We start from the raw sequence: 57,671 nt of genomic DNA, 5'->3' as shown, positions 1-57,671 counted from the left end.
GTCGCCTGGTCGCGTACACCGTCGGTGGTGGTCGCGGTGAGCGGCCAGATCGTCGGCCCGGTGTGCGGCTGCCGGGGTGCCGGTGTGGGCTCGGGAGCGGCTTCGAGGATGACGTGGGCGTTGGTGCCGGAGACACCGAACGACGAGACGGCGGCGCGGCGGGGACGGCCGTCCACCGTCCACTGCCGTTCCTCCGTGAGCAGTGCGACGGCGCCCGCCGACCAGTCGATGTGCGGGGACGCATCGTCGGCGTGCAGAGTGCGCGGCAGGACGCCGCGCCGCATCGCCTCGATCATCTTGATGATGCCGGCGACACCCGCGGCGGCCTGGGTGTGGCCCATGTTCGACTTGATCGAGCCGAGCCACAGTGGTCGGTCGTCGGGGCGGTCCTGACCGTAGGTGGCGAGCAGGGCCTGCGCCTCGATCGGGTCACCGAGCACCGTGCCGGTGCCGTGCGCCTCGACGGTGTCGATGTCGGCGGCGCCCAGGCCGGCGCTGGCCAGTGCGGCGCGGATGACCCGCTGCTGGGCGGGACCGTTCGGGGCGGTCAGACCGTTGGAGGCGCCGTCGGAGTTGACGGCGCTGCCGCGGATGACGGCGAGGACCGGGTGGCCGTTGCGGCGGGCGTCGGAGAGGCGTTCGACCACGAGCATGCCGACGCCCTCGGACCAGCCGGTGCCGTCGGCTCCGGCGCCGAAGGACTTGCAGCGACCGTCGGCGGAGAGCCCACGCTGGCGGGAGAACTCGATGAAGGTGCCCGGGGTGGCCATCACAGTGACCCCACCGGCGAGCGCCATCGTGCACTCGCCGCTGCGGATCGCCTGGATGGCCAGGTGGAGTGCCACCAGGGAGGACGAGCAGGCGGTGTCGACGGTGACCGCCGGGCCTTCCAACCCGAAGGTGTACGCGATCCGGCCGGAGATGACGCTGCCCGCGTTGCCGATGCCGAGCAGACCTTCGACGGCGTCGCCGTCGGGGTCCAGTCGGGAAACGTAGTCGTGGTACATCACTCCGGCGAAGACGCCGGTGCGGCTGCCGCGTACGGTCGCAGGGTCGATGCCGCCCCGCTCGAAGGCCTCCCACGAGGTTTCCAGCAGCAACCGCTGCTGGGGGTCCGTGGCGAGGGCCTCGCGTGGGCCGAGCCCGAAGAACGGGGCGTCGAAGTCGGCGGCGTCGGCGAGGAAGCCACCGGAGCGGGTGTACGAGGTTCCGGGGTGGTCCGGGTCGGCGTGGTAGAGGCGGTCCACGTCCCAGCCCCGGTTGGCGGGAAAGTCACCGATCGCGTCACTGCCGGACTCGACGAGGCGCCACAGGTCCTCGGGTGAGCTGATCCCGCCGGGATAGCGGCAGGCCATACCGACGATGGCGATGGGCTCGTCGGCCCGGACGGGCGCGGTGACCTCGGGCGCGCCGGTCAGGTCGGCGCCGAACAGCGTCTCGTGCAGGTGGGCGGCGAGAGCGGCCGGGCTCGGGTGGTCGAAGACGAGGGTGGCCGGCAGCCGCAGGCCGGTTGCGGCGTTCAGGCCGTTGCGCAGCTCGACGGCGGCGAGGGAGTCGAAACCGGTCTCCTGGAACGCCTTGCCGGGGGCGACGGCCTGACCCGAGCCGTGGCCGAGCACGCTCGCGACGTGGGTGCGGACCAGGTCGAGGAGCGCTTCGCGCTGCTCGGCCGGGCGTAGGGCGCCGAGCCGCTGGACCAGGGAGGCATCACCGGTTGCGGCCCGGGCGGTGCCACGCCGCCCGGCCCGGACCAGGTTGCGTAGGAGCGGGTGGACGGTGGTCGGCGCGGTCCGCCCGGAGGTGAGCCGCAGCGGAACGACAGCGGTGCGCTGACCGGCCGCGTCGAGGAGACCGAGGCCGTCCTCGGGTGTGATCAGGGCCAGCCCGCCACGGCTGATCCGCTGGACGGCGTCCGGGTCCAGGTCGGCGGCCATGCCGGCGGCCCAGGGTCCCCAGGCGAGCGAGGAGGCCGGGAGCCCGGCCCGGTTGCGCAGGTCGGCCAGGGCGTCGAGGAAGGCGTTCGCGGCCGCGTAGTTGGCCTGGCCGGGGCTGCCGAGCAGACCGGCCGCCGAGGAGAACATCACGAACGCGGTCAGCGGGTGCCCTGCGGTGAGTTCGTGCAGGTGCCAGGCGGCGTCGACCTTTGGTCGGAGCACCGCGCCGAGTCGCTCCGGTGTGAGTGCGGTGACCACACCGTCGTCGATCACGCCGGCGATGTGGACGACCCCGGTCAGGATTCCCGCGCTGCCGATCGCCGCGGCGAGGGCGTCGCGGTCGGCCAGGTCACACGCCAGGACGGTGCTGGTCGCGCCGAGCGCGGCGAGTTCCGCGGTGAGGTCGGCGGCTTCCGGGGCGTCCGGGCCGCGGCGGCTGAGCAGCAGCAGGTCGGTGACGCCGTGACGGGTTACCAGGTGTCGGGTGACCAGCCGGCCGAGGGTGCCGAACGCGCCGGTGACCAGGACCGTGCCGGTGCCGAAGTCGTGGCTGGCGGCGGGTTCGGTGACCCGGGCCAGTCGGGGTGCGCGCAGGGCGCCGTCCCGGATCGCGATCTGCTCCTCGCCGGTGGCGAGCACCGCGCCCAGTTGTTCGTCGCCGTCGGTGTCGATGAGCAGGAACCGGCCGGGGTTCTCGGTCTGGGCGCTGCGGACCAGACCCCAGACGGCTGCGGCGGCCAGATCGGTGACCGGGTCACCGGGAGCGCAGCCGACCGCGCCGCTGGTGACGATCGCGAGCCGGGTGTCCCGTTCGACGGCGTCGCGCAGCGCGGCCAGGACGGCGGCGGTGGTGGCATGGGTGGCGGTGACCGGGTCGGTGGGGTCGCTGGCGGGTACGCGCAGCACCTCGGTTCCGGTGCGGTCGGACGTGCCGGGCGCCTCGACCGGGATCCAGTCGAGGTGGTGCAGGCCGTCGGTGCTGGCGGTGCGCTCGGCGTAGCGGCGCAGCACGAGGGAGTCGGCGGTCAGCAGGGTCCGGCCGACGGTGTCGGTGAGGTGGACACTGACGGCGTCGGTGCCGGCGTCGGCCAGCCGGACCCGGGCGGTGACCGCGCCGGCAGCCCGCACTGTGACGCCGGACCACGCGAACGGCACCCGGGCCTGACCGTCGTCGCTGCCCAGGACGCCGAGGCCGAGCGGGTGCAGGGCGGTGTCCAGCAGCGCCGGGTGCACGCCGTAGCGGCTGCCGTCCACCGAGTCGGGCAGCTCCACCTCCGCGTACACGGCGCCATCGGTGCCCAACCACGCCTGGCGCAGCCCGCGGAACGCGGGACCGTAGTCGAGGCCCCGGCGGCGCAGGGCGTCGTAGAGGCCGGTGGTGTCGATCGCCTCGGCCCCGGCGGGCGGCCAGGTGGCCGGCGTGGTGTCGTCGGCGCGCCCGGCGGTGCTGAGGGTGCCGGTGGCGTGGGTGGTCCACCGGTCGCCGTCGGAGCTGGCGTGGATGGTGACGGCGCGGTGGCCGGAGTTGTCCGCCGCGCCGGTGCGTACCTGGACCTCCACCCGTTGCTCGCCGAGGATCAGCGGGGCGGCGAGGACGAGATCGTCGACCTGGTCGCAGCCGACCTCGGCACCGGCGGCGAGGGCGAGTTCGAGCAGCGCGGTGCCCGGGACGACGACGTCGCCGGCGACCTGGTGGTCGCCGAGCCACGGCAGAGCGGTGCGCGACCAGCGGCCGGTGAAGATCCGTTCGTCGCCGTCGCCAGCGAGGGTGAGCATGCCGCCCAGCAGCGGGTGGTCGACCGCGTCGCCGTTGCCGGTGACCGTGGCCGCGGGCCAGTAGCGCTGGTGTTGGAAGGCGTAGGTGGGCAGGTCGATGAGGCGTCCGCCGGTCAGGCAGGGCGTCCAGTCGACCGCGACACCGCGCACGAAGACGTGGGCGAGGGCGGTCAGCAGCGAGGTCGGCTGGTCGCGGTCAGAGCGTTGCACGGGTACGAACACCGCGTCGGAAACGCAGTCCGCGCCCATCGCGGACAGGACGCCGTCGGGGCCGATCTCCACGAACGTGGTCACACCTGCGGCCTCCAGGGTGGCGATGCCGTCGGCGAAGCGCACGGCTTCCCGGACGTGCCGCACCCAGTAGTCGGCGTCCTGCGTCTCCGCGAGCTGCCCGGTCACGTTCGACACCACCGGGATCCGGGGCTCGGCGTAGGTCAACGACCCCGCGACCTGAGCGAACTCGGTGAGCATCGGTTCCATCAGCACCGAGTGGAACGCGTGACTGACCCGCAGACGCTTGGACTTGTACTTCGCCGCCACCGCGGCCACCTCGTCGGCGATCCCGGACAGCACCACCGAGCGCGGGCCGTTGATCGCCGCGACGGACACGCCGTCGGTCAGCAGCGGCAGCACCTCAGCCTCGGTGGCCCGCACCGCGACCATCACCCCACCGGACGGCAGGGCCTGCATCAGACGACCCCGCGCGGCGACCAGCTTCGCGGCGTCGGGCAGGGACAGCACCCCGGAAACGTGCGCCGCCGCGATCTCACCGATCGAGTGCCCCACCAGGTAATCCGGAGTGACACCGAACGACTCGACCAGGCGGAACAGGGTGACCTCGACCGCGAACAGGGCCGCCTGCGTGTAGGCCGTCTGGTCCAGGGCCTCCGCGTCATTCAAGATCACGTCGCGGATCGGCCGGTCGAGGTGACGGTCCAGCTCCGCGCAGGCCGCGTCGAACGCCTCCGCGAACACCGGGAACGACGACGCCAACTCCAGACCCATGCCCGGCCGCTGCGATCCCTGGCCGGAGAAGACGAACGCCAGCCTGCCGTCGACCACATCACCGGTCACCAGGCCGGGATCCGTCCGCCCGTCGGCCGCCGCGTTGAGAGCGTCCCGCCCGAACACCACCGCCCGGTGCGGGAACGAACCGCGCCGGGTGAGTGAGTGACCGACGTCGACCGGATTCGCGTCGAGGTACGGCAGCAGCCGCGCGGCGTGTGCGCTCAGCACGGCCGGCTCGGCGGCGCCGAGTGTCCACGGCACCGGCAGCGTCGCCGGCACGAGCGCGGCCTGCGGCTCCGGGACGATCTGCGGCTCCGGGACGACCTGCGGCTCTGGGGCGACCTGCGGCTCCGGCGTCGGGGGCGCTTCCAGGATCGCGTGGGCGTTCGTGCCGCTGATGCCGAAGGAGGAGACCGCGGCGCGGGCCGGACGGTCCACGCCGGGCCACGGCTGGGCCTCGGTGAGCAGGGACACCGCTCCGGAGGACCAGTCGACGTGCGGGGTGGGTGCGTCCACGTGCAGCGTGCGCGGCAGCACGCGGTGCCGCATAGCCATGACCATCTTGATGATTCCGGCGACACCGGCCGCCGCGACGGTGTGCCCGATGTTCGACTTGACCGAGCCGAGCCACAGCGGTCGACCGGTCGGGCGGTCCTGGCCGTACGCGCTGAGCAGGGCCTGCGCCTCGATCGGGTCGCCGAGCCGGGTGCCGGTGCCGTGCGCCTCGACCGCGTCCACGTCGGCCGGGGTGAGGCCGGCGTCGGCCAGTGCCGCCCGGATGACCCGCTGCTGGGCGGGACCGTTCGGGGCGGTCAGGCCGTTGGAGGCGCCGTCCTGGTTCACAGCGGTGCCCCGGACCACGGCGAGGACGCGGTGACCCTTGCGGACCGCGTCGGAGAGCCGTTCGACCAGCAGGAGCCCGGCGCCCTCGGACCAGCCGGTGCCGTCCGCGCCCGCCGCGAACGACTTGCAGCGCCCGTCGGCGGACAGACCCCGCTGGCGGGAGAACTCCACGAACGCGTCCGGGCTGGCCATCACCGTGACGCCGCCGGCCAGGGCCAGAGAGCACTCGCCGGACCGCAGCGAGCGGACCGCCAGGTGCAGCGCCACCAACGACGACGAGCAGGCGGTGTCCACTGTGACGGCCGGGCCCTCCCAGCCGAGGGTGTACGCGATGCGGCCGGAGGTGACGCTGGCCGCCGTCCCGGTGAGCCGGTAGCCCTCGACGCCGTCGGCGATCTGGTCACCGGTGCCGTAGCCGGAGAAGGACGCCCCGACGAAGACACCGGCGGGCTCGCCACGCAGGCCGGCGGGGTCGATTCCGGCCCGCTCGACCGCCTCCCACGCGGTCTCCATCAGCAGTCGCTGCTGCGGGTCCATGGCCAGTGCCTCGCGGGGTGAGATGCCGAAGAACGCCGCGTCGAAGCCGGCGACGTCGGCGACGAAGCCGCCGGCCCGGGTGTAGGAGGCGCCGGGCTGGTCCGGGTCCGGGTCGTAGAGGGAGTCCAGGTCCCAGCCACGGTCGGTGGGGAAACCGGCGATCGCGTCGGTGCCGGACTCGACGAGCCGCCACAGGTCCTCGGGTGAATCGACGTCGCCCGGGTAGCGGCAGGCCATCCCGATGATGGCGATCGGTTCGTCGGAGACGCCGACGGCCGGCGCGACGGTGTTCGCGGTGCGATCCGCGCCGGACAGCAGGGCGTCCAGCTCGGCGGCCAGGACGGCGGCGTACGGGTAGTCGAAGGCGACGGTGGTGGGCAGGCGCAGGCCGGTCGCGGCGGCGAGGCGGCTGCGCAGTTCCACGGCGGTCAGCGAGTCGAAGCCGAGTTCCCGGAACGGGCGGTCGGCCGGGACCGCGTCGGCGGACTCGTGGCCGAGGACCGCGGCGGCCTCGCTGCGCACCAGGTGCAGCAGGTACGCGCGGCGCTCCTCGGCGGTGCGGCCGGCCAGGAGATCGGCGGCCGGACCGCTGGGCTGTGCCTCGTCCGGCGCGCTGGCGAGCAGCGGCGTGAGCAGAGGGCTGTTGCGTCGTACGGTGAAGGCGGGTCCGAAGCGCGACCAGTCCACGTCGGCGACCACGACAGTGGTGTCGCCGGCGGAGACGGCGTGGGCCAGCGCGGCGATGGCGCGGGTCGGGTTCATGGCGGTGATGCCGCGCCGGGCGAGGTGGGCGGAGACGTCGGCATCGGCCATGCCGCCGCCGGCCCACGGACCCCAGGCGATCGCGGTGGCGGGCCGACCGTGGGCGGCGCGGCGGGCGGCGAGGGCGTCGAGGTACGCGTTCGCGGCGGCGTATCCGCCCTGGTCGCCGCTGCCCCACACGCCCGCGATCGACGAGAAGAGCACGAAGGCGTCCAGGTCGTCGCCGAGGATCTCATCGAGGTGTCGGGCACCGAGCACCTTCGCGGCGCCGAGTTCGCTGATGTCGGCGGGGCTCAGGCCGGTGAGCGGGGTCAGGTGGGCGACGCCGGCGGTGTGCACGACCGAGCGGACCGGTGTGCCGTCCGCGCGGAGCGTCGCGACGAGGGCGGCGAGAGCGTCGCGGTCGGTGACGTCGCAGGCCGCGGCGGTGATCTGGCACCCGGTTCCGGCCAGTTCGGTGGTCAGGGCGTCGAGGCCGGGCGCGTCCGGGCCACGGCGGCTGAGCAGGACGACCCGGTCGGCGCCGGAGTGTGCGGCCCAGCGGGCGACGTGGGCGCCGAGCGCCCCGGTGCCGCCGGTGACCAGGACGGTGCCGGTCGGCTGCCAGGGTTCGGCGGCGGTGGCGGGGGCGCGGTCGATGCGGCGGGCGTGCAGGCCGTCGGCGCGGGCCGCGATCTGGTCCTCGCCGGTGGTGCCGGTCAGGACCGCGACGAGCTGGTCGGTGACGTCCCCGGCGAGGTCGACGAGACCGCCCCAGGTGTCCGGGACTTCGAGCGCGGCCACCCGGCCGAGGCCCCAGAGCGCGGCCTGGGCGGGGTCGGGCGCGATGCCGTCGGTTCCCGTGGTGACGGCGCCGGTGGTGACGGTCCAGATCGGTGCGGTGCTGCCGGCGGTGGCCGCCGCGCTGATGAGGGTGAGCAGGCTGGCCGTGGCGTCGAGGTCGCCGGTGCGGGAGGGCACGTGCAGGATCCCGGCCAGTCCGTCGGTGATCCCCGGGGCGATGGCGATGTCCGGGGTGGCGCCGTGGCGGGTCAGCAGGTCGTGCAGCTGCTGGGCGGTCGGGTCCGCCGGGTCGGCGACGATGCGCCACCGCCCGGCGAGGGCCTCGGTGGGCGCGACGTCGACGGGCTGCCAGCTCTCCCGGTAGCGCCACTCGTCGGGCGTGCCGCTCACGGGTTTCGGCAGGTCGGGCCAGTAGTAGCGGCGCTGGAAGGCGTAGGTGGGGAGGTCCACAGTGCGAGCGCCGGGGTGGCACGGCGTCCAGTCCACCGCGACGCCGCGCACGAAGGCCTGGGCCAGCGCGGTGAGCAGCGCAGTCGGTTGGTCGCGGTCGGCGCGTTGCACGGGTACGAACACCGCGTCGGAAACGCAGTCCGCGCCCATGGCCGACAGGACCCCGTCCGGGCCGATCTCCACGAACGTGCTGACACCCAGGTTCTCCAGGGTGGAAATGCCGTCAGCGAACCGCACCGCTTCCCGCACGTGCCGCACCCAGTAGCCGGCGTCCTGCGTCTCCGCGACCTGCCCGGTCACGTTCGACACCACCGGGATCCGGGGCGACTCGTAGGTCAACGTTTCGGCGACCTGCGCGAACTCGGCGAGCATCGGCTCCATCAACACCGAGTGGAACGCGTGACTCACCCGCAGCCGCTTCGACTTCTCAAAGTGGGCGGCGACGGCCGCGACCTCATCGGCGGCCCCCGACAGCACCACCGAACGCGGACCGTTCACGGCCGCGACCGACACGCCGTCAGTCAGCAGCGGCAGCACCTCGGCCTCGGTGGCCCGCACCGCCACCATCACCCCGCCGGTCGGCAATGCCTGCATCAGGCGACCCCGCGCGGCAACCAGCTTCGCCGCGTCCGCGAGGGACAGCACCCCGGCCACATGCGCCGCCGCGATCTCACCGATCGAATGGCCGACCAGGTAGTCCGGGGTGACACCGAACGACTCAACGAGGCGGAACAACGCCACCTCGACGGCGAACAACGCGGTCTGCGTGTAGAGCGTCTGGTCCAGGTCGTCGCCTTCGGCGATCACGTCGCGGATCGGCCGGTCGAGGTGACGGTCCAGCTCCGCGCAGGCCGCGTCGAACGCTTGCGCGTACACCGGGAACGTGTCGTAGAGGTCCAGACCCATGCCGGGCCGCTGTGACCCCTGACCGGAGAACACGAACGCGAGCGGGCCGCGCGTGACGGTGTCCCGCACGACGCCGGCCGTGCCGCGTCCCTCGGCGAGCGCCGTCAGCGCGGCGAGCCGTTCCGCCGGGTCGGTCGTGGTGATCGCGGCGCGGTGCCGTAGACCGGCGCGGGTGGTGGCCAGCGAGTGCGCGACGTCACCGGGGTCGGCGTCGCGGTCGGTGAGGTGGCGGGCGAGGCGGGCCGCCTGGGCGTGCAGGGCGGCGTCGTCGTGGCCGGAGAGCAGCAGCGGCGCCGGGACGGTGACCGGCTCGCGGGCCGGCTCCTCGTCCCCGGGAGGGGCCTGCTCGACGATGACGTGGGCGTTGGTGCCGGAGACGCCGAAGGCGGACACCCCGGCCCGGGCCGGGTGGTCGCCGGACGGCCAGGGACGGGCCTCGGTGAGCAGCTCCACCGCACCGGTCGACCAGTCGACGTGCGGGGTGGGCGCGTCGACGGACAACGTCTGCGGCAGGGTGCGGTGCCGCATCGCCATGACCATCTTGATGATCCCGGCGACACCGGCGGCGGCCTGGGTGTGACCGATGTTCGACTTGATCGAGCCGAGCCAGAGCGGGTCGCCCTCTGCCCGGTCCCGGCCGTAGGTGGCGAGCAGCGCCTGCGCCTCGATCGGGTCGCCGAGCACGGTGCCGGTGCCGTGCGCCTCGACCGCGTCCACGTCGGCGCCGGTGAGCCCGGCGTTCTCCAGGGCTGCGCGGATGACCCGCTGCTGGGACGGGCCGTTCGGGGCGGTGAGGCCGTTGGACGCGCCGTCCTGGTTGACAGCGGTGCCACGGATGACGGCGAGCACCGGGTGGCCCAGCCGGCGGGCGTCGCTGAGCCGTTCCACCAGCAGCAGCCCGACTCCCTCACCCCAGCCGGTGCCGTCGGCAGCCGCGGCGAACGACTTGCAGCGGCCATCCGCGGCAAGCCCGCCCTGTCGTTCGAACTCCTCGAACGCGCCGGTGGTGCACATGACGGTCGCCCCGCCGGCCAGCGCCATCGTGCACTCGCCCTGCCGCAACGACTGGACCGCCAGGTGCAGCGCGACCAGCGACGACGAGCAGGCGGTGTCGACGGTGATCGCCGGGCCCTCAAGTCCGAAGAAGTACGACAGGCGGCCGGAGACCACGGCGGCCGCGTTTCCGGTGAGCAGGTGCCCCTCGGCGGCGATCGGCGTACGCATCAGCACCGACGCGTAGTCCTGCGTGTTGGAGCCGACGAAGACGCCGACCTGGCGGCCCCGCAGGGAGAGCGGGTCGACGCCGCCGCGCTCCAGGGCCTCCCAGGCCGTCTCCATGAGCAGCCGCTGCTGCGGGTCCATGGCGACGGCCTCCCGGGGCGAGATGCCGAACAGCGCCGCGTCGAACTCACCCGCCGCGTCCAGGAAGCCGGCCGGGCGGGCGTACGAGGCGGCCGGGTCCCAGCCGCGGTCGTCCGGGAAGTCGGACAGGGCCCCGGCGCCGTCGGCGACGAGTCGCCAGAGGGCCTCGGGCGAGTCGACGCCGCCGGGGTACCGGCAGGCCATTCCGACGACGGCGATGGGTTCCCGCTGCGCCTCGGTGAGTCGGCGGTGCTGGTGGCGCAGACGCTCGTTCTCCTTGAGGGAGGAGCGCAGTGCCTCGACGAGCTTGTCGTTGGAGGTGGCCATCATGAGCTCCGCACGTCGGTGGTTCAGCGAGAGGAATCGAGTGCCAGCCGGATGAGGTCGTCCTCATCCAGTCCGTCGAGGTCGGTGCCGTCGGGCTCCCCGGCGGTTGGTTCGGCGTCGTCACCGGTGCCGTCGGCGAGGCGCAGCAGGGCGTCCAGCAACCCGGCGGCCCGCAGCCGGGCCGGGGAGATCTCGGCGAGCGCCTGCCGGATGCGGGCGTCGTCGTCGAGCTCGTCCGGCCCGAACAGCTCGTCGTGCAGGTGCTCGGCGAGGACCAGGGCGTTGGGGTAGTCGAAGATGAGGGTGGTGCTGAGCCGCAGACCGGTGCTCGCGTTGAGCCGGTTGCGCATCTCGATGGCGGTCGCCGAGTCGAAGCCCAGCTCCCGGAACGCCCGCTCCGGCTCGACGAACTCGGCCGACGGGTGGCCGAGGACGGCGGCGGCCTCCGCCCGTACCGTCTGGAGCAGGGCCCGGTGCCGCTCGCCGCGGGACAGGTCGCGCAGTCGGGTGTGGAGCGCGGACGCCCCCTGGCCGCTGATGGCGGCCTGGTCGGCCTCGCGGATCCGGCGCACCTGCGGCAGTTCGTGCAGCAGCGGCCGGGGTCGGGCCGACTCGTAGGCGGGCGCGAACCGCTGCCAGTCGACGTCGGCGATGGCGACGAAGGTCTCGTCGTGGTCCAGGGTCCGGGCCATGGCGGCGATGGCCAGGTCGGGTGCCATCGCGGCGAGGCCGCGTCGGCGCAACTGCTCGACGATCGCGGCGTCGGACATGCCGCCGCCGTCCCACACCCCCCAGGCGATCGAGGTGGCGCGCAGGCCGCGGGCCCGGCGACGGGCCGCGAGGGCGTCGAGGTAAGCGTTGGCCGCCGCGTACGCGCCCTGCCCGCCACCGCCCCAGACACCGGAGTTGGAGGAGAACAGGACGAACGCGCTCACGTCTCCGACGAGGTCGTCGAGCAGCGCGGCGCCTGCCGCCTTGCCGTCGACCACGTCGGCGAACTCGTCCAGGCCGGTGTCGGCGAGCGACGCCGAGCGGGCGACACCGGCGGCGTGGAAGACGGCGGTGAGGTTGTCGATGCCGTCGAGCACGCCGCTGAGCCCGTCGCGGTCGGCCGTGTCGCAGGCGGCGATGGTCACCCGGGCGCCGAGGTGTTCCAACTCGGTGCGCAGGTCGTCTGCGCCGGGGGCGTCCGGGCCTCGGCGGCTGGTGAGCACCAGGTGTTCGGCGCCGCGTCCGGCCAGCCAGCGGGCCACGTGCGCGCCGATCGCGCCGGTGCCGCCGGTGATCAGGGTGGTGCCGGTCGGCGTCCATCCGGTCGTCGGTGCCGGGCCGCTGAGGGGGTTGGGGCGCAGGCGTCGGGCGTGGACGCCGTTGTCGCGTACCGCGATCTGGTCCTCGTCGTCGATGCCGGCGACGGCGGCCTGGAAGCGGGTGAGCGCGGCGTTGTCGAGCCGGGCCGGCAGGTCGATCAGTGCGCCCCAGCGGTCGGGCTGCTCCAGGCCGAACACCCGGCCGGTGGCCCAGACCTGGGCGGGCCCGGTCAGTGGCGGTTCGTCGGTGGCGGTGGCGGTGACCGCGCCGCGGGTGACGATCCGGAGCCGTCCGGGGATCCCGGCGTCGGCCAGGGCCTGGATCAGCAGCACGGTCGCGGTCAGGCAGGGCGGGACGGCGCCGTCGCTGTCCGGGGCGACCGCCAGCAGGGACAGCACACCGGAGACGGTTCGTTCCGGGCCGGTCGCCGCGCTCAGTTGTGCGGTCAGGGTGGCCCGGTCGGTCGTCGCCGGGTCGACCTCGACGATGACGGCGGTGCCGCCGGCCTGCTCGATCGCGGCGGTGGCGAACTCGGTCTCCATCCGCGCGATGGGGGTGGTGAGCAGCAGCCAGGTGCCGGTGAGCAACGCGTCGGTCGGCTCGGGCAGGGCGGTCCAGCCCACGGTGTAGCGCCAGGTGTCGGTGGTGCCGCGTTCCTTGCGGGTACGCCGCCAGGCGGTGAGGGCGGGTAGCAGGTCGGTGCCGTCGTCGGTGATGCCGAGTGGGGTTAGGTCGCCGTTCTCCACGGCCTGCCAGAACTCGCTGTCCATCGGGTCCACGACTGGCACTGGCGCATCGCCGACCGGCCAGAAACGCTGGTGCTGGAAGGGGTAGGTGGGCAGGTCGACGGTCCGGGTCGCCGGGATGACGGTGGTCCAGTCGACGGGTGCGCCGCAGACCCACGCCTCGGCCAGCGACCGGACCAGTTGCCCGGGGCCGCCCTCACCACGACGCAACGTGCCAACCGTGGCGACGTCGGCGGTGTCGGCGATCGCGCCGGTCAACACGGGGTGCGCGCTGACCTCGATGAAGATCCGGTGCCCGGCCGCCTGCGCCGCCGCGACCGCCAGGTCCAGGCGCACCGGCTGGCGCAGATTGCGATACCAGTAGTCGGCGTCCATCTGACCGCCGTCCTCCACTGTGGAGAACACGGGCACCGCACCGGGCTGCGCTCGCACCCCGTCGAGCAGACGCGCCAGCTCCGCCTCCACCGGCTCGACCAGAGCGCAGTGCGAGGCGTAATCCACCTTCACCCGCCTGGCCCGCACCCCGGCCGCCTCCGCAGCAGCCAGGAACGTATCCAGGTCCGCACCGGCCACGGCGACACTCGTCGGACCATTGACCACCGCAACACTCACACCGTCGGTCAGCAGAGGTGTCACCACGTCCAGACCGGCGTTGACCGACACCATCCCACCACTGCCCGACAACGCGAGCAGAGCCTGACTGCGCAACGCCACGACCCTCGCCGCATCGCTCAGTGACAGCACCCCGGCCACACAGGCCGCCGCGATCTCCCCCTGCGAATGACCGATCACCGCATCCGGCATCACACCCCTGGCCCGCCACACCTCCGCGAGAGACACGTGCACCGCCCACAACACCGGCTGCACCACATCCACCCGCTCCAACGGATCGTCCGAGCGCAACACCTCCAACAGATTCCAGTCCACGAACGGATCCAACGCCGCCGCACACTCCGCGATCCGCGCCGCGAACACCGGCTCCGCATCCAACAACCCCGTGGCCATACCGACCCACTGCGAACCCTGACCCGGGAACACGAACACCACACCAGCCGTACGCGCCGAACCGGAGACCACAGTGCTGGACGGCAACCCGTCGGCCAGGGCCACGAGGCCACTGCGGTGGTCCGGACCGAGCACCACCGCCCGGTGGTCGAACGCCGCCCGCGACACCGCCAGCGAGTACGCCACCTCCCCGGCAGCGCCACCCCACTCGACGAGCCGCTGCGCCTGACCAGCGACCGCCTTCGGGCTGCGCCCCGACAACAACCACGGCACACCCGACCCGGTCACCACCGACTCGACCACCGGCGCGGCCGGCGGCTCCTCGATGATCACGTGCGCATTGGTGCCGGACACCCCGAACGACGACACCCCCGCCCGGCGCGGGCGCTCCCCCGCCGGCCACGGCCGCGCGTCCACGAGCAGCTGCACCGCACCCGCCGACCAGTCGACGTGCCCGCTGGGCCGCTCGACGTGGACGGTCCGCGGCATGGTGTCGTGCCGCATCGCCTCGATCATCTTGATGATGCCGGCGACACCCGCGGCGGCCTGGGTGTGGCCGATGTTCGACTTGATCGAGCCCAGCCACAGCGGCTCGTCGGTGGGCCGGTCCTGACCGTAGGTGGCCAGCAGTGCCTGCGCCTCGATCGGGTCGCCCAGCCGGGTGCCGGTGCCGTGCGCCTCGACCGCGTCGACGTCGGCGGTGCTCAGGCCGGCGTCCGCGAGGGCGGCCCGGATGACGCGTTGCTGCGACGGCCCGTTCGGGGCGGTCAGCCCGTTCGACGCGCCGTCCTGGTTGACAGCGGTCCCCCGCACCACGGCGAGCACGCGGTGACCGTTGCGCACCGCGTCGGAGAGCCGTTCCACCAGCAGCACGCCCGCGCCCTCGGCCCAGCCGGTCCCGTCGGCGTCGTCGGAGAAGGACTTGCACCGGCCGTCCGGCGCCAGGCCCCGCTGCCGGGAGAAGTCGACGAACGTACCCGGGGTGGCCATCACGGTCACACCGCCGGCCAGCGCCATGGCGCACTCGCCGTTGCGCAACGCCCGTACCGCGAGGTGCAGGGCGACGAGGGAGGACGAGCACGCGGTGTCCACTGTGACCGCCGGGCCCTCCAGGCCGAAGGTGTACGCCACCCGGCCGGAGACGACACTGCCGGCGTTGCCGACGCCCAGCAGACCCTCGACTCCGTCAGCCGCCCCGAGACGGCTGACGTAGTCGTGGTACATCACTCCAGCGAACACACCCACCTGCGCTCCCCGTACGACCGCCGGGTCGATCCCGGCCCGCTCGAACGCCTCCCAGGAGGTTTCCAACAGCAGCCGCTGCTGCGGATCCATGGCGAGAGCCTCCCGTGGCGAGATCCCGAAGAATCCCGCGTCGAAGTCGCCCGCGTCGTAGAGGAAACCGCCCTCCTTGGTGTACGTGGTCCCAGGATTGTCAGGATCGGGATCGAACAACACCCCTACATCCCAGCCCCGGTCAGGGGGGAACTCCCCGATCGCGTCACCGCCGGCGTCGACCAGCCGCCACAGGTCCTCCGGCGTGGTCACACCGCCCGGGTAGCGGCAGGCCATGCCGACGATGGCGATCGGCTCGTCGGCGGTGACCGCCCTGGTCACACCGGCGGTGGGGCTCTCGTCGGAGCCGCCGAGCGCGGTGTTCAGGTGCTCGGCCAGGGCCACTGGGGTCGGATAGTCGAAGACCAGGGTGGCGGCCAGCCGCAGCCCGGTCGCGGAGTTCAACCCGTTGCGCAGCTCGACGGCGGCGAGGGAGTCGAAGCCGAACTCGCTGAACGGCCGGTCCGCGGCAACGGCCCGCCCGGAGCCGTGGCCGAGCACTCCGGCCACGTGGGTGCGTACCAGATCGAGCAGTTGGTCCCGGCGCGCCACCGGCGCCAGACCGGCGAGCCGGCGCACCAGGGCCTCGTCGCCGGACGCGCGGCCCGCGCGCTGCCGGGGGATCGCGCGGATCATGCCGCGCAGCACGCCGGGAACGTGCGACGGGGTCGCCGACGGGTCGAGCCGGACCGGTACGAGAAGGGCCTGGTTGTCGGCGCAGGCCTGGTCCAGCGCGGTGAGCGCCACGTCGGTGGACAGTGGCAGCACACCGGAGCGGGCCATCCGGTCCAGTTCGGCCGGGGCGAGACCGGCCGCCATGCCGTCCGCCCACGGCCCCCACGCGAGTGAGGTGGCGGCCAGTCCGGCGGAGCGGCGGTGCGCCGCGAGGGCGTCGAGGAAGGCGTTGGCCGCCGCGTAGTTGCCCTGCCCCGGCCCGCCGAAGACCCCGGCCGCGGAGGAGAACAGCACGAACGCGGAGAGGTTCCGGTCGCGGGTGAGGTCGTGCAGGTGCCAGGCGGCGTCGACCTTGGGGCGCAGGACGGCGGCGACGCGGTCCGGGGTGAGACCGTCGACCGTACCGTCGTCGAGGACCCCGGCGACGTGCACGACAGCGGTCAGGTCGGGTGCTCCGGCGAGGACGGCCGCGAGGGCGTCCCGGTCGGCCGCGTCGGCGGCGACCACGGTCGCGGTGGCGCCGAGTGCGGTCAGGTCGGCGACCAGCTCGGCGGAACCGGGGGTGTCGATGCCACGGCGGCCGAGCAGGATCAGGTCGGTGCTGCCGTGCCGGGTCACCAGGTGCCGGGTGACGATCCCGCCGAGGGCGCCCAGGGCACCCGTGACCAGGACAGTCCCGGTGCCGAAGGCCGGGCCGTCGCCGGTCACGCGGTGAGGAACGAGCCGAGGTACGAGGACAGCACCCCCGCGTACCGCGACCTGATCCTCTCCGGCGGCGGTGATGGCCGCGAGCCGGGCGTCGTCCAGGTCGTCGCCGGGTTCGGTGTCGGCCAGCAGGAAGCGGCCGGGGTGCTCGGACTGGGCGCTGCGGATCAGGCCCCAGACCGCGGCGCCGGCCGGGTTCGGGACGGCGTCGTCCGGGGTCGCCGCCACCGCGCCGGTGGTGAGGACGAGCAGACGGGTGTCGTCCTGCGCGAGGACGGCCTGCGCGGCGGCGAGCGCCTGGACGGCCAGGGTGTGCGCGGCGGCGGCCTGGTCGCCCGGGACCTGCGGGACGCGCAGCACGGTCAGGTCGTGCGCGGTCGACCCCACGGGCACCGGGATCGGCGACCACGTCAGCGTGTGCAGCACCGAGGGCGGGGCGTACGGCCGGAGCAGCAGGGATTCCACTGTGACAGTGGGCCGGCCGAGGTCGTCGGCCAGCTCGATCCGGACGGTGTCCGTCGCGGTCACTGTCAGTCGGGCCCGGGCCGCGCTGCCGGTCTGACCGTGCCGGGTGACGCCGGTCCACGAGAACGGGACCTTGGCGTCCCGGCCGGCGTCACCGGTCAGGCCGAGGACGTGCAGGGCGGCGTCCAGCAGCGCCGGATGCGCCGCGTATCCGTCGGCGTCACCGTCGAGGGCCAGGTCGGCGTGCAGGCTGCCGTCGGTGGCACGCCAGGCCGCGCGCAGCCCACGGAAGACGGGACCGTAGTCGAGGCCTCGGTCGGCCAGGTCGTCGTAGAGGTCGCCGACGTCGAGCGGGGTCGCGCCGGGCGGAGGCCACTCGCCAGCCGCCGGGGCCGGCAGGGTGGCGGGGCTGACCGTACCGGTGGCGTGCGCCGCCCACCGTACGCCGTCGGTGGTGGCGTGCACCGCGACCGGGCGGCGGCCGGCGTCGTCCGCCGGGCCGACCCGGACCTGGAGCTGCACGCCGCGTTCGCCGGCCACCACGGGAGCGGAGAGGACGAGGTCGTCGACGTGCTCGCAGCCGGCCTCGGTGCCGGCGGCGAGGACCAGTTCGAGCAGCGCAGTGCCGGGCACGACGACCGATCCGGCGATGCGGTGGTCGGCCAGCCAGGGCACCGAACCGGTGGTCCAGTGGCCGGTGTGCACCCGCTCGTCGTCGCTGCCGGCCAGTGGGACCATCGCGCCGAGCAGCGGGTGCCCGCCGGTGCCGGTTTCGCCGACGGCGGCGGCCGGCCAGTAGCGGCGGCGCTGGAAGGCGTAGGTGGGCAGCTCGACGAGGCGTCCGCCGGGGTGGCACTGGGTCCAGTCGACCGCGACGCCGCGCACGAAGACCTGGGCCAGGGCGGTGAGCAGCGTGGTCGGTTGGTCCCGGTCAGAGCGTTGCACGGGTACGAACACCGCGTCGGTCACGCAGTCGGCACCCATGGCGGACAGGACCCCGTCGGGGCCGATCTCCACGAACGTGCTGACGCCCAGGCCCTCCAGGGTGGAAATGCCGTCGGCGAACCGGACCGCTTCCCGCACGTGCCGCACCCAGTAGTCGGCGTCCTGTGCCTCCGCGACCTGCCCGGTCAGGTTCGACACCACCGGGATCCGGGGCTGCGCATAGGTCAACGTCTGTGCGACCTCCGCGAAGTCGGCCAGCATCGGCTCCATCAGCACCGAGTGGAACGCGTGGCTGACCCGCAGACGCTTGGACTTCTTGAAGTTCGCCGCCACCGCGGCGACCTCGCCTTCCGTGCCGGACAGCACCACCGAGCGGGGACCGTTGATCGCCGCGACCGACACCCCGTCGGTCAACAGCGGCAGCACCTCCGCCTCGGTGGCCCGCACCGCGACCATCACCCCACCCGACGGCAATGCCTGCATCAGGCGGCCCCGGGCGGCGACCAGCTTCGCCGCGTCGGACAGCGACAGCACACCGGACACGTGCGCGGCGGCAATCTCACCGATCGAATGCCCCACCAGGAAGTCCGGGGCGACCCCGAACGACTCGACGAGGCGGAACAGCGCCACCTCGACCGCGAACAGCGCCGTCTGCGTGTAGACCGTCTGATCCAGGCCGTCGCCCTCGGCGATCACCTCGCGCAACGGACGGTCGAGATGACGGTCCAGCTCCGCGCAGACCGCGTCGAACGCCTCCGCGAACACCGGGAACGACGCCGCCAACCCCAGACCCATGCCGGGCCGCTGCGACCCCTGGCCCGAGAACACGAACGCCGTCCGGCCGGTCACCGATGTGTCGGTCACCAGGGCGGGATCCGCCTGACCGGCGGCGAGGGCTTCCAGCGCGGCACGGCCGAACGCCACCGCCCGGTGCGGGAGGCGGGCCCGGCCGGCGAGGGTGTGCGCGACGTCGGCCAGATCCCGGTCACCTCCGGCCAGCAGCCGGGCGGCCTGCGCGGTCAGCGCCTGCGGGCTGCGGGCGGTGAGCACCAGCGGTACGTCGCCAGCGGCGTCCGCCCGCTCGCTGCCCCGGACCGGGTCCGGTTCGGGCGCGGCTTCGAGGATGACGTGCGCGTTGGTGCCGGAGACACCGAACGAGGAGACCGCCGACCGGCGCGGACGTCCGTCACCCGCCCACTCGCGGGCCTCGGTGAGCAGGGCGACCGAACCCGACGACCAGTCGACGTGCGTGGTCGGCTCGTCCGCGTGCAGGGTGCGGGGCATCAGGCCGGCCCGCATCGCCATGACCATCTTGATGATGCCGCCGACCCCGGCGGCGGCCTGCGCGTGACCCAGGTTCGACTTGATCGAGCCGAGCCACAACGGCCGGTCGGCGGCGCGGCCCTGGCCGTACGTGGCGAGCAGCGCCTGCGCCTCGATCGGGTCACCCAGCACCGTACCGGTGCCGTGGGCCTCCACCACGTCGACGTCGGCGGTGGACAGACCGGCGTCGGCCAACGCGGCCCGGATCACCCGCTGCTGGGCGGGCCCGTTCGGGGCGGTCAGACCGTTCGACGCGCCGTCCTGGTTGACGGCGGTGCCACGGACCAGCGCGAGCACCGGGTGACCGCGCCGGACCGCTGTGGACAGCCGCTCGACCAGCAGCACACCGACGCCCTCGGACCAGCCGGTGCCGTCGGCGCCCGCCCCGAACGCCTTGCAGCGCCCGTCGGCGGCGAGCCCGCCCTGTCGGGAGAACTCCAGGAACATGGTGGGCGTGGCCATCACCACGGCGCCGCCGGCGACGGCCATCGCGCACTCGCCGTTGCGGATCGCCCGGATCGCCAGGTGCAGCGCGACCAGCGACGCCGAGCAGGCCGTGTCCACAGTGACGGCCGGGCCCTCAAAGCCGAACGTGTACGCGAGCCGGCCGGAGATGACGCTGGCGGCGGTGCCGGTGAGCAGGTAGCCGGCGCTGGCGTCGCGGCCCTGGAGCAGGGTGTCGTACCCCTGGGCCGATGCGCCGACGAACACACCGACCGGCTCGCCTCGGACCGTCTCCGGGTCGATGCCGGCGCGTTCCAGGGCCTCCCAGGTGGATTCCAGCAGCAGCCGCTGCTGGGGGTCCATCGCCAGGGCCTCGCGGGGCGAGATACCGAAGAAGTCCGCGTCGAATTCGGCGGCGTCGTGCAGGAAGCCCCCACGGTCGGTGGCCGAGCCGCTGTCCCGTCCGGTGTCGAAGAGGTCGGCCCGCCACCCACGGTCCGTCGGGACGGCGGTGATGCCCTCGGCGCCGTCGGCGACCAGCCGCCACAACTCCTCCGGGGTGCTGATGCCACCCGGGTAGCGGCAGGCCATCGCAACGATCGCGATCGGGTCGTCGTCGTCCCCGGCGACCTCGGCAGACGGTTGCGGTGCCTCCGGGATTGCGCCGCCGAGCAGTTCGTCGCGCAGGTGGGCGACGAGTGCCAGCGGGCTCGGATGGTCGAAGGCGAGGGTCGCGGACAGCCGGAGCCCGGTCGCCGCGCCGAGCCGGTTGCGGAGTTCGACGGCGGTCAGCGAGTCGAACCCGAGCTCCTTGAAGGCACGACCAGCGACGATGCCGGACGGGTCGTGCCCGAGGACCGCCGCGACGTCCGCCACGACGATCTCCAGGAGGATCCGTTCGACCTCGGCGGGGGCGGCGGCCAGGCGACGGCGCAGCGCGGTCGCCGCGTCGGCCGGTCCGGCGGTGCCAGCCGGGCGGGTGGCGCCGCGGACCAGACCGCGAAGCAGCGGCGGTGGGGTGGTGCCGGCCGCGACCGTACGGGCCAGCCGCACCGGCACACTCAACGACTCGTCGATGCCGAGCGCCGCGTCGAGCAACGCCAGCCCCTCGGCGGTGCTGAAGCCGAGCACACCGGTGCGGTCCATCCGCCGCGTGTCGGTGTCGTCCAGCCGCCCGGCCATGCTGGTCGTGGCGGTCCAGGGACCCCAGGCGAGCGAGATCGCCGGCTGGCCCTGGGCGCGCCGGTGCGCGGCGAGCCCGTCCAGGAACGCGTTCGCAGCCGCGTAGTTGGCCTGGCCCGCAGCGCCGAGCAGCCCGGACAGCGACGAGAAGAGCACGAACGCGGCGAGTGGCTGATCCCTGGTGAGGTCGTGCAGGTGCCAGGCGGCGTCGGCCTTGGGGCGCAGCACGCCGGCCAGCCGATCGGGTGTCATCGCGTCGAGCACGCCGTCGTCGAGGACGCCGGCCAGGTGGACGACAGCGGTCAGCGGCCGGTCGGTGGTGCTGGCCGCGACCAGGGCCGCGGCGGCGCTGCGGTCGGCGACGTCACAGGCGGCCACTGTCACGCTCGCGCCCAGGCCGCGCAGTTCGTCGGCGAGGTCGGCGGCGCCGGGCGCGTCCGGGCCACGACGGCCCGCCAGCACCAGGTGCCGGGCGCCATGGGTGGTGACCAGGTGCCGGGCGACGGCCGCGCCGATCGCGCCGGTGCCGCCGGTGAGCAGGACGACACCATCCGGGTCCAGGGCGGGCGGGACGGTGAGGACCACCTTGCCGACGTGGGCGGCCTGGCTGACGTGCCGGAACGCGGCGCCGGCCGAGCGGACGTCCCAGGTGGTCACCGGCAGCGGTCGCAGTGCTCCGGCCTCGAAGAGATCGACCAGGGCGCGCAGCATCTGCTGGATCCGGTCCGGTCCGGCCTCGATCGTGTCGAAGGCCTGATAGCTGATGCCGTACGCGGCCGTGATCGCGGCGGGGTCGCGGACGTCGTTCTTGCCCATCTCGGCGAACCGACCGCCAGCGGCCAGCAGCCGCAGCGAGGCGTCGACGTGTTCGCCGGTGAGCGAGTTGAGCACCACGTCGACCCCGTGGTCGCCGGTCGCGGCGCGGAACCTCTCCTCGAACCCGGTGGTCCGGGACGAGGCGATCCGGTCGTCGGCAACACCCAGACCGCGCAGCGTGTCCCACTTCGCGGGGCTGGCCGTGCCGTAGACGGTGGCGCCGAGATGGTGGGCCAGTTGCACGGCGGCCATGCCGACGCCACCGGTGGCGGCGTGCACCAGCAGCGACTCCCCGGCACGCAGGCCGGTCAGGTCGACCAGGGCGTAGTAGGCGGTGAGGAAGACGATCGGCACGGCGGCGGCCTGCTCGAACGTCCAGCCGGCCGGGATCGGCGTGATCAGCCGGTGGTCGGTGACGGTGACCGGGCCGAACGCGCCGTAGAACATGCCCATCACCGCGTCGCCGACCCGCACCCCGTCGACACCGGGGCCGATGGCGGTGACGACACCGGCGCCCTCGCTGCCGAGCTGGGCGACGTCGGGGTACATGTCCAGGGCGATCAGGACGTCGCGGAAGTTGAGGCCGGTGGCGCGCACGGCGATCCGGACCTGGCCCGGGCCGAGCGGTTCGTCGACCTCGGGGCACGGGACCAGGGCGAGGTTGTCCAGGGTGCCCTTCACCGGGACGTCGAGGCGCCAGGGGACGCCGGCCGGCGGGATCAGGGCGGGGCCGGTCGCGGCGCGGGCCAGGCGGGGGGCGAACAGGGCGCCGTTGCGGGCGGCGATCTGCGGTTCCCCGGTGGCGAGCGCGGCGGCGAGCGCCGTGTCGTCGTCGTGGCCGTCCAGGTCGACCAGGACGAAGCGGTCCGGGTTCTCGGTCTGGGCGGTGCGAACCAGACCCCAGACCGCCGCCGCGGCCAGGTCGGGTACGTCCTCGTCGGGCGAGGTCGCCACCGCACCGGAGGTGACCACGGCGAGGCGGCTGCCCGCGTCGGTGGTGTCGCGCAGGAACCGCTGGAGCAGGTCGAGCGTGGCGGCGGTCGCGGTGTGCACCGTTGCCACCGGATCGTCACCGGCGGTCTCCGGGCGCCAGACCTGCGCCGGGACGGCGGTCGATCCAGCGGAGGGTGCCGAGGCGACGATCGGGGCCCACGCGAGGCGGTGCAGGGCGTCGGCCACCGGGAGTGCCTTCGCGGTGGGCGGGGCGTACGGACGGAGCACCAGGGAACCGACAGTGGCGACCGGCTGCCCCGTGGTGTCCCAGACGTCCAGGGCGACGGTCCCGGTGCCGCGTAGCCGCACCCTGATCGTGTCGGCGCCGACCGCGTGCAGGGTGACGCCGTTCCAGGCGAACGGGACGGCGGCCGGTTCGTCGCCGGTGCCCGTGCAGCCGAGGGCGTGCAGGGCGGCGTCGAGGAGCGCTGGGTGCAGCCCGAAGCCTGTGGAGTCGATGCTCTCGGGGGCGCGTACCTCGGCGAACGTGTCCCCCAGCGGGCCGCGCCAGACCGCTTCCAGGCCGCGGAACGCGGGCCCATAGGCCAGGCCGCGTTCGACCAGCGCGGGATAGAGGTCGGTGAGGTCGACGGGTTCGGCGCCCGGCGGCGGCCACTCGGCCGGGGCGGGCGCCGCGCTGCCGGTGACGGTGAGGGTGCCGGAGGCGTGCACGGTCCACGTCTCGCCGTCACCGCTGTGCACGCTGACGCTGCGGCGGCCGTCGGCGTCCGGGGCGCCGATCCGGACCTGCACCTGCACGCCAGTGGGCGGCAGCACGAGCGGGGTGGCGAGGACCAGGTCCTCGACCGTCTCGCAGCCGATCTCGGCACCGGCCGCGAGGACCGCCTCGAGCTGGGCGGTGCCGGGGACGACGAGGTCACCGGCGACCTGGTGGTCGGCGAGCCACGGGTGCCCGGCGGCGGACCAGTGGCCGGTGAAGAGGTGTTCGTCGGCGCCGGCCAGGGAGACGGAGGCGCCGAGCAGCGGGTGGTCGACACCGGTGAGGCCGAGGCCCCGGGTGTCGCCGGCCGGCGCGATGCCGGTGGCGGGCCAGTACCGCTGCTGCTGGAACGCGTAGGTGGGCAGGTCGACACGGCTGCCGCCGGTGGCCAGCACGGTCCAGTCCACCGCGGCGCCCCGCACGTACGCCTCGGCCAGCCCGGTGATCAGTGAGGTCACCTCGGGGCGGCCCCGGCGCAGCAGGGGCAGGTAGGCGGCTTCGGTGTCGTCGCTCTCCCGTGCCATCGCGGTGAGGACGCCGTCCGGGCCGATCTCCAGGAACCGGGTGACGCCGCGGCCCCGCAGCCAGGCGATGCCGTCGGCGAACCGGACCGCGTCGCGTACGTGCCGGACCCAGTAGTCGGCGTCCTGCGTGCCGGCGAGCTGCCCGGTGAGGTTGGAGACGACCGGGATGACCGGGGCATGGTAGGTCAGGGTGGTCGCCACCTGCGCGAACTCGGCCAGCATCGGTTCCATCAGCGCCGAGTGAAACGCGTGACTGACCGCCAGCGGCTTGGACTTCTCGAAGTGGGCGACGACCGCCGCCACCGCGTCGGGGGCACCGGACAGCACCACCGACCGGGGACCGTTGACCGCGGCGATGTCCACGCCCTCGGACAGCAGCGGCAGCACCTCGGCCTCGGTCGCCCGGACCGCCACCATCACCCCGCCGGCCGGCAGCGCCTGCATCAGTCGGCCCCGCGCCGCCACCAGCGTCGCGGCGTCGGCGAGGGACAGCACGCCGGCGACGTGCGCGGCGGCGATCTCCCCGATCGAGTGCCCCACCAGGTAGTCCGGTGTGACCCCGAACGACCCGACCAGCCGGAACAGGGCGACCTCCACAGCGAACAGGGCGGCCTGCGTGTAGGCGGTCTGTTCCAGGTCGACCCCGTCGGCGATCACCTCGCGCAGCGGACGGTCGAGGTGCGGGTCCAGTTCCGCGCAGACCAGGTCGAGTGCCTGCGCGTACGCCGGGAAGCGCGCGGCGAGCTCAAGGCCCATACCGTGGCGCTGGGAGCCCTGACCGGAGAACAGGAACGCGGTGCGGCCGTCCTGGACCGCGCCGGTGACGGCCCCGGCGGTGGCGACGCCGTCGGCCAGGGCCGCCAGGGCACCCGGCAGGTCGGTGCCGGTGACCACGGCCCGGACCGGCAGCGGTGAGCGGGTCGCGGCGAGCGAGTAGGCGATGTCGGCGTGGGTCGCCGTGGCGGTGGCCGCGAAGGCGCTCAGACGGGCGGCCTGGGCCCGCAGCGCCTCCGGGGTGTGGCCGCTGAGCACCCAGACCGGGTCGGTGCCGGCCGGCGCAGGCGTCGTCGGGGCGTCGTCCGCCGTCGGGGCCTCCTCGATGATCGCGTGGGCGTTGGTGCCGCTGATGCCGAACGCGGAGACCGCCGCACGACGTGGTCGCTCCCCCGGCGCCCACTGGCGCTCGGCGGTGAGCAGCTGCACGTTGCCGGCCGTCCAGTCCACGTGCGGGGTGGGCTCGTCGACGTGCAGGGTGCGCGGCATGACGCCGGCCCGCAGGGCGAGCACCGTCTTCATCACGCCACCGACACCGGCCGCGGCCTGGGTGTGGCCGAGGTTGGACTTGAGCGAGCCGAGCCAGAGTGGTTCGCCGTCCGGACGGCTCTGGCCGTACGTGGCGAGCAACGCCTGCGCCTCGATCGGGTCGCCGAGCCGGGTGCCGGTGCCGTGTGCCTCCACCAGGTCGACGTCGGCCGCGGTGAGTCGGGCGTTGGCGAGCGCGGCCCGGATGACGCGCTGCTGCGCGGGCCCGTTGGGGGCGGTGAGACCGTTGGAGGCGCCGTCCTGGTTGACCGCGGTGCCCCGGATGACGGCGAGCACCGGGTGGCCGTTGCGGCGGGCGTCGGAGAGACGCTCCAGCAGGAGCAGTGCGGCGCCCTCGGACCAGCCGGTGCCGTCGGCCGCCGCGGCGAACGGCTTGCAGCGGCCGTCCGGGGCGAGGCCACGCTGACGGCTGAACTCGACGAACGCCTCCGGGGTGGCGAGCACTGTGGCGCCACCGGCGAGGGCCAGGGAGCACTCCTGCTGCCGCAGGGACTGGACCGCCAGATGCAGCGCGACCAGTGAGGCCGAGCAGGCGGTGTCGATGGTGACCGCCGGCCCCTCCAGGCCGAACTGGTACGCGATCCGCCCGGAGAGCACGCTGGCCGCGCTGCCGGTCAGCCGGTAACCCTCGATGCCGTCCTGGGTGTGCCGCTGCAGCAGGGTGTCGTAGTCGCGGCCGCTGATGCCGACGAACACGCCGGTCCGGCTGCCCCGCACGCTGTCGCTGGGGATACCGGCCCGCTCGAACGCCTCCCAGGCGGTCTCCAACAGCAGGCGTTGCTGCGGGTCCATGGCCAGGGCCTCGCGCGGCGAGATACCGAACAGCGCCGGGTCGAAGTCGGCCGCCTCGGCGAGGAACCCACCCTCGCGGGCGTAGCTCTTGCCCTTGGCGTCCGGGTCGGGGTCGTAGAGCCCGTCGACGTCCCACCCACGGTCGTCCGGAAAGTCACCGATCGCGTCCCCGCCGGCGGCGACCAGCTCCCAGAGCTGCTCGGGCGTGCTGACCCGGCCCGGGTAGCGGCAGGTCATCGCGACGATCGCGACGGGCTCGCCGGCCGCCGTCTCCACCTCTTCGAGCCGTCGCTTGCTGCGTCGCAGCTCGGCGGTCATCCACTTGAGGTGGTCGAGCAGCTTCTCGTCGTTCGCCATGACACGTACCCCGTTCCCGCTGCGCGGATCAAGATCTGCCGAATTCGTTCTGGATGATCTGGAGCAGTTCGTCGGCGGTCGCGTCGCCAATTTCGTCGCCGCCCGCCTCCGCCGGTTCCTCGGCGGTGGCCCAGCGGTGTGCGAGCGCCTGTAGGCGGGCCACCAGGGCCGGCCGGTCGGCGTCGTCGACCGGCGTGGCGGCGAGGGCCGCCTCAAGGTCGTCGAGCCGGCCCACCACTGTCGGCGCGGTCGGACGGTGCTCGCGCATCAGAAGCGTGTCCAGGTGCGCGGCGAGCACCGCCGGGGTCGGGTGGTCGAACACCAGGGTGGCCGGGAGGCTGAGCCCGGTGACAGTGGTGAGCCGGTTGCGCATCTCCACAGCGGTCAGGGAGTCGAAGCCGAGTTCGCGGAAGGCACGGTTCGCCTCGAAACCGCCGCCCGGGCCGAGGACCGCGGCCGTCTCGGTCCGGACCAGGTCGAGCAGCAGGTGCCCGCGTTCGGCCTCGGGCAGGTCGGTGAGCCCGTCGATCGGCCCGGCGGCCTGGACCGGCGCGACCGGTTCGGCGACCGCCGCGCGGACCTCCGGGACTCCGTCGAGCAGCGGGCTGGGACGGGCGGCGGTGAAGGCGGGGGCGAAGCGGGCCCAGTCCACGTCGGCGACCGCGACGGTGATGTCGCCGTAATCGAGGCTGCGGGCGAAGGCGTCGACCGCTGCCGACGGCACCAGCGGGGTGAGCCCGTGGCGCCGCAGGTGCTCCTCGGTGCCGGTGTCGGCGACCATGCCACCCTCACCCCACGGTCCCCAGGCGATCGCGCTGCCGGCCAGGCCTCTCGCGCGGCGTCGTTCGGCGAACGCGTCGAGGAAGGCGTTGCCCGCGGCGTAGGCGGCCTGGCCGCCACTGCCCCAGACCCCGGAGATGGAGGAGAAGCAGACGAACGCGTCCAGGTCACGGTCACCGAGGAGGTCGTCCAGGTGCCGGGCGCCGCCGATCTTCGCGGCCACGATGCCGGCGAGCAGCTCCGGGGTGGTCTCGGCGAGCGGGGCCGAGTCGCCGATGCCGGCGGTGTGCACCACGGCGCGCAGCGGCAACGCGTCGGCGTCGGCCCGGCGGAGCAGGTCGGCGACCTCGTCGGGGTCGGTCAGGTCGCAGGCCACCACTGTGACCCGGGCGCCGAGCGCGGTCAGCGCCGCGGTCAGGTCGTCCGCGCCGGCGGCGTCGCCACCGCGTCGGCTGGCCAGGACCAGGTGACCGGCGCCGTCCTGGGCGAGCCGGCGGGCCACGTGCCCGGCGAGCGCGCCGGTGCCGCCGGTGATCAGGACGGTGTCGCGCGGTGTCCACGGGGTGGCTGTGGTGGTCGGCAGTGGTGCGCGGACCAGGCGGCGGACGAACGTGCCGGCGTCGCGCAGGGCCACCTGGTCCTCGCCGCCGTCGGCGAGCACCCGGCAGAGCGCGGGGCCGTCGACGCGTTCCGGCAGGTCGATCAGACCACCCCAGCGGGCGGCGTGTTCCAGGGCGGCGACCCGGCCGAGGCCCCACACGGCGTTCTGCGCGGGGTGGGTGACCTCGGCGGTGGCGGAGACGGCACCCCGGGTGACTGCCCACAGCGGCGCGTCGAGGTGGGCGTCCCCGGCCGCCTGGATCAGGGCCAGGGTCGCGGCCAGCCCGTTGGGCACCCCGGGGTGGCCGGGCAGCTCCCGGTCGTCCAGGGCGAGCAGCGACAGGATGCCGGAGACCTCGTCGGCCGTGGCCAGTTCGGCGACGATCGCCGCGCGGTCGCGGCCGTCCAGCACCAGCGGCCGGGTGCGGGCACCGGCCTCGGTCAGGGCCTCGATGACGATACGGGCGTACGCGTCGACCGGGCCGGGGAGAGCGACCAGCCAGGTCCCGGTCAGACGGGCGGTCCCGTGCATGGCGACCGGTTCCCACTGGGCCCGGTAGCGCCTACGGTCGGCGGAGCCACGGGCCAGGCGGCCACGGTGCCAGTCGGCCAGGACCGGCAGCGCCGGTGCCACCTCGCCGACCCGGGCGTCGCCGAGCATCGTGCCCAGCGTCTCCAGGTCGTTCTGCTCCACGGCGGACCAGAACGGGTCGTCCGACGGATCAGCGGCGGTGCCGCCGGCCGGGGCCGGGGCGATCCAGAACCGGCGGCGTTGGAACGGGGAGGTGGGCAGTGACACGGTCCCGGTGCCGGGCAGCGCTGTCGACCAGTCGATCGGCACGCCGCCGACGTACAGGCCGGCCACCGCCTCGGCGACGGCGGTGGGTTCACTCCGATCGCCGCGCAGCGCGGCGACCAGGACGGCGTCCACCTGCTTCGCGGCGGGCAGGCACTCCCGGGCCAGCGCGGTCAGCACCCCACCCGGGCCGACCTCGCAGTACGCGGTGACACCCCGGGCGTCCAGGGCGGTGACTCCGTCGGCGAAGCGCACCGCCTCGCGTACGTGCCGCACCCAGTAGTCGGCGTCCGGCTGGCCGATCGGCTCGCCGGTCAGGTCGGAGATCAGCGGGATGCTCGGCGGCGCGTACGTGAGCCCGGCCGCGATCCGCCCGAACTCGTCGAGCATCGGGTCCATCTGGGCGGAGTGGAATGCGTGGCTGACGGTGAGTCGCTTGGCCCGTCGCCCGTCGGCCCGCCAGCGCTCGGCGATGAGGTCGATGGTGTCCGCGTCGCCGGAGACGACCACCGAGTCGGGTCCGTTGACCGCGGCGATCGACACGTCGCCGGTGAGCAGCGGTCGGATCTCCGCCTCGGTGCCCTGCATGGCCAGCATCGCGCCGCCGGACGGGAGCGCCTGCATCAACCTGCCCCGCGCGGCGACCAGCTGCGCGGCGTCGGGCAGGGACAGCACACCGGCGACGTGGGCGGCGGCGAGCTCACCGATGGAGTGGCCGAGCAGGTAGTCGGGGGTCACTCCGCGTGCTTCGAGGAGGCGGTACAGGGCCACTTCGAGGGCGAAGAGCGCCGGCTGGGTGAACTCGGTCCGGTCCAGCAGTGCCGCTTCGGGGGTGCCCGGGTCGGCGAACATGACGTCGAGCAGTGGGCGGTCGAGGTGCGGGTCGAAGGCGGCCCGGATCTCGTCGAGCGCGGCGGTGAAGACCGGCTCGGTGGCGTGCAGGTCGCGGCCCACGCCCGCGCGTTGGCTGCCCTGGCCGGTGAAGAGGAAGGCGAGCTTGCCGGTGGCGGTGGCGGCGCCACCGATCACGGACGGGCTGGGTTCGCCGGTCGCGACGGCGTGCAGGCCGCCGCGCAGGGTGGCGGCGTCGGCGGCCAGGACGACCGCCCGGTGGTCGAGGGCGGAGCGGGTGGTGGCCAGGGAACGGGCGAGGGTCACGCCGGCGCCGGCCTCGACGTGCCGGTCCACGCCGGCCGCGAGGAGTCGCTCCGCCTGCTCCCGCAGCGCCCGGTCCGACCGTCCGGACAGGACGTAGGGCAGGTGCTTCGGCGGTGAGACCGCGTCCGGAGCGGTCACCGGCTGCGCGGCGGGTTCCGGCTGTTCGAGGATGACGTGGGCGTTGGTGCCGCTGACCCCGAACGCCGAGACGGCGGCACGACGGGCCCGTCCGGTCTCCGGCCACGGCTGGGCCGAGGTCAGCAGCCGCACCGCGCCGGCCGACCAGTCCACGTGGGGGGTCGGCTCGTCCACGTGCAGGGTCCGCGGCGCGAGGCCGTACCGCATCGCCTGGATCATCTTGATGATCCCGCCGATGCCGGCGGCCGCCTGGGCGTGCCCGATGTTCGACTTGAGCGATCCCAGCAGCAGCGGTTGGTCGGCCGCCCGACCCTGCCCGTACGTGGCCAGCAGCGCCTGCGCCTCGATCGGGTCGCCGAGCGTGGTGCCGGTGCCGTGCGCCTCGACCACGTCGACGTCTGCTGTGGACAGACCGGCGTCGGCCAGCGCCTCGGCGATCACCCGCTGCTGTGCGGGACCGTTCGGGGCGGTCAGGCCGTTGGAGGCGCCGTCCTGGTTGACGGCGCTGCCGCGCAGCACCGCGAGTACGTGGTGCCCGTTGGCCAGCGCGTCCGACATCCGCTCCAGGACCACGAAGCCGGCGCCCTCGGCCCAGCCGGTGCCGTCGGCCCCAGCGGCGAACGCCTTGCACCGGCCGTCCGGGGCGAGCCCGCCCTGCCGGCTGAACTCGACGAAGACCGCCGGGCTCGACATGACCGCGACCCCGCCGGCCAGGGCGAGCGTGCACTCCCCCTGCCGCAGCGCGCGGGCCGCCCAGTGCAGGGCGACCAGCGACGACGAGCACGCCGAGTCGATGGTGACGGCCGGTCCCTCGAAGCCGAACGTGTAGGCGACGCGGCCGGACATCACGCTGGTGGCGTTGCCGGTGAGGCGGTAGCCCTCGACTCCGGGTGGTGGTTCCGCGCCCTCCCCGTACCCGAGGTGGGCGCCGCCGACGAAGACGCCGGTCCGGCGTCCGCGCTGGCCGCGTGGTGGCAGGCCGGCGTTCTCCAGTGCCTGCCAGGCGGTCTCCAGCAGGAGCCGCTGTTGCGGGTCCATGGCCAGTGCCTCGCGGCCGTTCACCCCGAACAGGTCGGCGTCGAAGTCGGCCGCGTCGTGCAGGAAGCCGCCGGAGCGGGTGTACGCGGTGCCCTCGTGGTCGGGGTCCGGGTGGTAAAGCGCATCCAGGGCCCAGCCACGGTCGGCGGGGAAGCCGGAGACGACGTCGGCCTCGTCGGCGACCAGTCGCCACAGGTCGTCGGGCCCCTGCACCCCGCCGGGGAACCGGCAGGACATGCCGACCACGACGATCGGGTCGTCGTCGGGTGCCACGGCCAACGCCGGAACCGGTGCCGGTGCGGCGGCGGGCTGGTCGAGCAGCCGGTCGCGCAGGTAGCGGGCCACCGCGAGCGGGTTGGGGTGGTCGAAGACGAGGGTGGCGGGCGGTGCGAAGCCGACCTCGCGTCGCAGCCGGTCGCGCAGGTCCACGCCGGTGAGCGAGTCGACGCCCATCTCCCGGAACGCCTGTTCGGGGCCAACCGCGTCCGGCCCGTCGTGGCCGAGCACGGCGGCGGTGACAACCCGGACCAGGGTGAGCAGGTGATGTTCCTGTTCGGCCGGCGCCAGCGCGACCAGCGTGTCGGCCAGCGGCGTAGCGGTGTCCTCCACGGTCTGGGCGGTCAGCGCCCGCACCTGCGGCAGGTCGGCGATCAGCGGCCGGGGCCGGGCGGCGCAGAAGATGGGAGCGAAACGGGACCAGTCGACGTCGGCGACCGCCACGTAGGTCTCGTCACCGTCCAGGGCCTGCCGCAGCGCGGCGACAGCGGTTTCCGGGTCGAGAACCGGCAGGCCACGGCGGAACAGCAGCGTTTCGGTGCCGGCGTCGACCATGCCACCGTCGCCCCACGGGCCCCAGGCGATCGAGGTGGCGGTCAGACCACGGGACCGCCGGTCGTCGGCGAGGGCGTCCAGGTAGGCGTTGGCGGCGGCGTAGCCGCTCTGGTCGCCGCTGCCCCAGAGCGCGGCGATCGAGCTGAACAGCACGAACGCGTCGAGCGGGGTGTCGGCGAGCAGCCGGTCCAGGTTGGCGGCGCCGGCCACCTTGGCCACCGCGACCGAGGCGAGCCCGGCCGGGTCGTCGTCGAGCACCCCGGCGAACCGCAGGGCGCCAGCGGTGTGGAAGACGGCGCTCAGGTCCCCGACGGTGGCGAGCAGGTCGGCGAGGGCGTCGGCGTCGGCCACGTCGCAGGCGACGATGGTGACCCGGGCGCCTAGCGCGGTCAGTTCGGCGTGGAGTCGGTCGGCGCCCGGTGCGTCCGCACCGGCCCGGCTGGTGAGCACCAGATGTGGGGCACCGGCGCTGGCGAGCCAGCGGGCCACGTGCGCGCCGAGCGCGCCGGTGCCGCCGGTGATCAGGATGCTGCCGCGCGGTGACCAGGGCCGTGGCGTCGCGGGCGGGGCGGCCGGTACGACGCGGCGGACGTGGACGCCGGTGTCCCGGATCGCGACCTGGTCCTCGGTGCCGGTGCTGCGCACGACCGCCCAGAGCCGGGCGAGTGCCTCGGCGCCGGGGTTCTCGGGCAGGTCGGCGAGGCCGGCCCAGGTGTCGGGAAGTTCGAGGGCGGCGACCCGGCCGTACCCCCACACGGTGGCCTGGTGCGGGCTGATTCGGGCTTCGTCGCCGACCCGCACCGCGCCGCTGGTCACGGCCCAGAGCGGCGTGCCCGGCGGGAGGTCGCGGAGCAGCGCCGCCGTGCCGGTCAGCCCTCGGGACAGGTGCGGGTGGTCCGGGTCGGGGCGCTCGTCCAGGGCGAGCAGGGACAGCACCCCGGCGACCTCGTCCGGATCGATGGCGGGCAGGTCGCCGGCCGGCACCGCGACCACGTCGGGACCGCCCGCAGTCAGGATATTCGCGGCCACCGGCAGGTCGAGGCTGGGGACGACGACCAGCCAGCGGCCCGGGCGGGCGGCGGTGGCCGGAACGTCGCGGACCGGCCAGTCGAGGCGGTAACGCAGGCCGGGGTCGGTGCCCTGCCGACGCCAGGCGCGCAGCACGGGCAGGACCTCGTCGAGGGGCCGGTCGGCGGCCACGCCGAGCAGGTCCGCCAGGTCTCCACTGTCGACGGCCCGCCAGAACGGGGTGTCGGGGGTGTCGCCGGCGCTGTCGTCCTCGAACCAGTAGCGCTGCCGCTGGAAGGCGTAGGTGGGCAGGTCGACGACGCGACCACCGGTCAGGCACGGCGTCCAGTCGACGGCGACGCCACGCACGAAGACGCGGGCGAGGGCCGTCTGGAGGGCGGCGGTCTGGCCCCGGTCGGCGCGTTGCACGGGTACGAACACCGCGTCGGTGACGCACTCCGCGCCCATCCCGGAGAGGACCCCGTCCGGGCCGATCTCCACGAACGTGCTGACGCCCAGGCCCTCCAGGGTGCCGATCCCGTCGGCGAACCGGACCGCCTCCCGCACGTGCCGCACCCAGTAGCCGGCGTCCTGCGCCTCCGCGACCTGCCCGGTCACGTTCGACACCACCGGGATCCGCGGCGACGAGTGGATCAACGTCTCCGCGACCTGAGCGAACTCGGCGAGCATCGGCTCCATCAGCACCGAGTGGAACGCGTGACTGACCCGCAGCCGCTTCGACTTTTCGAACTGGGCGGCGACGGCGGTCACCTCGTCGGCGGCACCGGACAGCACCACCGAGTGAGGGCCGTTGATCGCGGCGATGGACACGCCGTCGGTCAGCAGCGGCAGCACGTCGGCCTCGGTGGCGCGAACCGCCACCATGACGCCACCGGCGGGCAGGGCCTGCATCAGGCGGCCTCGGGCCGCGACCAGCTTCGCCGCATCCGACAGGGACAGCACCCCGGCCACATGAGCGGCCGCGATCTCCCCGATCGAATGCCCGACCAGGTAGTCCGGCGTCACGCCGAACGACTCGACGAGGCGGAACAACGCCACCTCGACGGCGAACAGGGCGGTCTGGGTGTAGAGCGTCTGGTCCAGGTCGTCGCCCTCGGCGATCACCTCGCGCAACGGACGGTCCAGGTGCAGGTCCAGCTCCGCGCAGGCCGCGTCGAACGCCTCGGCGAACACCGGGAACGACGCCGCCAACTCCAGGCCCATACCGGGTCGCTGCGACCCCTGGCCGGAGAAGACGAAGGCCAGACCTCCCGCTCGTACGCCATCGGTGTGGATGCTCGTGTGGTCCCGGCCCGCCGCCAGCTCGCGCAGCGCACCCACCGCGTCGCTCTCGCTGGTGAGCAGCACCGCGCGGTGCGCGAACGCGGCCCGGGCGGTGGCCAGGGTCCAGCCGGTGTCACGCAGCGAGGGCGCACCCGGCTCGGTCAGCCGGTCCGCGAGACGGCCCGCCTGCGCACGCAGCGCCTCGGCCGACTGCCCGCTGAGGACCAGCGGCACGACCCCGCACGGCTCACCGTCGGCGGTCCGAGAGGCGTCGGATGGCGCTGCGGCCGCAGCCGGCGCCTCCAGGATCACGTGGGCGTTCGTGCCGCTGATGCCGAACGACGACACGGCGGCCCTGCGCGGCAGATCCGCCGGCCACGGTTGGGGCGCGTCGAGCAGTCGCAGCGGGCTGTCCGCCCAGTCGACGTGCGGGCTCGGGGTCCCGGCGTGCAGGGTGCGGGGCAGCACCTCGTGCCGCATCGCCTCGACCATCTTGATGATCCCGGCGACACCGGCGGCGGCCTGGGTGTGCCCCAGGTTCGACTTGACCGAGCCGAGCCACAACGGCCGCTGCGACGGGCGGTCCGGGCCGTAGGTCGCCCCCAACGCCTGCGCCTCGATCGGGTCGCCCAGCGGGGTGCCGGTGCCGTGCGCCTCCACCACGTCGATGTCGGCGGGCGCCAGGGCCGCGTCGGCGAGCGCGGCCCGGATCACCCGCTGCTGGGCGGGGCCGTTCGGTGCGGTGAGACCGTTCGAGGCGCCGTCGGAGTTGACCGCGGTGCCGCGGACCACGGCGACGACCGGGTGGCCGTGCCGTTGTGCGTCGGAGAGACGTTCGACCAGCAGCATGCCGACGCCCTCGGCGGAGCCGAAGCCGTCGGCGTCGGCGGAGAAGGGCTTGCAGCGGCCGTCCGGGGCGAGACCACGCTGGCGGCTGAACTCCACGAACATGTGCGGGGTGGACATGATGGCGACGCCACCGGCCAGTGCCAGGTCGCACTCGCCGGCCCGCAGGGCCCGCACGGCCAGGTGCAGCGCGACCAGCGACGACGAGCAGGCGGTGTCCACGGTGACGGCCGGTCCGTCGAGGCCGAAGGCGTACGCGATCCGGCCGGAGGCGACGCTCGCGGTGCTGCCGGTGAGCAGGTAACCCTCCAGGTCGGCGGGCGCCTGCCGGACCCGCGACGCGTAGTCCTGGTAGGTGAGGCCGACGTAGACCCCGGCGTGCCGGCCGCGCAGCGTCACGGGGTCGATGCCGGCCCGTTCGAACGCCTCCCACGATGTCTCCAGCAGGAGCCGCTGCTGCGGGTCCATAGCCAGTGCCTCCCGTGGCGAGATGCCGAACGGGGTCGGGTCGAAGTCGGCGACGTCGTAGAGGAACCCGCCGTGCCGGGTGGTCGAGGTGCCCGGGTGGTCCGGGTCCGGGTGGTAGAGGTGGGTCAGGTCCCACCCACGGTCCACGGGGAAGCCGCCGATCGCGTCACCGCCGTCGTCCAGCAGTCGCCACAGGTCGACGGGCGAGTTGACGTTCCCGGGGTAGCGGCATGCCATCGCCACGATCGCGATGGGCTCGTCGGATCCTCGTACCGTGGCGGGGCCGTCGGTGGGCCGGGCCGGCAGCGTGCCGGTCAGCTCGTCGTGCAGGTGCGCTGCGAGCACGGCCGGGGTGGGGTGGTCGAAGACCAGGGTGGTCGACAGGCGCAGGCCCGTAACGGTGCGAAGCCGGTTGCGCAGCTCGACACCGGCGAGCGAGTCGAACCCCAGCTCGCGGAACGGGCGGTTCGGGTCGACCGCGTCCGGGCCGGCGTGGCCGAGCACGAGCGCCGCCTGCTCGCGCACCAGACCGATCAGAGCCCGCTCGCGGGCCGCCTCGGGCAGCGCGGCGAGCGCGGTGGCCAGGCTCTCGGCGGGACCGCCCGCGGCGAGGGGGCCGGATGCGGCGACCGCGCCGGCACCGATGGCGCGCTGCACCTCCGGCAGGTCCTCGATCAGCGGGCGGCGGCGCCCGGCGGTGAGCGCGAGGGCGAGCCGGTCCCAGTCGAGGTCGGCGACGGTGAGGGTGGTGGCGTCGTCGTCCAGGGCCTGTTGCAGGGCGGCGAGCGCGATCTGCGGGTCCATCGGGGTGATGCCGTGGCGCTGCATGAGGTCGCCGACCGCGGCGTCGGCGGCCATGCCGCCACCGGCCCACGGGCCCCAGGCGATCGAGGTGGCGGCCAGGCCGTCGGCGCGGCGCTGCTCCGCCAGGGCGTCGAGGTACGCGTTGCCCGGCGCGTAGTTGCCCTGCCCCGGGATGCCGATGCTCGCCGCGATCGACGAGAACAGGACGAACGCGCTGAGGTCCCGGTCCCGGGTGAGCTCGTCGAGGTGACGGGCGGCGGCGACCTTCGCGGCCAGCACCCGGTCGACCTGGTCGGTGGTGAGGGTGTCGACGGTGCCGTCGTCGAGCAGCCCGGCGGCGTGTACGACAGCGCGCACCGGGTGCTCGGCGAGCACTGCCGCGAGGGCGTCGCGGTCGCCGGCGTCGCAGGCCACCACCGAGGCGGTGGCGCCGAGTTCGGCCAGTTCGGTGACCAGGTCGGCGGCGCCGGGCGCGTCCGGGCCGCGGCGGCTGAGCAGGATCAGGTGCGGCGCGCCGCGTTCGGCGAGCCAGCGGGCGACGGTGGCGCCGAGGGCACCCGTGCCGCCGGTGATGAGCACCGGCCCGTCCGGGCGCAGGCCGCCGGCCACCCGGGTCGGGCGGGGGGCGTGGCCGAGCCGGCGCAGGTAGCGGCCGTCGACCCGGATGGCCACCTGGTCCTCGTCGTCCTCCGCGGTGACCGCGGCGAGCAACCGCTCGGCGGCCCGCTCGTCGACATCGGTGGGCAGGTCGACCAGGCCGCCCCAGCGGTCGGCGTGTTCCAGGGCGACGATCCGGCCGAGACCCCAGATCAGGGCCTGCTCGGGGTCGTCGACCCGGTCCGCGGGCCCGGTGTCGACGCCACCTCGGGTGACCAGCCAGAGCGGGGCGTCGGCGCCGGCGTCACCGAGCGCCTGGGTGAGGGTCAGGGTGCGGCGAAGGCCCTCGCCGAGGGGTCCTTCCGCGAAGGCGAGCAGGGAGAGGACACCGTCGGCACGCGCCGCGAGCCGCTCGGCGAGGGTGGCCCGGTCGGCGTCGGCCGCCACGACGACCACGTCGAGGGTGAGCCCGGCGTCGCCGAGGGCGTGCAGGACGGCAGTGGTGGTGGGGTCGTAGCCGGCGACGGCGACGATCCAGTGCCCGTCGGCGGCCACCGGGGTGTCCGGCTGCGGCTTCCACTCGACGACGTAGCGCCAACCGGCGGCACCGGCGCGGATTCGCTGCTCGCGACGCCAGGCGGCCAGCACCGGCACGATCTCGTCCAGGGTGCCCGGCGCCAGGGCCAGGTCGGCGGCGAGCGCGGCGGCGTCCCCGCGCTCCACAGTCGCCCAGAAGGGGTCGTTGGCCGGGTCGTCGGCGCTGCCCGGCACGGCCGGGTGATGCCAGAAGTGCTCCTGCTCGAAGGAGTAGGTGGGCAGGGCCACCAGCGAGCCGTCCGGGGTCAGGTCCGTCCAGTCGACAGCGAGCCCCCGCGCGTACGCCTCGGCCAGCGCGACCCGGAAGCGGGCCGGACCGCCGTCGTGGCGTCGCAACGTCCGCAGCACGGCGGCGTCCACTCCGGCCTGCTCGGCCGAGTCCTGCACGGCTGCGACGAGCACCGGGTGCGGGCTGGTCTCGACGAAGGCCCGGTACCCGTCGGACAGCAGCACGTCGACCGTCTCGGCGAAGCGGACGGGGCGGCGCAGGTTGGTGTACCAGTAGTCGGCGCCCAGCTCGGTGGTGTCCACCCGGGAGCCGTAGACAGTGGAGTAGAACGGGATCTCGGCGACCCTCGGCTCGATCCCGCCGAGCGCGTCGAGCAGGTCCTCGCGGATCACCTCGACGTGGGCGGAGTGCGAGGCGTAGTCGACCTTGATGCGCTTCGCCTCGATGCCGGCGGCGGCCAGAGCCGGTTCGAGGTCGTCCAGGTCGGCGGGCTCCCCGGCGACCACCACGGCGGTCGGTCCGTTGACGGCGGCCATGCTGATCCGGCCACCCCAGCGGGCCAGGATCGGCTCCACTGTGGCGGCGGACGCCTGCACCGCGACCATTCCGCCCCGCCCGGCCAGCGCGACGATGGCCTGGCTGCGGCGGGCCGCGATCCGGGCGGCGTCGTCCAGGGTGAGGGCTCCGGCGATGTGCGCGGCGGCGACCTCGCCCTGGCTGTGCCCGATCACCGCGGCCGGTCGGACGCCCGCGGCCTGCCAGAGCCGGGCCAGGGAGACCATCACCGCCCACAGCGCGGGCTGGACCACGTCGACCCGGTCCAGCGACGGCGCGTCGTCGTCGCCGCGCAGCGCGGCGAGCAGATCCCAACCGGTGTACGGGCGCAGCGCCTCCCCGCAGGCCGTCAGGTGGTCATGGAACACCGGCTCGGCCTCGGCCAGTTCGACCGCCATGCCCAGCCACTGGGAGCCCTGTCCCGGAAACACGAACGCGATCCGGCCCGGCTCGGCCGGGTGTGCGGTGACGACGTTCCCCGCCGACCGGTCGTCGGCCAGGGCGGCCAGACCGTCGCGCAGGTCGTCCGGGCCCTCGGCGAGGACGACCGCGCGGTGCGCGAACCGGGTCCGGGTGACGTTCAGGGTGTACGCGATGTCGGCGAGGTGGGTGTCGTTCTCCCCGATCCGGTCGCGCAGCCGGGCGGCCTGCCGTCGCAGGGCCTGCGGGGTACGCGCGGACATCAGCACCGGCACGGTTCGCCGCACGTCGGGGCGGGCCGGGGTGGCGGCAACCGGTGCCTCTTCGAGCACCAGGGTGGCGACCGGTGCCTCTTCGAGCACCAGGTGGGCGTTCGTGCCGCTGATGCCGAAGGAGGAGACGCCGGCCCGGCGGGGGTGCTCGGAGCGCCGCCAGTCCTGGGGCTCGGTGAGCAGTTGGACGGTGCCGGCGGACCAGTCGACGTGCGGTGACGGCTCGTCGGCGTGCAGGGTGCGGGGCAGCACCTCGGCCCGCAGCGCGAGGATCATCTTGATCACGCCACCGACACCGGCGGCTGCCTGGGTGTGGCCGATGTTGGACTTGAGCGAGCCCAGCCACAGCGGGGCGTCCCCGTGCCGGTCGGCGCCGTAGGTCGCGATCAGCGCCTGCGCCTCGATCGGGTCGCCCAGGGTGGTGCCGGTGCCGTGGGCCTCGACCACGTCGACGTCGGCGGCGGTGAGCCCGGCGTCGGCGAGGGCGGCCCGGATGACCCGCTGCTGGGCGGGGCCGCTCGGGGCGGAGAGGCCGTTGGACGCGCCATCCTGGTTGATCGCGCTGCCGCGGATCACGGCGAGGACCTGGTGGCCGTTCGCCTGCGCGTCGCTGAGCCGTTCCAGGACCAGCACCCCGACGCCCTCGCCCCAGCCGGTGCCGTCGGCGTCCGCGCCGAAGGCCTTGCACCGGCCGTCGCCGGCGAGACCCCGCTGGCGGCTGAACTCGACGAACATACCGGGGCCCGCCATCACCGTGGCACCGCCGGCCAGGGCCAGTTCGCACTCACCCCGGCGCAGCGACTGGGCGGCCAGGTGCAGGGCGACCAGCGACGACGAGCAGGCGGTGTCGACGGTCAGCGCCGGCCCTTCGAGGCCGAGCACGTACGAGATGCGGCCGGAGGCGACACTCATCGTGCTGCCGGTCAGCACGTAGCCGTCGAGACCGTCGGCGGGTTCGGCGAGGCGTGCCCCGTACTCGTGGGAGGTGGCGCCCACGAAGACGCCGGTGCGGCTGCCGCGCAGCGCGCCCGGCACGATGCCGGCCCGCTCCACCGCCTCCCAGGAGGCCTGCAACAGCAGTCGCTGCTGCGGGTCCATGGCCAGCGCCTCGCGCGGCGAGATGCCGAAGAAGCCCGGGTCGAACTCGGCGGCGTCGTGCAGGAATCCGCCGGAGCGGGTGTAGCTGGTGCCCGGGTGGCCGGGGTTCGGGTGGTAGAGGGCCGTCAGGTCCCAGCCCCGGTCGGTGGGGAAGCCGGTGATGGCGTCACCGCCGCCGGACACCAGGTGCCAGAGCTCGTCCGGTTCGGTGATGCCACCGGGGTAACGGCAGGCCATGGCGACGACCGCGATCGGCTCGTCGGCGTCGGCCCGCCCCGGCTGCCCGGGCTGCTCGGCGGCCGAGGGTCGGGGATCGTCCGACGCGGTGTGCAGCCAGCGGGCGAGCGTGACCGGGTCGGGGCTGTCGTAGAGCAGCGTGGCCGGCAGCGCCAGGTCGAGGGCGGCGCCGAGCCGGTCGCGCAGTTCGACGGCGGTCAGCGAGTCGAACCCGAGTTGCTTGAAGGAGTGGGTGGGGTCGAGGGTGAACGGGTCCGGGTGGCCGAGGACGGCGGCGGCGTGCGTCCGTACCAGATCGAGGAGCTCGTCCTCGGAGCGCGCGGCGCTGGGCGCGGCCGGTGCCACGGCGGCGTCGGCGGACAGCCAGTAGGACTCCCGCTGGAAGGCGTACGTGGGCAGCGGGACGCGGATCCCGCCGGTCAGCGACGGCGTCCAGTCGACGGGGACGCCGCGGCCGTGCAACTGGGCCAGGGCGGCGACGAAGGTCTCCGCCTGCGGGCGGTCCGGGCGCTGGGCCGGGACGAACGCACCGACCGGAACGCAGTGGGCGCCCATCGCGCTGAGCACACCGTCCGGGCCGATCTCGACGAACGTGGTGACGCCTTCGCCTTCCAGGGTCGCGAGGCCGTCGGCGAACCGGACCGCCTCCCGGACGTGCCGCACCCAGTAGGCCGCGTCCTGCGTCTCGGCGATCCGCCCCGTCACGTTGGAGATGACGGGAATGTTCGGTGACGAATAGGTCAGCGTCTCCGCAACCGCGGCGAATTCCGCCAGCATCGGCTCCATCAGCGCCGAGTGGAACGCGTGACTGACCCGCAACTGCTTGGTCTTCTCGAACTCCGCCGCGACAGCAGCGACCGGGTCCGCAGCACCGGACAGCACGACGGACCGGGGGCCGTTGACCGCCGCGATGTCGACGCCCTCGGTGAGGTGTGGCACCACGTCGGCCTCGGACGCCTGCACCGCGACCATCAGGCCGCCGGCCGGCAGCTCCTGCATCAGCCGGCCGCGGGCGGTGACCAGCTTCGCCGCGTCCGGCAGGGACAGCACCCCGGCGACATGCGCGGCGGCGATCTCCCCGATCGAGTGCCCGACCAGGTAGTCCGGGGTGACCCCGAACGACTCGACCAGCCGGAACAACGCCACCTCGAAGGCGAACAGGGCGGCCTGGGTGTAGACGGTCCGGTCCAGCTCCGTCCCCTCCACGATGACCTCGCGCAGCGGGCGGTCCAGGTGCACGTCGAGCGCGGCGCAGGTGTCGTCGAGGGCCACCGCGAACACCGGGTAGGTGTCCGCGAGGTCGAGGCCCATCCCGGCCCGCTGGGAGCCCTGACCGGCGAACAGGAACGCCACCGGGCCGTCGCCGGCCCGCTGCACCGGCGACTCACCGTCGGCCAGTGCGGTCAGACGCTCCTTCAGGGTGGCCAGGTCCGCGCCGACCACGGCCGCCCGGTGGTCGAAGCCGCTCCGGTGCCGGGCCAGCGAGTACGCCACGTCCACCGGCCGCGCGTCCTGCGCGAGCGTGTCACGCAACTGAGCGGCCTGCGCCCGCACGGCGGCCGGGGTACGCCCCGACAGCAGCCACGCCACCGGCCCACCGGAAGCAGGGCCGGCCACCGGTCCGGCCACGGACGGCCAGGCCGGCGCCGAGGACAGCACGACATGACAGTTCGTGCCGCCCATGCCGAACGAACTCACCCCGGCGACCAGGGGCCGGTCCGTCTCCGGCCACGCCCCGTGGGTCGTACGCACCCGCAACCGCAGCTCGTCGAACGGGATCTGCGGGTTCGGCGTGGCGAAGTTCAGGCTCGGTGGCAGCTCCCGGTGATGCAGCGCCAGGACGGTCTTGAGCAGCCCGACCACACCCGCCGCACCCTCCAGGTGCCCGACGTTCGTCTTCGCCGACCCGACCAGCAACGGCTGCCGCCGGCCGGACGCCACCCCGAGGACCGCACCGAGCGCGTCGGCCTCCACCGGGTCACCGACCCGGGTGCCGGTGCCGTGCAGCTCCACGTACTGGACCACGGACGGGTCCACCCCGGCCTGCCGGTACGCCTCGCGCAGCACGTCGGTCTGGCCGTCACTGGTGGGCGTGGTGAGGCTGTCGCCGCCACCGTCGTTGTTGACCGCGCTGCCGCGGACCACACCGTAGATCTGGTCGCCGTCGGTGAGCGCGTCGGTGAGCAGCTTGAGGGTGAGCACCACACCGCCCTCGCCGCGGACGTAACCGTTGGCCCGGGCGTCGAAGGTGTAGCAGCGCCCGTCGGGCGACAGGCCACCGAACGCGGCGGCGGTGAGGGTGCTCTCCGGGACCAGGTTGAGGCTGACGCCGCCGGCCAGGGCGACCTTGCAACGGCCGTCGCGCAGGCTCTCCGCGGCCAGGTGGACGGCGACCAGCGAGGAGGCCTGGGCCGCGTCCACGGTGAGGCTGGGGCCGCGCAGCCCGAGCACGTAGGACAGTCGGTTGGCGATGATGCCCCGGTTGGTGCCGGTCAGGGTCCACGGGGTGATGCCGTCGGTGCCGAGGCCGCGCAACAGGGTGGCGTAGTCGTCCCCGATCGCGCCGACGAAGACGCCGGCCCGCGTGCCGGCGAGGGCGTCCGGGACGATGCCCGCGTCCTCCAGGGCCTCCCAGCCGAGCTCCAGCATGAGGCGCTGCTGGGGGTCCATGGTGGCCGCCTCGCGCGGGGCGATTCCGAAGAAGCCCGGGTCGAAGCCGTCGACGCGGTCCAGGAAGCCGCCGCGTGGGCGATCTCCCGCGCTCTCCCAGCGGTGCGCCGGTGCTTCGGTGACCGTGTCGCGGCCGTCCGCCAGCAGGCGCCAGAAAGCGCCAGGATCGTCCGCGCCGGGCAGTCGGCAGGCGATACCCACAATGGCGACGCCGTCAAATTCCGCATTTCCATCGGTGAATGCTGATTCGCTCTTCATGACGATCCGCGGCCCCCACTCGTCCACACGACCCGATGGCGCGTTCGGTTCGGACGGTAATGAGCGTCAGAGGAGGCCGGACACCCCTAAGCGATCGAGTGCACCCCGGGGGGAGGCCATTCGGACGGGACCCCTACTCCCCTGGATCGACCCCCGATCCGGATCGGGGCGCATTTCCTGACGGCACGTTCAACCTAACGTGGAGACAATGTCCATGCGGAAATGAGTGGTGACGATGACCAGTGCGACGCAACATCCCGCCCCGGCCGGATCGGGCACCGGGGAGCCGGCTCCGCTGCCCCGACAGCGCGGCAAGTGTCCGTTCTCCCCACCCGACGAACTCCTCCAGCGCGCCGAGGAGCACCCGGTCAGTCCGCTGATCATGGCCGACGGTTCGGTCGGCTGGCTGGTCACCCGGGCCGAGGACGTCCGCGCGGTGCTCGCCGACAACCGGTTCAGCGCGGACATCCTCAAGGCGTCCAACCCGATCCAGGTGATACCGGAGGAGGCCAAGCAGCTTCCGCCGGACCCGGCGTTCTTCATCCACGTCGACCCGCCGCACCACACGCGCTACCGCAAGATGCTGATGGGCCAGTTCACGATGCGCCGGGTCCGCGCCCTGGAGCCGCGGATCGCGGAGATCGTGACCGAGCGCCTCGACGCAATCGAGGCCGCTGGCGCGCCTGCCGACCTGGTCCGGGACTTCGCTCTGCCGATCCCCTCGCTGGTCATCTGCGAGCTGCTCGGCGTCCCCTACGCCGAGCGCGCCCAGTTCCAGACGCTGACCGCGGCGATGCTGCGCACCGACGCCACCCCGATGGAGATCGGGATGTCCGCCTGGAACCTGCGCCAGTATCTGGCCGCCCTGGTCGCCACCAAACACGACGAGCCGGACGGCGCCCTGATCTCCGGCCTGATCCACGACTCGGACGACGACCCGCTCACCGACGAGGAACTGACCAGCATCGCCATGCTGCTGCTCGTCGGCGGCCACGAGACCACCGCCAACCAGCTCAGCCTCGGCGTGTTCGCGCTGCTCAGCAACCCCGAGCAGCTGGCCGTCCTGCGCGCCGACCTGGACCGGGTCCCGGACGCCGTCGAGGAGCTGCTCCGCTATCTGCCGACCTTCCAGTTCGGCGTGACCCGCCTCGCCACCGAGGACGTGCCGGTGGGCGGGCAGCTCATCCGCGCCGGCGAGAGCGTCAGCCTCTCGCTGTCCGCCGCCAACCGCGACCCGTCCCGCTATGCCGATCCCGGCGTCCTCGACGTGACCCGGACCAGCCTCCAGCACCTCGCCTTCGGCCACGGCGTGCACCTCTGCATCGGCCAGCAGCTCGCCCGCGCGGAACTCAGGATCGCTCTGCGGGCCCTGTTCACCCGCTTTCCCGGCCTGCGCCTGCACGGGTCGATCGAGGACGTTCCGCTGCGCTCCGAGTCCCTGATCTACGGTGTCCGCGAGCTGCCCATCACCTGGTGACCATCCAGACACACGAAAGGGCTCGGCCACCACGGTGGCCGAGCCCCTTTCCGTCCGGTCAGTGGTTCAGCTCGTCCACCTTCTCGGGTTGGCGGGTCACCACCGGAGCGTGGCCGGCCCGGTCCACCGTGGCCTGGCGGCTCTCCGCACGGGCCACCCGCAGCTGGTGGAAGCCGACGGCGATGAGACCCAGGCCGAGCACGACCATGACGCCGACGACCGGCCAGTGCAGCGCCTCGGGGACGAGGCGGGCCACGAACCAGGAGTCGCGGTCGGGGTCGTTGTATTTCAGGAAGGCCGGAACGACGCCCTGTGCGACCAGCGGGACCCAGCAGACGGTGAAGCACACGTAGATGACGGCGCGGCGGGCCGGTGACGCCTTGTCGATGCCGAGGCGGCTCTCGCCGAGATCCACCCCGCCGAGGGAGGCGGTGATCTGGTCCCAGTCGACGTCGCCGCTGAGGTTGCTCTTGCGGGAGGTGGAGGCCCGCATGGTGGCGAGCAGGTCGGGGCCGGTCGCTTCCAGGTGCTTGGCGGCCAGATCGCCGAGCAGCCAGGCCAGCAGGATGCCGGTGACCAGGCCGACACCGGCGCCCGCCCAATCGGGTCCGTAGCGGACGGTGAGATAGGCAGGGGCCGCGGTGGCGGCGACCAGCACCAGCATGAGCAGCACCTGGGTGAAGTCGGTGCCGTTCTCCAGGAGGTTGCCGCTGCGCTTGTGCGGGTCGGTCATCGGCACCGGGCGCAGCACCGAGATCAGCACGATGACGCCGGCGCCGCCGCCGATCAGGGCCGGCACCAGGGCGGCCAGCCACGGCCAGGCCCACGTCTGCCCACTGAGCACTGTCGGCACGACGCTGAGGACCACGACCGCGGGGGCGGTCAGCAGCAACCAGGCGAGCTGACGACCGCGGACGTCCTTGCGGGCGGCCCCGGGGGTGAGCACTGTCTGCCAGATCACCGTGCCGTCCTCGCCGTACAGGTTGGCGGAGATGGCCGCGGCCCAGATGCCGAACGCGACACCGATGAACGGCACGAAGATCGGCAGGTCGACCAGGAGCGGCAGCAGGCAGAACGCCAGCGCGTAGACCAGGGAGAAGACCAGGTAGTGAAAGCGCATCAGGTCCCGGGACGCGGTGCGCAGCTCACGACCGACGACGGCCCGCACACCGCCACCGCGGATCTGCTGCGCGGCGGTGCGGCCACGGGCCGGGCGGCCGCTTGCGCCTCGGTGGCTGAGCCGGCGGACCAGCAGCGCGGACCAACCGAGCATGGCCAGCACGCTGAGTACGGCGAGACCGGCCGGCGCGGCGAGGGCGAGCAGCCAGTCACCCCGGCCGGCGGCCTCCACCGCGACGATGCCCCAGCCGGACGGCAGGCGGCGCACCCAGTCCGCCAGGTTCTCCGGGAAACCGGCGGTGAGGGCGTACTGGATGGTGGGTTTGAGCACCCAACCGGTGTGCGTGAGCGCCAGGATGCCGCCGCTGATCACGGCGGCCAGGACCGCACCGATCTTGGCGCGCATCAGCGTGCTGAGCGCGGCGGTGACGAACCGGGAAGCGAGCACCACGAACAGCAGTTGGAGGAAGACCACCGGCACCGCGATCAGGGCGGCGGCACCGCCGACCGGGAGAGCGACGACGATCAGCGCGGTGAAGGCCACCAGGCTGACCACCGGGGCGACGCCGACGAACGCGACGGCGAGCAGACCGGTGGCGAGCCGGCGCGGCGGGATCGGCAGCAGGGCCAGGTGCTCCGGGCGCAGCGTCTCGTCGCCCCCACCGAACAGCACCGGGCCGAACAGCCAGCCGATCATCCAGATGGCGAACGCCGCGCCGACCAGGTCCAGCGGCAGGCCGTCGACCGGCCAGTCGTGCAGGGCCAGCCAGATCGTGCCGCCAGCGAGGACCAGGCCCAGCACGCCGCCACCGATCATGTCGGCGGCACGCTGCCCGGTCATCGAGTGCCGCAGAACGGCCAGCTTCATCCGGATCAGGATGCCAACCATGACAGCTCCCCCGCGCTCACCGGCTGGCCGCCGACCAGGTCGACGAACCGGTTCTCCAGGGAGCTGCCGCCGCGGACCTCGTCGAGCGGGCCGGAGGCGACCACCCGGCCGCCGGTGACGACCGCGACGTGGTCGCAGAGCTGCTCGACGACCGGCATGACGTGACTGGAGAAGACCACCGAGCCGCCGGCGGCGACGAAGCGCTGGAGGATCACCTTGATCGTCGCCGCCGAGACGGGGTCGACGGCCTCCAGAGGCTCGTCGAGCACCAGCAGCTTCGGTGCGTGCAGCAGGGCCGTGGCCAGGCCGATCTTCTTGCGCATGCCGGTCGAGTATTCGAGGACCAGGGTGCTGTCGGCCCGGTCGAGTTCGAGGACCTCCAGCAGATCCTGGCTGCGCTTGGCGACCGCCTCGGGCTCCATGCCCCGCAGCAGACCCAGGTAGCTGAGCACCTCCCGGCCGGTGAGCCGCTCGGGCATGCCGAGGCCGTCGGGCAGGACGCCGATCAGTTCCTTGGCTCGGACCGGGTCGGCCCAGACGTCCACGCCGAAGATCTCGGCGCGACCGCTGTCGGGGCGCAGCAGCCCGACCGCCATGGACAGTGATGTGGTCTTGCCGGCCCCGTTGGGACCGACCAGCCCGAAGAACGAGCCGCCCGGAACCTCCAGATCGATGTGATCGACGGCACGCTTGTCACCGAATGCCTTGGACAGCCCGATGAGCCGCAGAGCCGGCGTGGGTGTCGGGGTTGTCACTGGTACCTCCGGAAGTCTCGGACTGGTCGGGCCGCCTTGCCGTCAGCCTGCCGTCAGGCGATCCACAATGGTCTCCAGTATGTCCGTCTGGTGGTTGTTCAGGTAGAAGTGACCACCCCTATAAACTTTCATGGCGTAGGGGCCGGTCGTGTGCGTCCGCCAGGAGTCGGCCTCGTCCACGGTGACCTTCGGGTCCGAATCGCCGGTCAGCACCGTGATCGGGCAGGACAGTGGCGGGCCGGGTCGGTACACATAGGTCTCCGCGGCCTTGTAGTCGTTGCGGATCGCCCCGATGATCATGCGGATCAGCTCGTCGTCGTCGAGCAGTTTGCCCTCGGTGCCGTTGAGTCGGCGCATCTCCGCGATCAGGCCGTTGTCACCCAGCTGGTGGATGTGCTCGTCGCGGTGCCGCGAGGGCGCACGCCGCCCGGAGGCGAACAGGTGCTTCAGGACGATGCCGTCCTCCTCGAGGAGCCGGGCCACCTCGAAGGCGACCGAGGCGCCCATGCTGTGGCCGAACAGGGCGATCGGGCGGTCGGCGAGCGTGGCGACCTGCTCGGCGACCCTGGCGGCCAGGCCGTGGACGGTGTCGATGCAGGGCTCGGCGCGACGGTCCTGCCGGCCGGGGTACTGCACCGCGAACACCTCGACGCCGGTCAGGGCGCGCGAGACCGGGTGATAGTAACTGGCCGAGCCGCCGGCGTGCGGTAGGCAGACCAGACGCACCGGCGCGTCCGGCTTCGGGTGGAACCGGCGCAGCCACAGGCTGGTGTCGACAGTGCTGGTCGTCGTGATGGTCATGTCGGGTCTCCGTTCACGAAAGTCAGGTCAGAGGGTCGCGGTCAGCCAGTCGTGCACTGTCTGCGCGGTGCGGTCGACCTGGTCGCCGACCATGGTGAAGTGGTCGCCGGTGGCGTCGGCCACGGTGTGCGGGTGCTGCCAGGACGGCCGCCAGTCGCGGTCGTCCGGCACCGTGCCGAGGGGCTCACCGGCGCGGACCAGCAGGGTCGGTGCGCTGGTGGGCAGCGGCTCGAAGTCGCCGTAGTGACGCACGTACGACGCCCAGGCGAGATACCGCTGATCGGCCACGCCGGCGTCGTCCAGGTCCAGGCCGTCGAGCAGTTCGGGTATCCACCGGCCGAGCACCGCGTCGGCCGGCGGGTAGGAGTCGAGCAGCACCACGGCGGCCGGACCGACGCCCTCGGCCTCCAGCTCGGCGGCGAGGGCGTTGGCGACCAGGCCGCCGGCCGAGTGTCCGAGCAGGATGAACGGCTCGGCGCCGACGTCCGCGCGGATCGCCCGGACCTGGAGGCGCAGCGCGGCGGCCAGGTCGGCGGGGGCCGGCTCGTCCTCCTGGTAACCGGGGTTGACCAGGGCGGAGATCTGGTACCGGCCGCGCAGGGCGCCGGCCAGCCGGGCGTACTCCTGCGGCCCGGCCATCAGCGAGGTGGTGCAGCAGGCGATGATCCGTGGGCCGCCGCCGTCCTCGGCCAGGCGCGCCAGAGCGGGTACGGCCACCCGCCCCTCGTCCACGTCGGCCGCGGTGAAGCTCGGCCGGTACCCGGCCAGACGCATCAGCAGTGTCGTGAACTCGTGCAGGTCGTCGCGGTGCCGCGCCTGCCGGAACATCACGTCCAGCGTGGGGGCCGGCGAGGCCGCCGTCGTCCCGGCCATCTCCGCCATCAGGTGCCGGGCCAGCCGGTCCGGGTCCTGGTGGGCGAAGAGCAGACCGGGGGCCAGGGTGAGACCGGTGGCGGCGCTGAGACGGTGGCGGATCTCCTGCGCGATCACCGAGTCGACGCCGAGTTCGAGGAAATCTCGCCCGGGCCGGATGGACTCGATGCCGGAGTAGCCGAGCATCTCGGCGGTCTCCTGCCGGATGAGGTCGCGGACCTCCTCGAACGCGGAGTCCCGCGACAGGACCGGCGCCGACGAGACGGCCGGCGGCTGCTCGGCGGGTGCCGCGGCGGTCGGCATGGCGACCGGTTCCAGCGCCGGCCAGTAGTGCTGCCGCTGGAACGGGTAGGTGGGCAGGTCGACCCGCGTGGTCCCGGGCAGCAGCGCAGCCCAGTCCAGTCGTACGCCCCGGCAGTGCAGTCGGGCGAGCGCGGTGACCAGGGCCTCGACCCCGTCGCGTGACTGGGCGGCGACGAACAGCGGGGCGTTGTCCCGGTCGGCGCCCTCGACGCAGTCGGCGCCCAGCGGGGTGAGCACCGCGTCCGGGCCGATCTCCAGATAGGCGCTGACGCCCCGCTCGTGCAGAGCCCGGATGCCGTCCGCGAAGCGCACTGTGGCGCGGATCTGGTCCACCCAGTAGTCGGTGCCGAACTCGGCGACGTCGCCGGTGACCGTGGAGATGACCGGGATGCGGGCGGGCGCGTGGGTCAGCCCGCCGATGGCCTGGGCGAAGTCCGCGGTCATCGGCGCCATCAGCGGCGAGTGCAGAGCGTGACCCACGTCCAGCGTCCGGGTCTTGCCGAACCGGGCGACGACCTGCTCGACAGCCTCCGCCGCGCCGGCCACCACCACCGACTTCGGCCCGTTCACCGCGGCGACGGACACCACCGCCTCGTGGCCGGCGAGCGCCTCGCGGACCTCCGACTCCGTCGCCCGGACCGCGACCATCACGCCACCGGCCGGGAGTGCCTGGATGAGCCGCCCCCGTGCCGCGACGAGCGCCGCCGCGTCGGGCAGCGACAGCACCCCGGCCACGTGCGCCGCCGCGATCTCCCCGGTGGAGTGGCCGATGAGCTGATCCGGGACCACTCCGAACGACGTGACCAGGCGGTACAGCGCGACCTCGACGGCGAACAGGGCCGCCTGGGCGTACCCGGTCCGCTCCAGCGCCGCCTCGTCGTCGAGGATCACCTCCCGGATCGACCGGTCCAGGTGGACGTCGAGTTCGGCGCACACCGCGTCGAACGCCTCGGCGTACACCGGGAAGGTGGCGTACAGGTCCCGGCCCGTACCGGCCCGCTGCGCGCCCTGGCCGGAGAAGACGAAGGCCACCTGCGGCCGGGCGGTAGCGAGGTCGCCCGGGTCGGTCCCGTCGGCGATCCGGGCCAGCGCCGCGGTCAGGCTGTCCGTTCCGGTGCCGACCGCCACCGCCCGGTACTCGAAGTGCGACCGGGTGACAGCGAGCGAGCCGGCCACGTCGGCCGGGTCCAGGCCGGGGTGCTCCCTCAGGTGGTCGAGCAGTTGTGCCGCCTGGGCCCGGAGCCCGGCGGGCTCGCGGGCCGACACCGGCCAGGCCAGGACGTCGTGCGCCGCACGGGTCCCCGGGGTGGCGATCCGGTCCTCTGCCTCCGTCGGCTGTTCGAGGATCACGTGGGCGTTGGTGCCGCTGACCCCGAACGAGGAGACGGCGGCGCGACGCGGCCGACCCGTGGTGGGCCACGGGCGCGCCGAGGTGAGCAGTTCGACGGCTCCGGCGGACCAGTCCACCTGCGGGGTGGGCCGATCGACGTGCAGGGTGGCCGGCAGCACGCCGTGGCGCATCGCCTGGACCATCTTGATGATGCCGGTGACCCCGGCGGCGGCCTGGGTGTGGCCGATGTTGGACTTGATCGAGCCGAGCCACACCGGCTGGTCGGCCGGACGGTCCTGACCGTACGTGGCCAGCAGCGCCTGCGCCTCGATCGGGTCACCCAGCCGGGTGCCGGTGCCGTGCGCCTCCACCACGTCGACGTCGGCCGCGGTGAGCCGGGCGTTCGCCAGCGCGGTCCGGATCACCCGCTGCTGGGCGGGGCCGTTCGGGGCGGTCAGGCCACTGGACGCGCCATCCTGGTTGACAGCGCTGCCGCGCAGCACGGCGAGCACCGGATGCCCGTTGCGGCGGGCGTCGGACAGCCGTTCCAGCAGCACCATCGCGGCGCCCTCGCCCCAACCGGTGCCGTCGGCGGCGGCGGCGAACGACTTGCAGCGGCCGTTGGTGGCGAGCCCACCCTGCCGGGAGAACTCGACGAAGACCGACGGGGTGGCCATCACCGCGACGCCGCCGGCCAGCGCCAGACTGCACTCGCCGTCGCGCAGGGACTGGGCGGCGAGATGCACCGCGACCAGCGACGACGAGCAGGCGGTGTCCACTGTGAGCGCCGGCCCCTCCAGGCCGAACGTGTACGAGATCCGCCCGGAGACCACGCTCGCCGAGTTGCCGGTGCCGAGGTGCCCGTCGAAGCCCTGCGCCAGGGCGGCGACCAGCACGCCGGTGTAGTCCTGGTTGTTGGTGCCGGCGAAGACGCCGGTGCGGCTGCCCCGGGCGGTGGCCCGGTCGATCCCGGCCCGCTCGAAGGTCTCCCACGCGGTCTCCAGGAGCAGCCGCTGCTGCGGGTCCATGGCGATCGCCTCGCGCGGCGAGATACCGAAGAAGCCGGGATCGAAGTCACCCGCCTCGTAGAGGAACGCGCCGGCGCCGGCGGTGCTGAGCTCGGACAGGGCACCCAGGTCCCAGCCCCGGTCGGGCGGGAACTCGCCGATCGCGTCCCGCCCGTCGGTCACCAGGTCCCAGAGTTGCTCGGGGCCGCGGATCCCGCCGGGCAGCCGGCAGCCCATCGAGACGATCGCGATCGGCTCGGGCGCGGGCGGGGCCGCCGGGACGGCGTTGCGCTGCTTCAGCCGCTTGTTGTCGGCGAGCGCCGCACGCAGCGCCGCCACCACCTCGTCGTAACTCGTGGCCATCGTTTACTCCCCGTCAGCTCTCGGTGCCGTCGAGGGCGAGGCGGACCAGCTCGCTGACGTCGAGCTCGGCCAGGTCCTCACCGTCGTCATCGGTGGCCGGCGGCGCATCCGGCGCCTCCGGCCCGGTCTGTGCCAGGCCGAGCAGGGTGTCCAGCAGGCCGGCCGCGCGCAGCCGCTCCACCGGGATCCGGGACAGGACCTGTCGGACCTGCTGCTCCTCCGGGTCCCCGCCCGCCTCCGGGCCGGCCAACTGGTCGAGGACGTGCTCGGCCAGGACCAGCGGTGACGGGTAGTCGAAGATCAGCGTCGCGGGCAACGGCAGGCCGAGTTCGGCGGAGAGCGCGTTGCGCAGCTCCACCCCGGTCAGCGAGTCGAAGCCGAGTTCCAGGAACCCGCGGTCGACGTCGACGCCGCCGGGGGCGGTGTGCCCCAGCACCGTGGCCGCGTTCTTGCGGATCAGGTCGAGCACGACCCGTTCCCGCTCGGCTGCCGGCAGGCCGGTCAGGCTGCGGCGCAGCGCGTCGGCGTCGGCCGCGCTCTCGGCGCCCGGCGCGGCGGCGGTGAGCGCCGCCCGCGCCTCGTCGATCTCGTCCAGCAGCCGGCCGGAGCGGACCGCCTGGAACGGCAACGCGAACCGGGCCCAGTCGACGTCGGCGACGGCGAGCGCCACCTCACGGTCGTCGATGGCGGCGGCGAGCGCCTCGATCGCCGACTCCGGGTTCATCACCGGCAGGCCACGGCGGCGCAGCTGCTCCTGAGCCGGTCCTTCGGCCATTCCACCGTCGCCCCACGGACCCCAGGCCACCGCGGTACCGGCGAGGCCGCGACCCCGCCGGGCCTCGGCGAGGGCATCGAGGTACGCATTGGCGGCCGCGTACGCACCCTGGCCGCCGCTGCCCCAGATCCCCGCGATGGAGGAGAAGAGCACGAACGCGTCGAGCGGCCGTTCGCCGAGCAGCGCGTCCAGGTGCACCGCACCGGCGATCTTGGCGCGGACCACGGAGGCGAACTCGTCCAGATCGGTGTCGCGCAGCGATCCGGGGGTGCCGATGCCGGCGGCGTGCACCACAGCGGTCAGCGGCAGGTCGGCGGGGACGCGGTCGAGCACCCCGCCCAGCGCGTCCCGGTCCGCCACGTCGCAGGCCTCGACGGTGACCCGGGCGCCGAGCGCGGTCAGCTCGCCGGTCAGGTCGGCCACCCCGGGTGCGTCGGCGCCCCGGCGGCTGAGCAGGAGCAGGTGCTCGGCTCCTCGTTCGGCGAGCAGGCGCGCGACCCGCCCGCCCAGCGCTCCGGTGCCACCGGTGATCAGGACCGTGCCGCGCGGGCGCCACTGCGGACCCGGTGTCGTGCTGCGTGGGTGGCGGACCAGTCGGCGACCGAAGATCGCCGAGGCGCGGACCGCCACCTGGTCCTCACCGCCTCCGGCGCCGGCACCGGCCAGCACGGCGCAGAGCCGTGAGCCGGCGCGGTCGTCGAGCAGGGGTGGCAGGTCGACCAGACCGGCCCACAGCCGGGGCTGTTCCAGGGCGGCGACCCGGCCGAGGCCCCAGACCTGCGCCTGGGCGGGCGCGGCGACCCGCTCGGAGCCGCCGATCGCGACAGCGCCGCGGGTCACGCTCCACACCGGAGCGGTGGCGCCGAGCTGGTCGAGGGCCTGGACCAGCGTCACCGTGCCGGCGACGCCCCTGGTGAGGATCGGGTGCGTGGGGTGCGGCTCCTGGTCGAGGGCGAGCAGGGACAGGATGCCGTGCACCGGGCCGTGTTCGTCGAGGGCCGCGCCGAGCCGCGCGGCGGTGCCGGCCCGGGTCAGGTCGGCCGGCGTCAGCGTGACGGTTCCGGTCGCCGCGCCGTGCCGGCGCAGCACGGCGGCGAGTTCCGCCGTGGGGTGCTCCGGGGTGCTGACCAGCAGCCAGGTGCCGGTCAGGGTGGGCGTCCCGGTCGAGGACAGAGGCCGCCAGCGTACGCCGTAGCGCCACCCGTCGATCGTGGAGCTGCGCCGGGCCTGCCGCCGCCAGTCGGAGAGTGCCCGGACGACCGCCGGGAGGGTGGCGTCCGGCGGCAGGGCGAGTTCGGCGCCGATGCCGGCGAGGTCCGCGCGTTCGATGCGGTCCCACAGGTGCTCGTCGTTGTCGGCGGTGGGCCGGGCCCAGGAGACCGAACCGGGCCAGTAGTGCTGCCGTTGGAAGGCGTAGGTGGGCAGGTCGACGCGGCGCGCTCCGGGGTGCAGAGCGGCCCAGTCCACCGCGACGCCCCGGACGTGAAGCTGGGCGAGCGCGGTGCGCAGGGCGGTGGGCTGGTCCCGGTCGGCGCGTTGCACCGGCACGAAGGCGGCATCGGTCACGCAGTCCGCACCCATCGCGGACAGGACACCGTCCGGGCCGATCTCCACAAACGTGCTGACGCCCGCGCCCTCCAGGGTGGCGATGCCGTCGGCGAAGCGCACCGCCTCCCGCACGTGCCGCACCCAGTACGCCGCGTCCTGCGTCTCACCAACCTGCCCCGTCACGTTGGACACGACCGGAATCCGCGGAGACGCGTAGGTCAACGTCTCCGCAACCTGTGCGAACTCCACCAGCATCGGCTCCATCAACACCGAGTGGAACGCGTGAGAAACCTTGAGCCGCTTGGACTTCTCAAAGTGCGCCGCGACCGCCGCCACCTCGTCGGCGGCACCGGACAGCACCACCGAACGAGGACCATTGACCGCCGCGACGGACACCCCGTCGACCAACAGCGGCAGCACCTCGGCCTCGGTCGCCCGCACCGCGACCATGACCCCACCGGCCGGCAACGCCTGCATCAACCGGCCGCGCGCCGCGACCAGCTTCGCCGCGTCGGCCAGGGACAGCACCCCGGCGACATGCGCGGCGGCGATCTCACCGATCGAGTGCCCCACCAGGTAGTCGGGGGTGGCACCCACCAGGCGGTACAGCGCGACCTCGACAGCGAACAACGCGGCCTGCGTGTAGACCGTCTGGTCCAGGTCACCGCCGTCGGCGATCACCGCGCGCAGCGGCCGGTCCAGATGCAGATCCAGCTCCGCGCAGGCCGCGTCGAACGCCTCGGCGAACACGGGGTACGTGGCGGCCAACTCCAGGCCCATGCCCGGGCGCTGCGACCCCTGCCCGGAGAACACGAACGCCGTCCTGCCCCGCACCACCGAACCGGTGATCGGAGCCGGTGATCCGGCGGCCACCGCCGCCAGCTCTGCACGCCCGAACACCGCGGCCCGGTGCCGGTGCTGGGTACGGGTGGTGGCGAGGGAGAAACCGACGTCGTACGGGTCCAGCCCCGGGTGCTCGTCCAGGTGGCCGAGCAACCGCCCGGCCTGGTCGCGCAACCCCTCCTCGGTCCGCGAGCTGAGCAGCCACGTGGCGGGGCGCTGCGGGTTCGTGGCGGGGGCGGCGGTCGCCGGGGCCGGGTCGCCCTCCAGCACGACGTGGGCGTTGGTGCCGCTGATGCCGAACGACGACACGGCGGCCCGGCGCGGCCCGGCGCCCTCCCACGGCAGGGACCGGTCGAGCAGCGCCACCGCACCGGACTCCCAGTCCACCTCGGCGCTCGGCTGGTCCACGTGCAACGTCCGGGGCAGCACCCCGTACCGCATCGCCTGGATCACCTTGATCACACCGGCGACACCGGCGGCGGCCTGGGTGTGGCCGATGTTCGACTTGATCGAGCCGAGCCGCAGCGGGCGGTCCGCCGGTCGGTGCTGCCCGTACGTGGCGAGCAGCGCCTGGGCCTCGATCGGGTCGCCGAGCCGGGTGCCGGTGCCGTGCGCCTCCACCAGGTCCACCTCGGAGGGTCGCAGGCCCGCGTCGGCGAGAGCGGCCCGGATCACCCGTTGCTGGGCGGGGCCGTTGGGGGCGGTCAGCCCGTTCGACGCGCCGTCCTGGTTGATCGCGCTGCCGCGTACCGTGGCGAGGATCTGGTGGCCCGCGGCCAGCGCCGCGGATCGGCGCTCAAGCAGCAGCATGCCCGCGCCCTCGCCCCAGCCGGTGCCGTCGGCGCCGTCGGCGAACGCCTTGCAGCGGCCGTCGGCGGCGAGCCCGCGCTGGCGGCTGAACTCGACGAACCGGCCCGGGGTGGCCATCACCGTGACGCCGCCGGCCAGCGCCTGGCGGCACTCGCCCTGGCGCAGCGACTGGGCGGCGAGGTGCAGCGCGACCAGCGACGACGAGCAGGCGGTGTCGATGGTGACGGCCGGTCCCTCCAGGCCGAGCGCGTAGGAGATCCGGCCAGACGCGACACTGCCGGCGTTGCCGGTCATGGTGTGCCCCTCGACGCCCTCGGTGGAGCCGTAGAGCAGGGCGCCGTAGTCCTGGCCGTTCGAGCCGACGAAGACGCCGACCTGCTCGCCGCGGGCGGTCGTCGGGTCGATGCCGGCGTGCTCGAAGGCCTCCCAGGCGGTCTCCAGCAGGAGCCGCTGCTGCGGGTCCATGGCCAGGGCCTCACGCGGGGAGATGCCGAAGAACTCGGGATCGAACGCGGCGGCGCCGTAGAGGAAGCCGCCCTCGCGCACGTAGCTGGTGCCGGCGCTGTCCGGGTCGGCGTCGTAGACGCTGTCGACGTCCCAGCCGCGGTCGGCGGGGAACGTGGAGATCGCGTCCACCTCGTCGTGCACGAGCTGCCACAGCTGGTCGGGGTTGTCCGCGCCGCCGGGGAAGCGGCACGACATGCCCACCACGACGATCGGGTCGTCCTGGTCGGCGGCGGTGGAGGCGTCCGGGCCGGCATCCGGCTCGGCGTCACCGTCGGTCCCTCCGGCGAGCAGACCGCCGAGGTGGGCGCCGAGGGCGAGAGCGGTCGGATGGTCGAAGATCAGGGTGGCGGGCAGCCGCAGGTCGATGGCCGCGCCGAGCGCGTTGCGCAGTTCGACAGCGGTGAGCGAGTCGAACCCGAGGTCACGGAAGGCGCGCTCCGGTTCGACGCCGTCCGCGCCGGAGTGGCCGAGGACCGCCGCGGCGTGCCCGCGGACCAGCTCGACCAGGGCTGCGGAGCGGTCCCGGGCGGTCATCGACAGCAGCCGCCGGGTCAGGTCGCCGGACGGGTCGGTGCCGGTGCTCCCGGCGGCTTCCCAGAGTGTGGCGAGGGTGGGGTTGGGGCGTACCGCGGTGAAGGTGGGGGCGAACCGCTCCCAGTCCACGTCGGTCAGGGCGAGGGCCGGCTCACCGGCTCCGATCGCGCTGGCGAGGCCGGTGAGGGCCAGCGCCGGGTCCATGGCGCCCAGGCCGCCCCGGCTGAGCCGCTCCCGGCGTACGGCCTCCTCGGCGAGGCCTCCGTCGCCCCAGCGGCCCCAGGCGATCGAGGTGGCCGGCAGGCCGGCGGCGGCCCGCTGCTCGGCCAGGGCGTCGAGGTACGCGTTCGCGGCGGCGTACGCGCCCTGCCCGGCGTTACCGAGGGTGCCGGACAGCGACGAGAACAGCACGAACGCGGTCAGGTCCCGGTCCCGGGTGAGGTCGTGCAGGTGCTGGGCGGCGACGGCCTTCGGGGCGAGCACCCGCTCGATCCGGTCCCGGTCGAGGCTGCCGAGCGTGCCGTCGTCCAGGACGGCGGCGGTGTGGAAGACGGAGGTCAGGTCCGGCAGGCCGTCGATCAGGGTGCGCAGGGCGTCCCGGTCGACGATGTCGCAGGCGGTGATGGTGACGCGGGTGCCGGCCTGCTCCAACTCGGCGCGCAGGTCGTCGGCGCCAGGGGCGTCCGGGCCTCGGCGGCTGGTG

Annotated in this window: 7 protein-coding genes and 2 pseudogenes (2 of these 9 only partly in view); 1 reads left to right on the top strand and 8 read right to left on the bottom strand. The window is 74.1% G+C overall.

Annotated features, from left to right (window positions below; genetic code table 11):
* The 3 genes in view from GA0070619_RS33365 to GA0070619_RS09515 are tightly spaced (at most 28 nt apart) and all read right to left on the bottom strand, a layout consistent with a single transcriptional unit that may run on beyond the window.
* Nucleotides 1-10,688: the 5' portion of a type I polyketide synthase gene (locus tag GA0070619_RS33365; protein WP_231927351.1), read on the bottom strand. Its footprint begins 3,718 nt before the window's first position; the window shows 10,688 of its 14,406 coding nt (coding positions 1-10,688); its start codon is at nt 10,686-10,688; the stop codon falls past the left edge of the window.
* Nucleotides 10,689-10,711: 23 nt separating this feature from the next.
* The gene (locus GA0070619_RS33360) at nt 10,712-26,350 is read right to left on the bottom strand and encodes a type I polyketide synthase (RefSeq protein WP_088947722.1); all 15,639 of its coding nucleotides are present in this window, start codon (nt 26,348-26,350) and stop codon (nt 10,712-10,714) included.
* Nucleotides 26,351-26,378: 28 nt separating this feature from the next.
* A complete protein-coding gene (locus GA0070619_RS09515; protein ID WP_088951670.1) occupies nt 26,379-43,034 on the bottom strand; it encodes a type I polyketide synthase in 16,656 nt (5,551 codons plus the stop codon).
* A 235-nt stretch (nt 43,035-43,269) separates the two neighbouring features.
* Here GA0070619_RS09515 and GA0070619_RS09510 point away from each other — a divergent pair, with 235 nt between their 5' ends.
* Nucleotides 43,270-44,511, top strand: coding sequence for a cytochrome P450 (locus GA0070619_RS09510; RefSeq protein WP_088947721.1), 1,242 nt, complete (start codon nt 43,270-43,272; stop codon nt 44,509-44,511).
* A gap of 58 nt (nt 44,512-44,569) precedes the next feature.
* On the opposite strand, the gene GA0070619_RS09505 is transcribed toward GA0070619_RS09510, so the two are convergent.
* From GA0070619_RS09505 to GA0070619_RS33015, 5 genes and pseudogenes are all read right to left on the bottom strand, one after another.
* Nucleotides 44,570-46,519: a hypothetical protein gene (locus GA0070619_RS09505; protein WP_088947720.1), complete on the bottom strand. Its 1,950-nt coding sequence runs from the start codon at nt 46,517-46,519 to the stop codon at nt 44,570-44,572.
* Nucleotides 46,504-47,274 (bottom strand): ABC transporter ATP-binding protein, encoded by a 771-nt coding sequence (locus tag GA0070619_RS09500; protein ID WP_088947719.1) that lies wholly within the window; start codon nt 47,272-47,274, stop codon nt 46,504-46,506. The genes GA0070619_RS09505 and GA0070619_RS09500 overlap by 16 nt, the downstream gene beginning before the upstream one ends.
* A 42-nt stretch (nt 47,275-47,316) precedes the next feature.
* A complete protein-coding gene (locus GA0070619_RS09495; protein ID WP_088947718.1) occupies nt 47,317-48,075 on the bottom strand; it encodes a thioesterase II family protein in 759 nt (252 codons plus the stop codon).
* Between the two features lie 27 nt (nt 48,076-48,102).
* Nucleotides 48,103-51,918 (bottom strand): annotated as a pseudogene (locus tag GA0070619_RS09490) (type I polyketide synthase); the annotation flags it as partial.
* A 46-nt stretch (nt 51,919-51,964) separates the two neighbouring features.
* Nucleotides 51,965-57,671 (bottom strand): annotated as a pseudogene (locus tag GA0070619_RS33015) (type I polyketide synthase) (its annotated part continues 3,512 nt past the right edge of the window); the annotation flags it as partial.

The sequence above is a fragment of the Micromonospora zamorensis genome (genome assembly GCF_900090275.1).
Lineage (GTDB): Bacteria > Actinomycetota > Actinomycetes > Mycobacteriales > Micromonosporaceae > Micromonospora > Micromonospora zamorensis.
This window is presented reverse-complemented; position numbering and strand designations above follow the sequence as displayed.

Excerpts from the sequence above, each read along its gene's own strand:
- GA0070619_RS33360 (WP_088947722.1), bottom strand. The coding sequence starts at position 26,350 with ATGGCGAACGACGAGAAGCTGCTCGACCACCTCAAGTGGATGACCGCC.
- GA0070619_RS09495 (WP_088947718.1), bottom strand. The coding sequence starts at position 48,075 with ATGACCATCACGACGACCAGCACTGTCGACACCAGCCTGTGGCTGCGC.
- GA0070619_RS09505 (WP_088947720.1), bottom strand. The coding sequence starts at position 46,519 with ATGGTTGGCATCCTGATCCGGATGAAGCTGGCCGTTCTGCGGCACTCG.
- GA0070619_RS09515 (WP_088951670.1), bottom strand. The coding sequence starts at position 43,034 with ATGAAGAGCGAATCAGCATTCACCGATGGAAATGCGGAATTTGACGGC.
- GA0070619_RS09510 (WP_088947721.1), top strand. The coding sequence starts at position 43,270 with ATGACCAGTGCGACGCAACATCCCGCCCCGGCCGGATCGGGCACCGGG.